General features: G+C 71.4%; 55 protein-coding genes, 1 pseudogene and 1 riboswitch (2 of these 57 running past the window's edge). Of the genes and pseudogenes, 23 read left to right on the top strand and 33 right to left on the bottom strand.

Annotated features, from left to right (window positions below):
• A protein-coding gene (locus tag ACZ6ZN_RS16555) for a hypothetical protein (protein WP_469646744.1) crosses the window boundary here: on the bottom strand, positions 1 to 455 show its 5' portion. It extends 382 nt beyond the left edge of the window; only the first 455 of its 837 coding nucleotides appear in the window; the start codon lies at positions 453 to 455; the stop codon falls past the left edge of the window.
• A 145-nt stretch (positions 456 to 600) separates the two neighbouring features.
• Between ACZ6ZN_RS16555 and ACZ6ZN_RS16550 the strand changes: the two genes are divergently transcribed.
• Together ACZ6ZN_RS16550 and ACZ6ZN_RS16545 are read left to right on the top strand one after the other, a co-directional pair.
• Positions 601 to 1578, top strand: a complete 978-nt coding sequence (locus ACZ6ZN_RS16550; RefSeq protein ID WP_469646742.1) for a DUF4097 family beta strand repeat-containing protein — start codon at positions 601 to 603, stop codon at positions 1576 to 1578.
• A gap of 1 nt (position 1579) precedes the next feature.
• Positions 1580 to 2671: a PadR family transcriptional regulator gene (locus tag ACZ6ZN_RS16545; RefSeq protein ID WP_469646739.1), complete on the top strand. Its 1092-nt coding sequence runs from the start codon at positions 1580 to 1582 to the stop codon at positions 2669 to 2671.
• An 11-nt stretch (positions 2672 to 2682) separates the two neighbouring features.
• On the opposite strand, the gene ACZ6ZN_RS16540 is transcribed toward ACZ6ZN_RS16545, so the two are convergent.
• The 4 genes from ACZ6ZN_RS16540 to ACZ6ZN_RS16525 all read right to left on the bottom strand — a co-directional run bounded on the left by ACZ6ZN_RS16540 (position 2683) and on the right by ACZ6ZN_RS16525 (position 6033).
• Positions 2683 to 3246, bottom strand: coding sequence for a Clp protease N-terminal domain-containing protein (locus tag ACZ6ZN_RS16540; RefSeq protein WP_469646735.1), 564 nt, complete (start codon positions 3244 to 3246; stop codon positions 2683 to 2685).
• Positions 3246 to 3455 (bottom strand): HTH domain-containing protein, encoded by a 210-nt coding sequence (locus ACZ6ZN_RS16535; RefSeq protein ID WP_003992902.1) that lies wholly within the window; start codon positions 3453 to 3455, stop codon positions 3246 to 3248. Before ACZ6ZN_RS16535 ends, ACZ6ZN_RS16540 begins: the two co-directional genes overlap by 1 nt.
• 110 nt (positions 3456 to 3565) lie before the next feature.
• A complete protein-coding gene (locus ACZ6ZN_RS16530; RefSeq protein WP_469646733.1) occupies positions 3566 to 4531 on the bottom strand; it encodes a zinc-binding dehydrogenase in 966 nt (321 codons plus the stop codon).
• 269 nt (positions 4532 to 4800) lie between these two features.
• Positions 4801 to 6033, bottom strand: a complete 1233-nt coding sequence (locus ACZ6ZN_RS16525; RefSeq protein WP_469646732.1) for an NAD(P)-dependent malic enzyme — start codon at positions 6031 to 6033, stop codon at positions 4801 to 4803.
• A 624-nt stretch (positions 6034 to 6657) separates the two neighbouring features.
• On the opposite strand from ACZ6ZN_RS16525, the gene ACZ6ZN_RS16520 reads away from it, so the two are divergent.
• The 4 genes from ACZ6ZN_RS16520 (at position 6658) to ACZ6ZN_RS16505 (ending at position 10182) form a co-directional block, all read left to right on the top strand.
• Entirely contained in the window at positions 6658 to 7611 is a 954-nt protein-coding gene (locus tag ACZ6ZN_RS16520; protein WP_469646730.1) for an ABC transporter substrate-binding protein, read from the top strand.
• A gap of 32 nt (positions 7612 to 7643) precedes the next feature.
• Positions 7644 to 8585, top strand: a complete 942-nt coding sequence (locus ACZ6ZN_RS16515; RefSeq protein ID WP_469646727.1) for an amino acid ABC transporter permease — start codon at positions 7644 to 7646, stop codon at positions 8583 to 8585.
• Complete coding sequence (locus ACZ6ZN_RS16510; protein ID WP_398106600.1) at positions 8582 to 9343, top strand: amino acid ABC transporter ATP-binding protein; 762 nt, start codon at positions 8582 to 8584, stop codon at positions 9341 to 9343. Before ACZ6ZN_RS16515 ends, ACZ6ZN_RS16510 begins: the two co-directional genes overlap by 4 nt.
• 179 nt (positions 9344 to 9522) lie before the next feature.
• Positions 9523 to 10182 (top strand): CGNR zinc finger domain-containing protein, encoded by a 660-nt coding sequence (locus tag ACZ6ZN_RS16505; protein ID WP_451876154.1) that lies wholly within the window; start codon positions 9523 to 9525, stop codon positions 10180 to 10182.
• 65 nt (positions 10183 to 10247) lie between these two features.
• Here ACZ6ZN_RS16505 and ACZ6ZN_RS16500 read toward each other — a convergent pair.
• Positions 10248 to 10421 (bottom strand): annotated as a pseudogene (locus ACZ6ZN_RS16500) (S26 family signal peptidase); the annotation flags it as partial.
• A gap of 224 nt (positions 10422 to 10645) precedes the next feature.
• Here ACZ6ZN_RS16500 and sodN point away from each other — a divergent pair.
• Entirely contained in the window at positions 10646 to 11041 is a 396-nt protein-coding gene (sodN, locus tag ACZ6ZN_RS16495; protein WP_004983535.1) for a superoxide dismutase, Ni, read from the top strand.
• 294 nt (positions 11042 to 11335) lie between these two features.
• Here the strand turns inward: sodN and ACZ6ZN_RS16490 are convergent, their stop codons facing one another.
• Positions 11336 to 12490, bottom strand: a complete 1155-nt coding sequence (locus ACZ6ZN_RS16490; RefSeq protein WP_469646723.1) for an inorganic phosphate transporter — start codon at positions 12488 to 12490, stop codon at positions 11336 to 11338.
• Between the two features lie 102 nt (positions 12491 to 12592).
• Between ACZ6ZN_RS16490 and ACZ6ZN_RS16485 the strand changes: the two genes are divergently transcribed.
• Positions 12593 to 13345 (top strand): VOC family protein, encoded by a 753-nt coding sequence (locus ACZ6ZN_RS16485; RefSeq protein ID WP_469646721.1) that lies wholly within the window; start codon positions 12593 to 12595, stop codon positions 13343 to 13345.
• 2 nt (positions 13346 to 13347) lie between these two features.
• Here the strand turns inward: ACZ6ZN_RS16485 and ACZ6ZN_RS16480 are convergent, their stop codons facing one another.
• The 5 genes from ACZ6ZN_RS16480 to ACZ6ZN_RS16460 form a co-directional block, all read right to left on the bottom strand.
• The gene (locus ACZ6ZN_RS16480; protein ID WP_469646718.1) at positions 13348 to 13578 is read right to left on the bottom strand and encodes a hypothetical protein; all 231 of its coding nucleotides are present in this window, start codon (positions 13576 to 13578) and stop codon (positions 13348 to 13350) included.
• Between the two features lie 78 nt (positions 13579 to 13656).
• The gene (locus ACZ6ZN_RS16475; RefSeq protein WP_469646715.1) at positions 13657 to 13947 is read right to left on the bottom strand and encodes a hypothetical protein; all 291 of its coding nucleotides are present in this window, start codon (positions 13945 to 13947) and stop codon (positions 13657 to 13659) included.
• 204 nt (positions 13948 to 14151) lie between these two features.
• Complete coding sequence (locus tag ACZ6ZN_RS16470; RefSeq protein ID WP_469646713.1) at positions 14152 to 14766, bottom strand: GNAT family N-acetyltransferase; 615 nt, start codon at positions 14764 to 14766, stop codon at positions 14152 to 14154.
• Between the two features lie 317 nt (positions 14767 to 15083).
• Positions 15084 to 16253: a family 2 encapsulin nanocompartment cargo protein polyprenyl transferase gene (locus tag ACZ6ZN_RS16465; protein WP_469646711.1), complete on the bottom strand. Its 1170-nt coding sequence runs from the start codon at positions 16251 to 16253 to the stop codon at positions 15084 to 15086.
• A 111-nt stretch (positions 16254 to 16364) separates the two neighbouring features.
• Complete coding sequence (locus ACZ6ZN_RS16460) at positions 16365 to 17771, bottom strand: family 2B encapsulin nanocompartment shell protein (RefSeq protein WP_469646710.1); 1407 nt, start codon at positions 17769 to 17771, stop codon at positions 16365 to 16367.
• Between the two features lie 450 nt (positions 17772 to 18221).
• Between ACZ6ZN_RS16460 and ACZ6ZN_RS16455 the strand changes: the two genes are divergently transcribed.
• A complete protein-coding gene (locus ACZ6ZN_RS16455; protein WP_469646926.1) occupies positions 18222 to 19073 on the top strand; it encodes a 1-aminocyclopropane-1-carboxylate deaminase/D-cysteine desulfhydrase in 852 nt (283 codons plus the stop codon).
• A gap of 87 nt (positions 19074 to 19160) precedes the next feature.
• Here ACZ6ZN_RS16455 and ACZ6ZN_RS16450 read toward each other — a convergent pair whose 3' ends face one another.
• Positions 19161 to 20759: a Na+/H+ antiporter gene (locus ACZ6ZN_RS16450; RefSeq protein ID WP_469646708.1), complete on the bottom strand. Its 1599-nt coding sequence runs from the start codon at positions 20757 to 20759 to the stop codon at positions 19161 to 19163.
• A 61-nt stretch (positions 20760 to 20820) separates the two neighbouring features.
• On the opposite strand from ACZ6ZN_RS16450, the gene ACZ6ZN_RS16445 reads away from it, so the two are divergent.
• The 3 genes from ACZ6ZN_RS16445 to ACZ6ZN_RS16435 all read left to right on the top strand — a co-directional run bounded on the left by ACZ6ZN_RS16445 (position 20821) and on the right by ACZ6ZN_RS16435 (position 22911).
• Complete coding sequence (locus tag ACZ6ZN_RS16445; protein WP_369193758.1) at positions 20821 to 21081, top strand: UBP-type zinc finger domain-containing protein; 261 nt, start codon at positions 20821 to 20823, stop codon at positions 21079 to 21081.
• A gap of 262 nt (positions 21082 to 21343) precedes the next feature.
• Positions 21344 to 21757 (top strand): ATP-binding protein, encoded by a 414-nt coding sequence (locus tag ACZ6ZN_RS16440; RefSeq protein ID WP_361198141.1) that lies wholly within the window; start codon positions 21344 to 21346, stop codon positions 21755 to 21757.
• A gap of 17 nt (positions 21758 to 21774) precedes the next feature.
• Positions 21775 to 22911 carry an RNA polymerase sigma factor SigF gene (locus tag ACZ6ZN_RS16435; protein WP_469646703.1) on the top strand — a complete coding sequence of 379 codons (1137 nt, stop codon included), beginning with the start codon at positions 21775 to 21777 and terminating at the stop codon, positions 22909 to 22911.
• A gap of 3 nt (positions 22912 to 22914) precedes the next feature.
• Here the strand turns inward: ACZ6ZN_RS16435 and ACZ6ZN_RS16430 are convergent, their stop codons facing one another.
• On the bottom strand, positions 22915 to 23358 hold the full coding sequence (locus tag ACZ6ZN_RS16430; RefSeq protein ID WP_398106610.1) for a hypothetical protein: 444 nt from the start codon (positions 23356 to 23358) through the stop codon (positions 22915 to 22917).
• A 116-nt stretch (positions 23359 to 23474) separates the two neighbouring features.
• Here ACZ6ZN_RS16430 and ACZ6ZN_RS16425 point away from each other — a divergent pair, with 116 nt between their 5' ends.
• Both ACZ6ZN_RS16425 and ACZ6ZN_RS16420 read left to right on the top strand, forming a co-directional pair.
• A complete protein-coding gene (locus tag ACZ6ZN_RS16425) occupies positions 23475 to 24443 on the top strand; it encodes a diacylglycerol/lipid kinase family protein (RefSeq protein ID WP_398106611.1) in 969 nt (322 codons plus the stop codon).
• A gap of 321 nt (positions 24444 to 24764) precedes the next feature.
• Positions 24765 to 25022 (top strand): WhiB family transcriptional regulator, encoded by a 258-nt coding sequence (locus ACZ6ZN_RS16420; RefSeq protein WP_003992873.1) that lies wholly within the window; start codon positions 24765 to 24767, stop codon positions 25020 to 25022.
• Between the two features lie 286 nt (positions 25023 to 25308).
• Here ACZ6ZN_RS16420 and ACZ6ZN_RS16415 read toward each other — a convergent pair whose 3' ends face one another.
• Complete coding sequence (locus ACZ6ZN_RS16415) at positions 25309 to 26775, bottom strand: sensor histidine kinase (RefSeq protein WP_398107112.1); 1467 nt, start codon at positions 26773 to 26775, stop codon at positions 25309 to 25311.
• 355 nt (positions 26776 to 27130) lie between these two features.
• Positions 27131 to 27829, bottom strand: a complete 699-nt coding sequence (locus ACZ6ZN_RS16410) for a TetR/AcrR family transcriptional regulator (protein WP_469646701.1) — start codon at positions 27827 to 27829, stop codon at positions 27131 to 27133.
• Between the two features lie 96 nt (positions 27830 to 27925).
• On the opposite strand from ACZ6ZN_RS16410, the gene ACZ6ZN_RS16405 reads away from it, so the two are divergent.
• Both ACZ6ZN_RS16405 and nagB read left to right on the top strand, forming a co-directional pair.
• Positions 27926 to 28675, top strand: coding sequence for an SDR family NAD(P)-dependent oxidoreductase (locus ACZ6ZN_RS16405; RefSeq protein WP_469646698.1), 750 nt, complete (start codon positions 27926 to 27928; stop codon positions 28673 to 28675).
• A 279-nt stretch (positions 28676 to 28954) separates the two neighbouring features.
• Positions 28955 to 29740, top strand: a complete 786-nt coding sequence (nagB, locus tag ACZ6ZN_RS16400; protein WP_451876142.1) for a glucosamine-6-phosphate deaminase — start codon at positions 28955 to 28957, stop codon at positions 29738 to 29740.
• A 347-nt stretch (positions 29741 to 30087) separates the two neighbouring features.
• Here the strand turns inward: nagB and ACZ6ZN_RS16395 are convergent, their stop codons facing one another.
• The 6 genes from ACZ6ZN_RS16395 to ACZ6ZN_RS16370 all read right to left on the bottom strand — a co-directional run bounded on the left by ACZ6ZN_RS16395 (position 30088) and on the right by ACZ6ZN_RS16370 (position 35755).
• Positions 30088 to 30633, bottom strand: coding sequence for a hypothetical protein (locus ACZ6ZN_RS16395; RefSeq protein ID WP_469646694.1), 546 nt, complete (start codon positions 30631 to 30633; stop codon positions 30088 to 30090).
• Positions 30630 to 30878 (bottom strand): helix-turn-helix transcriptional regulator, encoded by a 249-nt coding sequence (locus ACZ6ZN_RS16390; protein ID WP_398106616.1) that lies wholly within the window; start codon positions 30876 to 30878, stop codon positions 30630 to 30632. The genes ACZ6ZN_RS16395 and ACZ6ZN_RS16390 overlap by 4 nt, the downstream gene beginning before the upstream one ends.
• A 71-nt stretch (positions 30879 to 30949) precedes the next feature.
• Positions 30950 to 32488, bottom strand: a complete 1539-nt coding sequence (locus tag ACZ6ZN_RS16385; protein ID WP_469646692.1) for a glycoside hydrolase family 3 protein — start codon at positions 32486 to 32488, stop codon at positions 30950 to 30952.
• A 9-nt stretch (positions 32489 to 32497) separates the two neighbouring features.
• Positions 32498 to 33343 carry a carbohydrate ABC transporter permease gene (locus ACZ6ZN_RS16380; protein ID WP_398106618.1) on the bottom strand — a complete coding sequence of 282 codons (846 nt, stop codon included), beginning with the start codon at positions 33341 to 33343 and terminating at the stop codon, positions 32498 to 32500.
• Positions 33340 to 34329 (bottom strand): carbohydrate ABC transporter permease, encoded by a 990-nt coding sequence (locus ACZ6ZN_RS16375; protein ID WP_469646688.1) that lies wholly within the window; start codon positions 34327 to 34329, stop codon positions 33340 to 33342. The genes ACZ6ZN_RS16380 and ACZ6ZN_RS16375 overlap by 4 nt, the downstream gene beginning before the upstream one ends.
• A 145-nt stretch (positions 34330 to 34474) precedes the next feature.
• Entirely contained in the window at positions 34475 to 35755 is a 1281-nt protein-coding gene (locus tag ACZ6ZN_RS16370) for an extracellular solute-binding protein (RefSeq protein ID WP_469646686.1), read from the bottom strand.
• Between the two features lie 316 nt (positions 35756 to 36071).
• On the opposite strand from ACZ6ZN_RS16370, the gene ACZ6ZN_RS16365 reads away from it, so the two are divergent.
• The 5 genes from ACZ6ZN_RS16365 to ACZ6ZN_RS16345 all read left to right on the top strand — a co-directional run bounded on the left by ACZ6ZN_RS16365 (position 36072) and on the right by ACZ6ZN_RS16345 (position 42611).
• Positions 36072 to 36836, top strand: coding sequence for a GntR family transcriptional regulator (locus ACZ6ZN_RS16365; protein WP_398106621.1), 765 nt, complete (start codon positions 36072 to 36074; stop codon positions 36834 to 36836).
• A gap of 130 nt (positions 36837 to 36966) precedes the next feature.
• On the top strand, positions 36967 to 37233 hold the full coding sequence (locus ACZ6ZN_RS16360) for a DUF3311 domain-containing protein (RefSeq protein WP_398106622.1): 267 nt from the start codon (positions 36967 to 36969) through the stop codon (positions 37231 to 37233).
• Positions 37230 to 38858: a monocarboxylate uptake permease MctP gene (gene mctP, locus ACZ6ZN_RS16355; RefSeq protein WP_469646682.1), complete on the top strand. Its 1629-nt coding sequence runs from the start codon at positions 37230 to 37232 to the stop codon at positions 38856 to 38858. Before ACZ6ZN_RS16360 ends, mctP begins: the two co-directional genes overlap by 4 nt.
• Positions 38859 to 39002: 144 nt before the next feature.
• Positions 39003 to 39129, top strand: a riboswitch (cobalamin riboswitch).
• A gap of 123 nt (positions 39130 to 39252) precedes the next feature.
• Positions 39253 to 41604 carry a ribonucleoside-diphosphate reductase subunit alpha gene (locus tag ACZ6ZN_RS16350; RefSeq protein ID WP_469646680.1) on the top strand — a complete coding sequence of 784 codons (2352 nt, stop codon included), beginning with the start codon at positions 39253 to 39255 and terminating at the stop codon, positions 41602 to 41604.
• A complete protein-coding gene (locus ACZ6ZN_RS16345; protein WP_398106625.1) occupies positions 41604 to 42611 on the top strand; it encodes a ribonucleotide-diphosphate reductase subunit beta in 1008 nt (335 codons plus the stop codon). Before ACZ6ZN_RS16350 ends, ACZ6ZN_RS16345 begins: the two co-directional genes overlap by 1 nt.
• On the opposite strand, the gene ACZ6ZN_RS16340 is transcribed toward ACZ6ZN_RS16345, so the two are convergent.
• On the bottom strand, positions 42524 to 42766 hold the full coding sequence (locus tag ACZ6ZN_RS16340) for a hypothetical protein (protein ID WP_451876135.1): 243 nt from the start codon (positions 42764 to 42766) through the stop codon (positions 42524 to 42526). The two genes, ACZ6ZN_RS16345 and ACZ6ZN_RS16340, sit on opposite strands and share 88 nt — an antisense overlap.
• Before the next feature lie 93 nt (positions 42767 to 42859).
• On the opposite strand from ACZ6ZN_RS16340, the gene ACZ6ZN_RS16335 reads away from it, so the two are divergent.
• Positions 42860 to 43822: a GlxA family transcriptional regulator gene (locus ACZ6ZN_RS16335; protein WP_469646677.1), complete on the top strand. Its 963-nt coding sequence runs from the start codon at positions 42860 to 42862 to the stop codon at positions 43820 to 43822.
• 33 nt (positions 43823 to 43855) lie between these two features.
• On the opposite strand, the gene ACZ6ZN_RS16330 is transcribed toward ACZ6ZN_RS16335, so the two are convergent.
• The 10 genes from ACZ6ZN_RS16330 to ACZ6ZN_RS16285 form a co-directional block, all read right to left on the bottom strand.
• Positions 43856 to 45226 (bottom strand): bifunctional albaflavenone monooxygenase/terpene synthase, encoded by a 1371-nt coding sequence (locus ACZ6ZN_RS16330; RefSeq protein ID WP_451876134.1) that lies wholly within the window; start codon positions 45224 to 45226, stop codon positions 43856 to 43858.
• Complete coding sequence (cyc1, locus tag ACZ6ZN_RS16325) at positions 45223 to 46308, bottom strand: epi-isozizaene synthase (RefSeq protein WP_469646675.1); 1086 nt, start codon at positions 46306 to 46308, stop codon at positions 45223 to 45225. The genes ACZ6ZN_RS16330 and cyc1 overlap by 4 nt, the downstream gene beginning before the upstream one ends.
• 295 nt (positions 46309 to 46603) lie before the next feature.
• Entirely contained in the window at positions 46604 to 47254 is a 651-nt protein-coding gene (gene def, locus ACZ6ZN_RS16320) for a peptide deformylase (protein WP_398106630.1), read from the bottom strand.
• A gap of 127 nt (positions 47255 to 47381) precedes the next feature.
• The gene (locus ACZ6ZN_RS16315) at positions 47382 to 48362 is read right to left on the bottom strand and encodes a tetratricopeptide repeat protein (protein WP_398106631.1); all 981 of its coding nucleotides are present in this window, start codon (positions 48360 to 48362) and stop codon (positions 47382 to 47384) included.
• 117 nt (positions 48363 to 48479) lie between these two features.
• Positions 48480 to 49727: an HD domain-containing protein gene (locus tag ACZ6ZN_RS16310; protein WP_451876132.1), complete on the bottom strand. Its 1248-nt coding sequence runs from the start codon at positions 49725 to 49727 to the stop codon at positions 48480 to 48482.
• Positions 49724 to 51073 carry an HD-GYP domain-containing protein gene (locus ACZ6ZN_RS16305; protein ID WP_469646670.1) on the bottom strand — a complete coding sequence of 450 codons (1350 nt, stop codon included), beginning with the start codon at positions 51071 to 51073 and terminating at the stop codon, positions 49724 to 49726. The genes ACZ6ZN_RS16310 and ACZ6ZN_RS16305 overlap by 4 nt, the downstream gene beginning before the upstream one ends.
• Positions 51074 to 51191: 118 nt before the next feature.
• Positions 51192 to 51503 (bottom strand): mycothiol system anti-sigma-R factor, encoded by a 312-nt coding sequence (rsrA, locus tag ACZ6ZN_RS16300; RefSeq protein WP_352098347.1) that lies wholly within the window; start codon positions 51501 to 51503, stop codon positions 51192 to 51194.
• Positions 51500 to 52186 (bottom strand): RNA polymerase sigma factor SigR, encoded by a 687-nt coding sequence (gene sigR, locus ACZ6ZN_RS16295; protein WP_333934068.1) that lies wholly within the window; start codon positions 52184 to 52186, stop codon positions 51500 to 51502. Before sigR ends, rsrA begins: the two co-directional genes overlap by 4 nt.
• 257 nt (positions 52187 to 52443) lie before the next feature.
• On the bottom strand, positions 52444 to 53118 hold the full coding sequence (locus tag ACZ6ZN_RS16290) for an alpha/beta hydrolase family protein (protein ID WP_469646667.1): 675 nt from the start codon (positions 53116 to 53118) through the stop codon (positions 52444 to 52446).
• A 1-nt stretch (position 53119) separates the two neighbouring features.
• A complete protein-coding gene (locus ACZ6ZN_RS16285) occupies positions 53120 to 53935 on the bottom strand; it encodes an SOS response-associated peptidase (RefSeq protein WP_469646665.1) in 816 nt (271 codons plus the stop codon).
• 179 nt (positions 53936 to 54114) lie between these two features.
• On the opposite strand from ACZ6ZN_RS16285, the gene ACZ6ZN_RS16280 reads away from it, so the two are divergent.
• Positions 54115 to 54780, top strand: partial view of a M50 family metallopeptidase gene (locus ACZ6ZN_RS16280; protein WP_398106636.1) — the 5' portion only. Its footprint extends 57 nt past the window's final position; the window shows 666 of its 723 coding nt (coding positions 1–666); the start codon lies at positions 54115 to 54117; its stop codon lies beyond the right edge, outside the window.

Genomic DNA, 54780 nt, shown 5'->3' with positions numbered 1-54780 from the left:
GCGCGGGCGTCGGCCGTCGTGTCGGGTGCGGTCAGCCGGTCGAGGGCCTGGACGTCCAGGACGGGGTCGAGCCCCACCCGCGCGGCGAAGGTCCGCATCGCCTCGTCCTCCCCGACCGGGACGCCGCGGGAGAGCCAGACGAAGCCGACCGGGCGGCAGAACCCGGTGGCCAGCGTGAAGCCCGCGTGGTCCGCGTCCCACCACAGCGCGAGCACGGGCCACGGCGCACCGACGGCCAGGGCACCGGCCCAGCCGGTCACCACCCGGTCGACGGGCTCGTCGCCGTCCCGCCAGGGGCCGCCCTCGGGAACGAGCACGCTCCACCCGTCGCCCGCGCGCGTCAGCTGCATCGGTTCGCGCAGCAGCGGGGCCACCGCGGCGACGGCGGAGGGCGCCGCCCGGCACAGCAGCAGCGCCCCAGAGGCAGAGCCCGTAGGGGCGGCTTCCGTCGGCATGGTCCCACGGTAGGGCGATTTGCCCACCTGTGAGCACTTATGGCTGCCCTCCGTCCACACAACGGGTGTCTTGACTTTCCTCTACCGCGATATATCGTGAATGCGAGAGGACGCGATATGGCGCGTCCCGTCAGGGAGGTCTGCCATGCCCGAGTGGTCCGTCACGGAACCGGTGAAGCTCACCTTCGACGAGCCCGTGCGCGATCTCCACGTGCGCGTGGTCAACGGCACGGTGAACGTGGTGGGCACCGACGAGGGTTCCGCCCGGCTGGAGGTCTCCGAGATCGAGGGGCCGCCCCTGGTGGTGACCCAGCAGCACGGCACCCTCACCGTGGCGTACGAGGACCTGCCCTGGAAGGGCTTCCTCAAGTGGCTGGACCGCAAGGGCTGGCAGCGCAGTGCGGTGGTCTCCCTGGCCGTCCCGGCCGGCACCCGCGTCGAGGTGGGCGTGGTCGGCGCGGCGGCGGTGGTCTCCGGCCTCCGCGGCCCGTCGGTGGTCAAGGGCGTCACCGGCGACACGACGCTGGTGGGCCTGTCCGGCCCGGTCCGCGCCGACACGGTCTCCGGGAGCCTGGAGGCCCAGGACGTGACGGGCGAGCTCCGGTTCAACTCCGTCTCCGGCGATCTCACCGTGGTCGAGGGGTCCGGGCCCTCCGTGCGGGCCGAATCCGTCAGCGGCTCCATGATCGTCGACCTCGACCCGGACGGCCCGACGGACGTGCGGCTGACCAGTGTCTCGGGCGAGATCGCCATCCGCCTGCCGTACCCCGCGGACGCGGAGGTCGAGGCGAACACGGCGAGCGGCGCCATCTCCAACGCCTTCGAGGGCCTGCGGGTCTACGGCCAGTGGGGCGCGCACAAGATCGCGGGCAGGCTCGGCGCGGGCACCGGCAGGCTGCGGGCCACCACCGTCTCCGGCTCCATCGCCCTGCTGCGCCGGCCCGCCCGGGAGGACGAGGACACCGCTCCCGCGGACGCCCGGCCCGGCACCCCGCCCGCCGACCCGCGGGGCGGGACGCCGGCCGGCTCGGGAGACAATTCCGTCTCCGGCCGGGACACCGGCGCCGACGGCGCCCCGGCCGACGGCTCGACCGACGGCTCGACCGACAAGAAGGTGCTCTGACATGCCCCCCGTCTTCGCCCACGGCCGCCTCCGCCTCTACCTGCTGAAGCTGCTCGACGAGGCCCCGCGCCACGGCTACGAGGTGATCCGCCTTCTCGAGGAGCGCTTCCAGGGGCTGTACGCGCCGTCGGCGGGCACCGTCTACCCCCGGCTGGCCAAGCTGGAGGCCGAGGGCCTGGTCACCCACACCACCGAGGGCGGCCGCAAGGTCTACTCGATCACGGACGCGGGGCGCGCCGAGCTCGCCGACCGCAGCGGTGAACTGGCCGATCTGGAGCTGGAGATCCGGGAGTCGGTCGCGGAACTGGCCGCCGAGATCCAGGCGGACGTCCGCGGCGCCGCGGGCGACCTGCGCCGCGAGATGCGCGCGGCGGCCACGGAGGCGCGCCGGGGCCCCGGCGCGGGCGGCACGGAGGGCGGCACCTCCCCCGGTGACGTCCCGCCGTTCGGCGACAAGGAGGCCTGGCGCATCGCCAAGGAGGAGATGCGCCGCGCCCGGCAGGAGTGGAAGGAGCAGGCCCGGCGGGCCAAGGACGAGAGCCGCCGGGCCCGCGAGGACGCCCAGCGGGCCCGCCGCCAGGCGAAGGAGGCCCAGGAGCAGGCGCGGGCCCAGGCCCAGGAGCAGATGCAGCGCATCACCCGCCGGGTCCAGGAGCAGGTGCAGGACCGCTTCGCCCGCGGTGACTGGCCGGCCGGGCTGCGCGAGGGCCTGAGCGAACTGGTCAAGGAGATGGGCGAGTTCGGGAAGGACTACGGCAAGGACTTCGGCTTCGACTGGTCCGGCACGGGCAGGACCGCCCCACCCGCCCCGGACCCGGCGCGCGACCAGCCGGCGCACGAGCAGCCGGCGCACGAGCAACCGGCGCAGGACTTCCCGGCGGCCTACGAACCCGTATGGGCCCATGAGGACGCGGCGGACTCCACCGGCGATCCCGCCCGCGACCTGGACCGCCTGCTCGACCGCTTCCGGGACGACATCCGCGACGCGGCCCGGGACAACGGCGTGACGCCGGACCAGCTCCGCGACGCCCGCCGCCACCTGTCGACGGCGGCGGCCCACATAGGAGCGCTGCTGCGCTCCCCGAGGAGGTGACCGGCCCCCGCTCAGCCGGCCTTGGCCTCGCCGCCACCCCCGTACAGCACCCGCACCAGGGACGCGTACGTCACCCCGTGGTCGGCGAGGACCTCGGCGGGCACGCCCGGGCGGGTGGTCAGGGCCAGCAGGATGTGCTCGTCCCCGATGTGCCGGTCATGCTGTGCCAGCGCGGCCCGCAGGGAGCGTTCCAGCACGTCCTTCGCGCCCCGGCCGAAGGAGGGACGCCCGGCGGACCACCACCGCCGGTCCTTCGGGTCGCCTGACAACGCCCCCGCTCCGTGCACGCCCTCCACCCGGGCGACGATCTCGGCCACGTCGATACCCAGCCCCGCCAGCGCGTCACTCTCGGCGCGGGAGAGCCCGGCCCGTCGCCGCGCCTCCCGCAGTGCCTCGCGCACGGGCTCCCGGTCCTCCCCGAGGCCCAGCGCCGCGAGAGCGAACGACCCGCGGCTGCCCTCCCGGTCGAGCAACGCCAGCAGCAAATGCTCCGGCTCCACGCTCCGTCCGCCCTCCACATGGGAGAACGCGCCCTTCACCACGTCCCGCGCGTCCTTGGTGAACCGCTCGAACATCAATGCCTCCCGTACTTCTTGTGCACGGCCTGCCTGCTCACACCGAGTTCGGTGGCGATCTCCTGCCAGGACCAGCCCTGGTTGCGCGCGTTGCGCACCTGCACGGCCTCCAGCTGTTCCAGTAGCCGGCGCAGGGCGGCGACGGCCCGCAGGCCGACCCGCGGGTCCCGGTCACCGGCCCGCTCGGCCAGATCGGTCGCTTCGGTCATGACGTCAACTTACGTTGACACCCCGTGCTCGTCAACCCCGGTTGACACGCGAAACGGCCGGCCCGTTTCCGGACCGGCCGTCGAACAGCGCGTCTGCGCGCGGAGTCCCCTCAGGGGTTGGTCAGCACGACCTTCCCGAACTGCTCACCCGCGGCCAGCCGCTCGAAGCCCTCGCGGGCCCGGTCCAGGGGCAGCACCTCGTCGATGACGGGCCGCACACCGGTGGTGTCGCAGAAGGACAGCAGGTCCTCCAGCTCGTCCTTGGTGCCCATCGTGGAGCCGACGACCTTGAGCTCCAGGAAGAAGATCCGGGTCAGCTCGGCGTGCGAGGGCCGGTCGCCGCTGGTGGCGCCGGAGATGACGAGCGTGCCGCCCGGCTTCAGCGACTTCACCGAGTGCGACCAGGTGGCGGCCCCCACGGTCTCGATCACGGCGTCGACCCGCTGGGGCAGCCGTGCCCCGGACTCCAGCGCCTCCACGGCCCCCAGCTCCAGGGCCCGCTTGCGCCGGGCCTCGTCGCGGCTGGTGGCGAACACCTTCAGGCCGGCGGCCCTGCCCAGCACGATGGCGGCCGTGGCGACACCGCCGCCGGCGCCCTGGACGAGCACGGAATCGCCCGGCCGGACACCCGCGTTGGTGAACAGCATCCGGTAGGCGGTCAGCCAGGCCGTGGGCAGGCAGGCGGCCTCCTCGAAGGACAGCCCCTTCGGCTTCGGCAGGATGTTCCAGGTCGGCACCGCGACCTGCTCGGCGAACGTCCCCTGGTAGCGCTCGGTGAGGATGGAACGGGGCTCCTTCGGGCCGACCCCGTGTCCGCTCTGGCCGATGACGGAGTGCAGGACGACCTCGTTGCCGTCCTCGTCGACGCCCGCGGCGTCGCAGCCGAGGATCATCGGCAGCTTGTCCTCGGCGAGGCCGACCCCGCGCAGGGACCAGAGGTCGTGGTGGTTGAGGGAGGCGGCCTTGACGTTGACGGTGCTCCAGCCGGGACGGGCCCCGGGGGCGGGACGCTCCCCCGACTCCAGGCCGGAGAGCGGCTGGTCGCGGTCGATTCGGGCGGCGTAGACGGCGAACATGACCTTGACGATAGGTTCCCGGCCGTGGCGAAGGAACCACACCGCCCTGTGAGACACACCCTCTTGCCAGGAGCCCGAGGGAGGTGCCCGCAGCCACCGCGGCAGGGCCCGCACCCCGCGAGGACACGGAACCCGCACGGGCGGACGGCGCAGGACGGGCACCGCATCGGTCGGGACCGGCCTGCTCCACCCGATCGGCCGTACCGCTCGGCAAAGAAATGACCCCGTCCGCACCCGGACGGGGTCACCTCACGGCACGGTCGGCGCTGTCAGCGCCGGGCCACGCCCTCCGCGCGGGCCGCCGCCGCGACCGCCGCGGTCACGGCGGGTGCGACACGCTCGTCGAAGGGCGACGGGATGACGTAGTCGGCGGCCAGATCGTCCCCGACGACGGCGGCCAGCGCCTCGGCGGCGGCCAGCTTCATCCCCTCGGTGATCCGGGACGCCCGCACCTGCAGGGCGCCGGCGAAGATCCCCGGGAACGCCAGGACGTTGTTGATCTGGTTCGGGAAGTCCGACCGCCCGGTGGCGACGACCGCCGCGTACTTGTGCGCGACCTCCGGATGGACCTCGGGGTTCGGGTTCGCCATGGCGAAGACGAAGGCGCCTTCGGCCATCGTGGCGACCGCGGACTCCGGGACGGTCCCGCCGGACACGCCGATGAACACGTCGGCACCGGCCAGCGCCGACTCCAGCGACCCGGTCAGCCCGGCCTTGTTCGTGAACCCGGCCAGGTCCCGCTTCACGGGCGTGAGGTCCTCGCGGTCCGCCGACACGACACCCTTGCGGTCGGCCACCGCGACGTCCCCGATGCCGGCCTCGACCAGCATCTTCGCGATCGCGACACCGGCCGCGCCGGCGCCCGAGATGACGGCCCGCAGGTCGCCCACCGCCCGCCCGCTGAGCCGGGCGGCGTTGCGCAGGGCGGCGAGCGTGACGACCGCCGTGCCGTGCTGGTCGTCGTGGAAGACCGGGATGTCCAGCCGCTCCTGCAGCTTCCGCTCGATCTCGAAGCACCGCGGCGCCGAGATGTCCTCCAGGTTGACTCCGCCGAACGAGGGCGCGAGGCGCACCACCGTCTCGACGATCTCGTCCACGTCCGTGCAGTTCAGCGCGATCGGAACGGCGTCCACACCGCCGAACTGCTTGAACAGGATGGCCTTGCCCTCCATCACCGGGAGGGAGGCCTCGGGCCCGATGTCACCGAGCCCCAGAACGGCCGTGCCGTCCGTCACGACGGCCACGACCGACGACTTCCACGTGTAGTCGTGCACGAGGTCCGGCTGCTCCGCGATCGCGCTGCACACCTTCGCGACGCCGGGCGTGTACGCCAGGGACAGGTCGTCCTTGTCGCGGACCGGCACCGTGGCCTGCACGGCCATCTTGCCGCCGCGGTGCAGCGCGAACGCCGGATCGAAGGAGTCGAGGGGCTCCGCACCGCCCTCGGGATCCGTATCGCCGGTCTTGCTCTCGCTGCGAGGATTGACGATCTCCGCTGCCACTTTCTTTTACCCCTTAAATCTTCATCGGTTTGAGGGTGGCCACTCCTGGTGAGGGGTGGGCGGGACCGCGTACGGCCGTGGTCGTGCTGTGTACGTGATACGTACGGGCGCGTACGCGACGGGCGCGCCGCACACGCGCCCTGAGCCCCGGATGAGGGGTGTGAAGACCCTTCTTACCGGACGGAAGGCACCTGGGACGAGTCCATAACGCCAAGGTCACATGACGGTGCCCTGACTCTTCGTCCAATATCGGTACAAGGCCTGGACAAACCAGGGAGAACCACTCAAGCGGCGGCGAAGCCCATGGACCCCGTCTCGAAATCCTGGGATGTACCGAAGATCTTCCGGCCGGAACGAAAGATTCCCACAGAAGGTCCGGCCGTGATGTACCGGAGTGGTGCGGTTCGGGGATCGCCCGTTATCCGATTTTGACATGGCTGGCCCCCAGAATGGCGCAGTCCGAATGGCAAGATGCCGTAATCACACGAGGTCGCGACACTCGAAGACGTGTGCTCCCGTCGACCCACGGCTCTGCCGGCACCGTCGGCAGTGCATGCGCTGCCGGTCCCATCGGCGGCGCGCAGCCCCATCGGCAACTCCACCCATCCGCCGGAGGAACCCACCATGACCGCAAGCTCCACCCGTCGTACGACCGCCGCCCGCTCCCGGCTAGCAGCGGTCGGTGCGATCGCGGTCGCAGGCACGCTCATGCTCACCGGATGCGGTGACCAGACCAAGGACAGCGGCTCGGAGAGCGACACCGCCTCCACCGCCCCGCTCGCCGGCAAGCTGCCCCAGGCCATCCGCGACAAGGGCGTCATCAAGGTCGGTTCGGACATCGCCTACGCCCCGGTCGAGTTCAAGGACAGCTCCGGCAAGGTCGTCGGCATCGACCCGGACGTCGCCGCCGCCATGGGCAAGCAGCTCGGTGTCGACTTCCAGTTCGAGAACGGCACCTTCGACACGCTGATCACGGGTCTGCGGTCCAAGCGGTACGACATCGCCATGTCCGCGATGACCGACACCAAGGACCGCCAGGAGGGCATCGACTCCGACACCGGCAAGAAGGTCGGCGAGGGCGTCGACTTCGTCGACTACTTCACCGCCGGTGTGTCGATCTACACCAAGAAGGGCGACGACCAGGGCATCAAGACCTGGTCGGACCTGTGCGGCAAGAAGATCGTGCTCCAGCGCGGCACGGTCTCCGAGGACCTCGCCAAGGCGGAGTCGAAGAGGTGCCCGGCCGGCAAGAAGATCGCCATCGAGGCCTTCGACAACGACCAGCAGGCCCAGACCCGTCTGCGCGCGGGCGGTGCCGCGGCCGGCTCGTCCGACTTCCCGGTCGCCGCGTACGCGGTGAAGACCTCCGGCGGCGGCAAGGACTTCCAGCTGGTCGGCGAGCAGGTCGAGGCCGCTCCGTACGGCATCGCGGTCGCCAAGAACCAGACGCAGCTGCGGGACGCGCTCAAGGCCGCGCTCGACGCCATCATCGAGAACGGCGAGTACGAGAAGATCATGAAGAAGTGGGGCGTCACCGACGGCTCCATCGACGCGGCCACCATCAACGGCGGCAAGTGACCGCAGCGCAGCGGCACTGAAAGGCACTACCCGTGACTGTTGACATCGAGAAGACGGCGGGCGACACGCCCCCGGCCGGACCGGAGGCCATCAAGGCCATCCCGGTCCGGCACTACGGCCGGTACGTCTCCGCCGTCGTCGCCCTCGCCCTGCTGGGCGGCATCGTCTACGCGTTCTCCCAGGGCAAGATCAACTGGGGCGCGATCCCGGACTACTTCTTCGACGACCGCATCCTCGACGGCGTCGGCAAGACGCTGCTGCTGACCGTGCTGTCCATGGCGATCGGCATCGTCGGCGGCGTACTGCTCGCCGTGATGCGCCTGTCGAAGAACCCGGTGACCTCGTCGATCGCGTGGTTCTACATCTGGTTCTTCCGCGGCACCCCGGTCCTGGTCCAGCTGATCGTCTGGTTCAACCTGGGCCTGGTCTTCGAGTACATCAACCTCGGGCCGTTCTACAAGGACGAGTGGTCGGACTTCATGACCCCGTTCCTGACGGCGCTGCTGGGCCTCGGCCTGAACGAGGCCGCCTACATGGCGGAGATCTGCCGGGCCGGCCTGCTCTCGGTCGACGAGGGCCAGACCGAGGCGTCCCACGCGCTCGGCATGAGCCACTCCACGACGCTGCGCCGGATCGTCATCCCGCAGGCGATGCGCGTGATCGTGCCGCCGACGGGCAACGAGGTCATCAACATGCTGAAGACGACCTCGCTGGTCTCGGTCGTCCAGTATCCCGAGTTGCTGCGCGCAGCCCAGGACATCGGCCAGACCTCCGGCGCACCCGCCGAGATGCTCTTCCTGGCCGCGGCCTGGTACCTGCTGCTGACCTCGATCTTCAGCGTCGGCCAGTACTACCTGGAGCGCTACTACGCACGCGGTTCGAGCCGGTCGCTGCCGGCGACGCCGTTCCAGAAGATCAAGGCCAACGTGCTGTCCCTGTCCAACCGCTCGTCGACGACGGGAGGCACCGCATGACCGCCATGGTGAAGGCCGAGGGCGTCCACAAGTCCTTCGGTCCGGTCGAGGTGCTCAAGGGCATCGACCTGGAGGTGAAGTCCGGCGAGGTGTTCTGCCTCATCGGCCCCTCCGGCTCCGGCAAGTCGACCTTCCTGAGGTGCATCAACCACCTGGAGAAGATCAACGCCGGCCGCCTCTACGTCGACGGTGAGCTGGTGGGCTACCGCCAGAAGGGCGACAAGCTCTACGAGCTGAAGGACAGCGAGGTCGCGCTGAAGCGCCGGGACATCGGCATGGTCTTCCAGCGCTTCAACCTGTTCCCGCACATGACGGCCGTGGAGAACGTCATGGAGGCACCGGTCCAGGTCAAGGGCGCCAACAAGGGCCAGGCCCGGCAGCGTGCGCTGGAACTGCTGGACCGGGTGGGCCTGGCCGACAAGGCGGGCAACTACCCCTCCCAGCTCTCCGGCGGCCAGCAGCAGCGCGTCGCGATCGCGCGGGCCCTGGCCATGGACCCGAAGCTGATGCTGTTCGACGAGCCGACCTCGGCGCTGGACCCGGAGCTGGTGGGTGACGTCCTGGACGTCATGCGCGACCTCGCCGAGTCCGGCATGACGATGGTCGTCGTCACCCATGAGATGGGCTTCGCCCGCGAGGTGGGCGACAGCCTGGTCTTCATGGACGGTGGCGTGGTGGTCGAGTCCGGCCACCCGCGCGAGGTGCTGACCAACCCGCAGCACGAGCGGACGAAGTCCTTCCTGTCCAAGGTGCTCTGACCCCGGACACGGCGAAGGGGCGGTACGGAGTCTCCGTACCGCCCCTTCGCACGTCCCGGCCCGGCCCGGCGGCAAGTGTCCGAGACGCCGTCGAGCCCCTCCCTCGTAATACCCTGGAAGCTCCATCAGCTCTTACCCGTGCACGCTCCCGACGATGAAGCCCTGCGTGAGGACTACAAGTGGAACTGGCCTATTACTCGGACTACGCCGTGCGCCTCGTCAACACCGAGGAGCCGGTCCGGGGCAAGGACGCCCTGACGTCGGTGGAGGCCGTTCGCGACCTGTTCGGCACCAGCCGGTCCGCGGCCCGTCGTGCCACGGAGGCGGACGTGACGCGGTTCCGCTCCATCCGGGCCCGGCTGCGCGCGGTCTTCGAGGCGGCCGACGCCGGCGACGAGACGCTCGCCGTCGACCTGCTCAACTCCCTGCTGCTGGAGTTCCCGGTCAGTCCCCAGATCTCCGGGCACGACGTCCGCGACGACGACGGGCGCCCCCTGTGGCACATGCACCTGGCGGACCACCCGTCCAACGCGACGGCCGGCTACGCGGCGATCGCCGCCATGGGCCTGGCGTTCCACCTCACCGAGTACGGCGTGGACCGCCTCGGCCTGTGCGAGGCCGCCCCCTGCCGCAACGCCTACCTGGACACCTCCACCAACCGCTCCCGGCGCTACTGCTCGGACCGCTGCGCGACCCGGGCCAACGTGGCGGCCTACCGGGCCCGCAAGCGCCTGGAGACGGCCAGGCCCGGCCTGCCCGAGACGACGGGCCTGGCGGCGGACAGCACCCAGCCGAGCAGCGCCCGGGGCGAGCGCCGGCCGGACCTGAGCGGCCGGTAGCGGAACCGGGCCCGGCCCAGCACCAGCTCGTCAGGCACCACGCCGTAGTCGGTACTGTCGCCGCCGGCGTGGGCGTTGTCGCCGAGCACCCACCAGCCGTCGCCGCGGCGCCCGGCGGCCCGCTTCACCACGAGCAGGTCCTGCTGGAAGGGGTGCCGCAGCACGACGACGTCACCGGTCCGGATCCGGGCGCCGTAGTGCACCAGGAGCCGGTCGCCGTGGTACAGCGTGGGCACCATGGAGGGACCCGTGACCTCGGCGACCCCGAAGGGCGGGGCCGGCCTTCCCCGCTCGGACTCCTGCGACAGCTCCGGCATCACCCGACACCTCCCCGGTTCTTTCCTCCACCAGTCTCAGTCTCACCCCGGACTTTTGTCCTAAGCCCAAGGGGGCACTCGCGAAAACCCCTCCGTCACGGAGTAATGTCCCCTGTGAGAAGACGATCACGAGGAAGGAATGCTCCATGCTTTCCCGCCTGTTTGCACCCAAGGTCAAGGTCAGCGCGCACTGCGACCTTCCCTGCGGTGTCTACGACCCCGCCCAGGCCCGCATCGAGGCGGAGTCGGTCAAGGCCGTCCAGGAGAAGATGGCCGGAAACGACGACCCGCACTTCCAGGCCCGCGCCACCGTCATCAAGGAGCAGCGCGCGGAGCTTGCCAAGCACCACGTCTCGGTGCTCTGGAGCGACTACTTCAAGCCCCCGCACTTCGAGAAGTACCCGGAGCTGCACCAGCTGGTCAACGACACCCTGAAGGCCCTCTCGGCCGCCAAGGCGTCGACCGACCCGGCCACCGGCCAGAAGGCGCTGGACTACATCGCCCAGATCGACAAGATCTTCTGGGAGACCAAGAAGGCTTGATCGCCACCTGCGGCGAAGGGGCCCGGCCGGATCGGCGGCCGGGCCCCTTCGCCGTGCGTACGGCCTGATGTGCGGCTTCACGGGGGGGCTTCACGGGCGGCTTGGCGTGTGGCCTTACGTAAGGCTTGGCGTGCGGCCTCGGGCACGGCCTGACCTGCGGCCTCGCGCCCGGCCTGACCTGCGGCCTCACATGCGGCTTGGCCTACGGCCTGGCGTGCGGCCTCGCGCACGGCCCTGACCTGCGGCCTCATACACGGCCTGACCTGCGGCCTCACGCACGGCTTGACGTGCGCCTCACGCGGCGGAGCCGGCCTTCGCCGGCCGGTCGCCGCGGAGCGGGACCTCGTGCGCGTCGTTGACGTTGTGGGCGTTGACCGGGCTGCGGCGCGCGACCAGCACCATGCCGGCGGCGAGAGCGGCGCCGGTGAGCCCCACGACGGCCGTACCGAGGTCGCCGCCGAAGCCGACGACGGCGGCCGCCAGGCCGCCGATCAGCGCGGCCGCGGGCAGAGTGATCGTCCAGGCGACCACCATGCGTCCCGCCACGCCCCAGCGGACCTCCGCGACCCGGCGGCCCAGCCCCGCGCCGAGGATGCTGCCCGACGCGACCTGCGTGGTGGACAGGGCGAAGCCGAGGTGGGCGGAGGTGAGGATGACGGCCGTGGAGGCGGTCTCCGCCGCGAAGCCCTGGGGCGAGCGGATGTCCGCCAGGCCCTGGCCCATCGTGCGGATGATCCGCCAGCCGCCGAGGTAGGTGCCCAGCCCCATGGCCAGCCCCGCGGAGGCGACCACCCACAGGGGCGGCCCGGCGTCGGCGCCGAGCGCCCCGGCCGAGACGAGGGTGAGGGTGATGACGCCCATGGTCTTCTGCGCGTCGTTCGTGCCGTGGGCGAGGGAGACCAGCGAGGCGGAGGCGACCTGGCCGACCCGGAAGCCCCTGGCCACCGTCTCCGGGCGGGCCCGGCGGGTGAGCCGGTAGGCCAGGCCGGTGGCCAGCAGCGCCGCGACCCCGGCCACCAGCGGTGAGGCCACCGCCGGCACCAGGACCTTCTCGACGACCTTGCCGACGTGCACCCCCTGGCTGCCCGCTCCCGCCCACACCGCCCCGATCAGCCCGCCGAAGAGGGCGTGGGAGGAACTGGACGGCAGCCCGAGGAGCCAGGTCAGCAGGTTCCACAGGATCGCCCCGACCAGCCCCGCGAAGATCATGCCGGGGGTGACGAGGCCGTCGTCCACGATGCCGTCCGAGATGGTCCGGGCGACCTCGGTGGACAGGAACGCACCGGCGACGTTGAGGACACCGCTGAGCAGGACCGCCGTCCGGGGAGCGAGCGCGCCGGTGGCGATGGAGGTGGCCATCGCGTTCGCCGTGTCGTGGAATCCGTTGGTGAAGTCGAAGACGAGTGCCGTGATGATCACGGCTGCCACGAGGAACGTGATGTGGTCCATCGCAGCATGCAAACAAGTCCGGGCCGGGGGGCGGGACCGGCGAGGCGGAGCAGACGCAAGGTTCACGCAGGTGGCCGTGGCGGGCCCTCTACGATCGCGCCCATGACGATCCGTTGGACCTACGCCTTCATCGACCGCCCCCGCTCCGGCTTCCGAGCCGCCTGTGACTTCTGGACGGCGGTCACGGACACCCGGCTGTCCGAACTGCGCGGCGAGCACGAGGAGTTCGTGACCCTTCTCCCGGAGGATGCCGACGCGTACGTGAAGGCGCAGGCGGTGGAGTCGGGGCCGGGCGGCGCGCATCTCGACTTCTGCGTGGACGACGTGGCTCAGTTCGCCTCCGCGGCGGTGCGGCTCGGCGCGAGCGTGGTGACGGACCTGGGGTCGCTCGTCGTACTGCGCTCACCGGGCGGCCAGTTGTTCTGCGCGGACCCGTGGCGCGGCCAGGCGTCACGGCCGGACGTGGTGCAGGGGAGCCGGCTCGACCAGGTGTGCCTGGACGTCCCGCCCTCCCTGTACGGCACCGAAGTCGCCTTCTGGAGCGCGCTGCTGGCCGGCTGGGACGCGCGGCCGGGGTCCCTCCCCGAGTTCCATGTGGTCCAGCCGCCGTCCGGTCTGCCGGTCCGTCTGCTGCTCCAGCGCCTCGACGAGGAGCGGCCGGTCTCCGCGCACCTCGACCTGGCCTGCGCGGACCCGGCCGCGACCCGGGCGCGGCACGAAGCCCTCGGGGCGGTCTTCGTGTCGGGCTTCTCCGGCTGGACGGTGATGCGCGACCCGGCGGGCGGCCTGTACTGCCTGACGTCCCGCGATCCGGCGACGGGCGCAGTGCGCTCCCGGTCCCCGCGGACGGCCTGACGTCAGCGCGGGTCGGCGTACGCGCAGGAAGCGGGCCGACCCGCGTCGGGCGTCGGGCAGAGCGGCAGGTCGTAGGTCTCCCCGGGTTCGGTGTCCTCCCAGACGTACGGCCCTGCGGGCTCCGCCGAATCCCGCATCCACAGGGTCAGCGCACCCGCCGCGGCCACGAGCAGCACCCACACGATCACCGCCGCGCGCCGCGCACGGCGGCGGTGCTCCCCCGGTAAGCCCATGGGTCACACGCTAGCCCTCCGCGTCGCGCCCGGCCAGGCGGGCCAGAGACGGGCCGGGGCCGGCCTCTGCGCCCGTGCTCAGGGGCGCCGTGTGACGGCTTCCTCCGATACCGGCCGGGGTGGGGCGGCGCCGGGCGCGGCGGTCTCCGGCAGCGCCGTCGCCGTGGCTGTGGGAGCCTCGGCCTGCTGTTGCTCCGCCGCGGTGCGGGCGCTGTCGGCGCCCTCGGTCTCCCGCGCTCCGCAGTCCGGGTTGTGGCAGGGGCCCGCCACCCACCGCGGGACCCATGTGCCCAGCGTCTTGTGCCGCCGGACGACCGTTTCCACTAGCTGTCCGCACGTGGGACAGACGTGCTCGTCGCTGCTGCCCATGTCCTCAGCGTAGGCCGGTCCGGGCGTCACCGCCCACCGCCGTACGCGGGTGCCCGCCGGCTCGCGGCGCCGGGCCCGGACACCAGCCGCGCCGGGTCGGTGCGCGGGACTTGCACGGGGCCTGCGGGGGCCTACACGAGGCCTGCGCAGAGCTGGCGCGGGCCGGACGTCACCGGGTCGGTGGGCAGATCCTGGCCGGGTTGCCTAGACCGCGTGCGACGCCGGCTCGCGCCACATCGGCCACATCTCCGGGCCGTCGGGCAGGTGCAAGGCGGGGCCGCAGGGCTCGAACCCGAGGCGCTCGTACAGTTTGCGGCTGCGCGCACTGCTCGCCTCCAGGTACGCCGCGGTCCCCTCGCGGTCGCACCGGTCGAGGACCGTCTCGATGAGCGCCGTGCCGAGCCCCTCGCCCTGGCGGCCCGGGGCGACTCCGATCATCCACAGGTACTCGTGGGCCCGCCCCGAGGGGTGGATGCCCGCGGTGAGCCGGCCGATGAGCTCGATGCGCTCGTTGCCGGGGTCGACGGCCTCCCGCACCTGGGCCGGGCCCTCGTCCTCGGCGTCGTCGTCCTGATGGGGATCGCCGGCGGGCAGGGACAGCCACAGCGCACAGGCCGAGCCGTCCTCCGTGACGTCGATGCGGCCGGCCTCGAACACGATGTCGGTGAAGGCCGCCATGAGCCCGGGGTGATGCTCGCGACGGTCCTGCGCCTCGGGGAAGACCCAGCCGCTCACGGGGTCGTCCTGGAACGCCTCGTCGAGCAGACGGACGATCAGGTCCCTGTCCCCTTCGTCCGCCGTCCGGATCGCCACACCCATGCTCCGCCCCTTCGCTCGTCCGATCGGCGTTGATCGTAGGGGCGTTGAGGGTGACCCGGACGAACCGCGAGCCAGCTTGGCGCAAATCAGTCGAACGCGCGCCCTGTCTCGCGTACGTGACACGCGTAAGGGGCGGGCCCCGCACACCGTGGGGCAGTGCGGGACCCGCCGGCCGGAGGCCGGTGACCGCGCGGGGTCAGGAGCCGCACGGCCCCGGCGCTCCGGGGTCGCGCCCTTCGGTCGCCCGAAGAGCCGTCAGTGCTGCCGGCGGCCGGTCCCCCGACCGCCGAACGGTGACCGCCGACGGGTGTCGACCGTCAACTGCTGCGCCGCGTCACGAACTCGGCGAGGGCCAGCAGTCCGCCCGCCGACTCCGGGTCCGGCACCGCCCGGGAGAGCTGCTGCATCGCCCGGGCCATCCGGTCCGCCGCCTGGATCTGTGCCCAGTCCCGGCCCCCCGCACGCTCCACGGCCGTGGCGATGTGGTCGAGGTCCTCCTTCTCGCCGGGCCGTGCGTACAGTTCGGCCAGTTCCGCCGCCTCCGGAGTGCCGGAGACCAACGCCGCGACGACGGGCAGGGACTTCTTGCGGACGGCCAGATCCGCGCCGGCGGGCTTGCCGGTACGACGCGGATCACCCCATATGCCGATGATGTCGTCGATGAGTTGGAAGGCGAGCCCGGCCTCCCGGCCGAACGCGTCCAGCGCCGCCACCTCGTCGTTCGAGGCACCCGCGTACAGACCGCCGATCGCGCAGGCGCTGCCGAGCAGTGCGCCCGTTTTGGCCTCCGCCATGGCGAGCACCTCGTCGAGCGTCACCTCGCCCGGGGCGCAGTGCTCCAGGGCCGTGTCCGCGTGCTGGCCCCCGCACAGTTCGATCACGCAGTCCGCGAGTCGCGCGGCCGCTGCCCGGGACACCGGACGCGGGTCCTCGGCCAGCAGCCTCAGCGCCAGCGCCTGCAGGGCGTCACCGGCGAGGATCGCGTCCGCGTCACCGAACACGGTCCAGGCGGTGGCCCGGTGGCGGCGGGTGGCGTCCCGGTCCATCACATCGTCGTGCAGCAGCGAGAAGTTGTGGACCAGCTCCACCGCCGCGGCCGCCGTGGCAGCTGCCGCCCGGGCCTCGGGACCGCCGAGGGCGGACGCCGCGGCGAGGACCAGAGCGGGACGGATGGCCTTGCCCGAGCCGCCGTCGGCGGGGCTGCCGTCGGCCTGCTCCCAGCCGAAGTGGTAGAGCGCGACCCGGCGCATCGAAACGGGCAGGGTGCCGAGGGCGCACCGCAGCACCGGGTCGACCTCCGCGCGGGCCCGCTCCAGGAGCGTCACCGCCTCGTGCCCCTCGGCCGGTTCGGTCCGGCCGTCCCGCTGCGTCCCGATCGGCCTGCGCCCTTCCGGCGACTCTGCCGGGGGCCGGGACTCGGCCCCGGGCTGCCCGCCGGGGGCGGGCAGCGTCGGCTCCGTCCGGGACTCCGTGAGGGAATCACCCATGGAGCCGCCTCGGCGGACGAGCGGACGGTGGCGCTTCCGCTGCCGCCGGGCGCATGCCCCTAGGGCCTGCCCGCAGCGGTGGGCGGGGACACGAGAGGAGCACCGGGAGCGTCACTGCCAGCGGCCGATCTCGACGTTCTCCAGGACGCCGAGCGCGTCCGGCACCAGGACGGCGGCCGAGTAGTAGGCCGTGACGAGGTACTTGATGATGGCCTGTTCGTTGATGCCCATGAAGCGCACGGACAGGCTCGGCTCGACCTCGTCCGGGATGCCGGAGGCCCGCAGACCGATGACGCCCTGGTCCGCCTCGCCGGTACGCAGGGCGATGATCGAGGTCGTCCGCGCCTCGGTCACCGGAATCTTGTTGCACGGGAAGATCGGCACTCCGCGCCAGGTGGGGATGCGGTTGCCTGCCATGTCGATGGTCTCGGGCACAAGGCCCCGCTTGTTGAGCTCGCGGCCGAACGCCGAGATGGCCCGCGGGTGCGCGAGGAGCAGCTTGGTACCGCGGCGCCGGCTGAGCAGCTCGTCCAGGTCGTCCGGGCTGGGGACGCCGTCGTGCGGCTGGATCCGCTGGTCGTACTCGCAGTTGTGCAGCAGACCGAAGTCCCGGTTGTTGATGAGCTCGTGCTCCTGGCGCTCCTTGAGCGCCTCGACCGTCAGCCGGAGCTGCTGCTCGGTCTGGTTCATAGGCTGGTTGTAGAGGTCGGCCACGCGCGTGTGGATGCGCAGGACGGTCTGGGCGACGCTCAGTTCGTACTCGCGAGGCCGGGCCTCGTAGTCGACGAACGTGTGCGGGATGTCCGGCTCGCCCGAGTGGCCGGCGGCGAGGTCGATCTCCTTCTCGCCGTACTTGTTGGAGCGCTGCGAGGGGATCGAGCGGACCTGCTGGAGGTGCCCGGTCAGGGTGTCCGAACGCTCCGCGATCTGCTGGAACTCGGCGCGGGGCAGGACCAGCACGGTGCAGGCGGTGAGTGCGCGGGCCGTGTACTCCCAGATCGCGTCCTCGTCGAGGAGCGCGTCGTCGCCGAAGTAGGCGCCGTCGGCGAGGATACCGAGGGACTCGTCGTTCCCGTACGGGCCGGTGCCGACCTTCTCGACCCGGCCGTGCGCCAGCAGGTACACCTCGTCGGACGGCCCGCCGAACGACGTGATCACCTCGCCCGCCGCGAACTCCCGCTGCTCGCAGCGGCGGGCGATCTCGAAGAGGACCTCCTCGTCCTCGTAGGACCGCAGTGCCGGCAGCTCGCCCAGCTCCGCGGGGATGATCTCGACACGGTCGCCGGTCTTGACGAACGTCAGCCGACCGTCGCCCACGGCGTAGGTGAGCCGCCGGTTCACCCGGTACGTACCGCCCTTGATGTCGACCCAGGGCAGCATGCGCAGCAGCCAGCGAGAGCTGATCTCCTGCATCTGCGGCACGGACTTGGTCGTGGTGGCCAGGTTCCGCGCGGCCGCTGTGCCGAGACTCTGCTGCGGCTTGGTCTGCTCCGTGCGGACCTCTTCGCCTACCGACATAGAGAACTGCCTCCCCGGTTGTGACCGACGCCCATATGCCTCGGGCATCGCTGTGCACGGGCAAGCCTTCCTCACGCAGCGTCGTGGTGCTATTACCCGAAAGAGCGGGAATGGATCTTTGCCGCGCTGGGCAGGGGGGCCGGTTCAGGCGTCCCTGGCGTTCGAAGACACCGAACTGCGGCTCCCGCAAGCGCCCGTGAGGCCGGCCGCGGGCCGGGACCGGCCGACACGCCGAACACCCGCAGGTCCCGGGGGCGGCGCCGCGGCTCGCCTCGGACGGACGTCGGACGGACGTCGGGCGGATGTCGCACGGATGTCGGACGGACGCCGGGCGCTCGCCGCTCTCCGCCGGCGCCGGCCCGGCAACCACCGCTCCCGGGTGACAATGGCGCGGTGACCAGCCCCGACACCTCCGGCCTCGCCTCACTGCGCCCCCGGCTCCCCTCGCCGATGCAGGAGGTCGTGGACGGCCGGTTCGGGCGGCGGGGCGTGCGGCTGCTGCTGAAGCGCGACGACCTGATCCATCCGGAACTGATCGGCAACAAGTGGCGCAAGCTGGCGCCGAACCTCGCGGCTGCCGCCGGCCGGACCGTCGTCACGTTCGGCGGTGCCTGGTCCAACCACCTGCGCGCCACGGCAGCGGCCGGCCGCCTGCTCGGCATCCCCACGGTCGGTGTCGTACGCGGCGACGAACTGGCGACCCGGCCCCTGAACCCCTCCCTGGCGCGCTGCGCGGCCGACGGGATGCGGCTGCACTTCGTCGACCGGACGACCTACCGCCGCAAGGCGGAGCCCGCCGTCCTGGCCTCAGTGCTGCGCGCGGCGGGGGCCAGGGAGGCCTGCGTCGTCCCCGAGGGCGGCAGCAACGCCGAGGCGGTGCGCGGCTGCCGGGAGCTGGGCGCCGAACTGCGCGGCGAGGCCGACGTCGTCGCCGTGGCCTGCGGAACCGGGGGCACCCTGGCGGGCCTGGCCGCCGGTCTCGCGCCCGGGCAGCGCGCCCTGGGCGTGCCGGTGCTCAGGGGCGGCTTCCTGGCCGCGGAGACCGAGGCCCTGCAACGACGCGCCTTCGGCGGCCGTCGGGGCACCTGGGACCTGGACGACCGTTTTCACTTCGGCGGCTACGCGCGCGTGCCCGCCGAGCTGGAGGCGTTCGCCGTGGACTTCGAACAGCGCCACGGCCTGCCCGTCGAGCGGCTCTACGTCGCCAAGCTGCTGTACGGCCTCGTCACCCTGGTGGACGAGGGCGCCATGCCGCGCGGGACGACGCTGGCGGCCGTGATCACGGGCCGCCCGTTCCCGTGACCCGTGACCCGTGACCCGAGGTCCGAGGTCCGGGGTCCGAGGTCCGAGGTCCGGGCTTCCCGTCCCGGACCGCCCCGGGCCGGACCGTCACGCCGCCTCCCGGAAGGCCGCCGCCTCCTCCAGGTCCAGCCTGCGCAGCAGGGTCCGCAGCATCTCGTCGTCGATGTAGCGGCCGTCGCGGAGCTTGACGAACACCTCGCGCTCGGCGCTGATCATCTCCCGCGACAGCCGCCGGTAGGTGTCGTCGACGGACTCCCCGGTGATCGGGTTCGCCTGCCCGAGGCGCTCCCAGACGGCGTTGCGGCGGCGCTCCAGGACCGTGCGCAGGCGTTCGGCGAGCGGGCCTGGCAGGGCGTTGCGCTCGTCGGTGAGGAGTTCGTCCAGGCGACGCTCGGCCGCCCGGGAGGCCTGCGCCTGGGCGTTGGCCTCGGCGAGGGTCTCGGCCTGGGCGTCGCGCCCGGGGAACTTCAGCAGACGGATCAGCGGGGGAAGGGTCAGGCCCTGCACGACGAGGGTCCCGATGACGGTGGTGAAGGTCAGGAAGAGGATCAGGTTGCGCTGCGGAAAGGGCTCCTCGCCGCCGTGCAGGGTGAGCGGGATGGAGAAGGCGATGGCCAGCGACACCACGCCCCGCATCCCGGCCCAGCCGACCACGAAGGGCGCCTTCCACGTGAGTCTCTCCTCGCGTTCGCGGATCCGGGCCGACAGCAGCCGTGGCAGGTAGGCCGAGGGGTACACCCACACGAACCGGGCGGCGACCACCACCAGGAAGACCGCGACCGCGTACCAGAGGGCCTGCGAGCCCTCGTACTCCCCCAGTCCCCGCAGGACGATCGGCAGCTGGAGGCCGATCAGCGCGAACACCGCCGACTCCAGGACGAAGGCGACCATCTTCCAGACGGCGTCCTCCTGCAGGCGCGTGGCGAAGTCGACCTCCCACGCGCGGTGCCCGAGGTAGAGCGCGACGACCACGACGGCCAGCACACCGGAGGCGTGCACCTGCTCGGCGACGGCGTAGGCGACGAACGGGGTGAGCAGGGACAGGGTGTTCTGGAACAGCGCTTCCTTCACGTGGGTGCGCAGCCAGTGGATCGGCGCCATCAGCACGAGTCCGACCACGACACCGCCCACCGCGGCGAGGAGGAACTCGCCGATGCCCCCGGCCCAGGTGGCCCCCTCGCCGACGGCGGCCGCGAGGGCGACCCGGTAGGCGGTGATGGCGGTGGCGTCGTTCAGCAGGGACTCGCCCTGGAGGATCGTGGTGATCCGGGACGGCAGTCCCACCCGGCGGGCCACCGCCGTCGCCGCGACCGCGTCCGGGGGCGCGACGACCGCGCCGAAGACCAGGGCGGCCGTCAGCGGCATGTCCGGAACGATCACGTACAGGGCCCAGCCGACGACGAACGTCGCGAACAGCACGTAGCCGACGGACAGCATCGCCACCGGCCGCAGCTGTGCCCGCAGGTCGAGGTAGGAGCTGTCACTGGCGGCCGTGTGCAGCAGCGGGGGCAGGATGAGCGGCAGCACGACATGGGGGTCGAGCGTGTAGTCCGGCACCCCCGGGACGTAGCTCACCGCCAGTCCGGCCGCCACCAGCAGCAGCGGCGCCGGCACTGGTGTGCGCCGCGCGGCCGCGGCGATCGCGGCACTGCCCGCCACCAGGAGCAGCAGTGGCATCACGTCCATCGTTCTCGCCCGCCCTCTTTTTCCACGCGGTCTTCGGCTCGACCGTCGTAACCTGGCAATCATGAAACAGTGCACGCACGCCGACGCGCTGCCGCACCCCGAACCGGGTCCGCTCACCGAGACCTGTCCGGAGTGCCTGGCGGAGGGCACGGATCCGGTGCAGCTGAGGCTGTGCCTCAGCTGTGGGCACGTCGGCTGCTGCGACTCCTCGCCGGGGCGGCACGCGGCGCGGCACCACAAGGAGTCCGGCCATCCCGTGATGCGGACCCACGAGCCCGGGGAGGCCTGGCGGTGGTGCTTCGTCGACCATGTCCTGGTGTGACGCCGCAGGACCCCGCAGCAGGACGGTTCGACCGTCTGACGTCTGGGTACGTCAACCCGGCGCGCGCTCTTCCCATTTGGGCCCGCCCAACCCCTAGACACGGAGCGTATCCACAGGTTTACTGTGAGTGACGGCAAGGGGTTGGGGTCCCGGGGACAGGACCGTTGAGAGCGCGATAGCGTCACCGCTGAACCACGTAGCGCGTTACCCCCGGGGGGCGACCCTCGGGCCCTATAACGCTTGTACCACCATGGAGGTGAGGGTGTCCCAGATCGCAGGCGAGCCCGCGACCCAGGACTTCGTCGAAGTCCGGCTGCCGGCCGCGGGGGCCTACCTGTCGGTGCTGCGTACGGCCACGGCCGGTCTCGCGGCCCGTTTGGACTTCACCCTCGACGAGATCGAGGACCTGCGCATCGCGGTGGACGAGGCCTGCGCGATCCTGCTGCAGCAGGCCGTGCCCGGCTCGGTGCTCAGTTGCGTCTTCCGCCTCGTCGACGACTCACTCGAGGTCACCGTCTCGGCGCCGACCACGGACGGGCACGCCCCTTCACGGGACACCTTCGCCTGGACCGTCCTGTCCGCCCTCGCGGGCAAGGTCTCCTCCGCCGTGGACAAGGACAGAACCGTTTCGATCAGCCTCTACAAACAGCGCGGCGCGGGACCCGGGCCGGCGTGAGGAACGGGGACGGGCCGGTGCGGGACGAAGAGCGCAGCACACGAGAGCTGCCGGCCGAGGGCACGGGCACAGGCGGTCCGAGCGGAGCCCGGCGCATGGCGGACGGTATCGACGGCATTCCCGAGCAGGCCCGCCCGCACCCGGAGGACGACGCCGCGGGGGCCGTCCTCCCGGGCGGTGCGAGGCCGGAGCGGGACAGTGCCGTGCGGAGCGCGCCTCCGGGCGGGGAGGTCACCGCATCCCCGGCCCAGGGGGGTCCCGCCACCCACGAGGAGTCGAGGGTGGCGGAGGGGGCGAGGGCTCGGGGAAGGGCGACGGGCGGGACGATGAGCGAGCACGAGCGACACTCCGAGGACGAGACGCCGAACGCGCACCGCGCCCAGGGCGCGCACCACGGGTCCCCGGACCGCAGCGGGGCACGCGAGATGTTCCTGAAGCTGCGCACCCTGAGCAGCGGCAGCCCGGAGTACGCGGAGCTGCGCAACCAGCTGGTCCGCATGCACCTGCCGCTCGTGGAGCACCTGGCCCGCCGCTTCCGCAACCGGGGCGAGCCGCTGGACGACCTCACCCAGGTCGCCACGATCGGCCTAATCAAGTCGGTCGACCGCTTCGACCCGGACCGCGGGGTGGAGTTCTCCACGTACGCGACCCCGACGGTCGTCGGAGAGATCAAGCGGCACTTCCGCGACAAGGGCTGGGCGGTGCGCGTCCCGCGCCGGCTGCAGGAACTGCGCCTGTCGCTGACGACGGCGACGGCCGAGCTCTCGCAGCTGCACGGCCGCTCCCCCACGGTCCACGAGCTCGCCGAGAAGCTGGCGATCTCGGAGGAGGAGGTCCTGGAGGGCCTGGAGTCGGCCAACGCGTACTCCACGCTGTCCCTGGACGTCCCCGACACGGACGACGAGTCGCCGGCGGTCGCGGACACCCTCGGCGCGGAGGACGAGGCGCTGGAGGGCGTCGAGTACCGGGAGTCCCTCAAGCCGCTGCTGGAGGACCTCCCGCCGCGCGAGAAGCGGATCCTGCTGCTGCGGTTCTTCGGGAACATGACCCAGTCGCAGATCGCGCAGGAGGTCGGCATCTCGCAGATGCACGTCTCCCGGCTGCTGGCGCGCACCCTGGCCCAGCTGCGGGAGAAGCTCCTCGTCGAGGAGTGACCGCTACTGCTCGCCGGTGTTTCCGGGCCCGCGGATCCCGAGGGCCCGGGTGGTCTCCGGGTTCACGAGCAGCACGAGCGCCGCGACGGCGACGACCGCGAGGGCGATTCCGCCCGGGATGGCCATGCTGTCGGCCTGCAACAGGTTGTAGGCCACCGGCAGCGCCAGGAGCTGGGTGATGACGGCGGGTCCGCGGCTCCAGCTGCGGCGGGCGAGCAGTCCGCGCGCGGCGAGCAGCGGCAGCAGCGCGAGGACGACCAGGGTGATCCCACCGGTCACGGCCTGCTGCCGGTCGTCCGGGTGTCCGCTCAGGCCGAGGACGAGGATCCAGACGCCGCCGACGACCAGCGCGAGCCCCTCCAGTGCCGCCAGCAGCGCGGCGTAGGTGAGCCGCCGCGGGCGGGGGCCGGTGGTTTCCTCGGTGGTGGGGGTCTGCTCACTGCTCACCCCTGAAGGGTAGCCCTCGGCGCACGCGCCCCCCGTGGCCAGGTTCACCTCCGCTCTCTTACCTGATCCCCACCTCGGTCTGGGCCAGGTACCACCCAGTAGGTACGCTGCCAGTCATGCGTGCACTTCTCGTGGTCAATCCGGCGGCAACCACCACAAGTGCGCGCACACGCGACGTACTGATCCATGCGCTCGCCAGCGAGATGAAGCTGGAGGCGGTCACCACCGAGTACCGCGGCCACGCCCGCGACCTCGGGCGGCACGCGGCCCAGAGCGACGACATCGACCTGGTGGTGGCCCTCGGCGGTGACGGCACGGTCAACGAGGTGGTCAACGGCCTGCTGCACGCGGGCCCGAACCCCGGGCACCTGCCCGGCCTGGCCGTGGTCCCGGGCGGTTCCACGAACGTCTTCGCCCGTGCCCTGGGTCTGCCCAATGACGCGGTGGAGGCCACCGGTGTCCTGCTGGACGCGCTGCGCGAGGGCCGGGAGCGGACGGTCGGCCTCGGTCTGACCTCGGGCACGGCCGGCACGGAGGACGAGTCGGTGCCGTCCCGCTGGTTCACCTTCAACGCCGGGCTCGGATTCGACGCCGGCGTGGTGGGGCGGGTGGAGCAGCACCGCGAACGGGGCCGCAAGTCCACGCACGCGCTGTACGTGCGCCAGGTGGTGCGCCAGCTCCTCGGCGAGCCGAACCGCCGGCACGGCACGATCACACTGGAGCGGGCGGGCGAGGAACCGATCACCGATCTGGTCCTGTCCATAGCCTCGAACACCTCGCCATGGACGTTTCTGGGGAATCGCCCGATCTACGCAGCACCTAAGGCCTCGTTCGATACCGGCCTCGACGTCTTCGCTCTCAGCCGCCTCTCCACCGCGGCGGTTGCCCGGTATGGCACCCAGTTGCTCACTTCGTCCCCCGAGCGCGGCCCCCATGGGAAGCACGCCACTTCGCTGCACGACTTGACACAGTTCACCTTGCATTCGAAGGTCCCGCTCCCCCTCCAGATGGACGGCGACCACCTGGGGCTGCGAACCAGCGTGACGTTCACAGGCGTACGCCGTGCACTGCGTGTGATTGTGTGAGCAGAACTGGCTAAAGTCCTTTCACTCGAACGTTTAGGCCAGGATCCACCCCATGGAAGTACGGCTGTGACCTAGTCGACACCGAAGAATCAAAAAAAACTTTCCGGAAGGGGTTGTATCCGCCGCTGAGGTTTGCGAGTCTCTACGTGGCGATCGGGACGGCCCGCAGGATCGGCCTCCACTGATCACCAGAACCCCTCATCAACTCACAGGACCTACGTCAGGGAACCTGGCGGTCGGCCCTTCACTTGTTGGGGGATTCGTGAAAGCGTTCACATTCACAAGCACACCTGCACGTAATACCAAGGAGAGGTAGCAGCCATGGACTGGCGTCACAACGCCGTTTGCCGCGAGGAAGACCCCGAGCTCTTCTTCCCCATCGGCAACACCGGTCCTGCGCTGCTGCAGATCGAGGAAGCCAAGGCCGTCTGCCGTCGCTGCCCGGTGATCGAGCAGTGTCTGCAGTGGGCGCTCGAGTCCGGCCAGGACTCCGGCGTCTGGGGTGGTCTCAGCGAGGACGAGCGCCGCGCGATGAAGCGCCGCGCCGCTCGCAACCGGGCTCGTCAGGCTTCCGCCTGACAACCCACCCCTGCTGACAGCCTGAGCTTGGCGGCGCGTACACCGCGTACGCATCTCCCGCCCCCGAGCCGCAGCGCGCAGTTCCCCCGATGCGCTTAGTCAAGCGACAACGAGCTTTAGCCCCGGGCCAGTTGACGGCCCGGGGCTCAATGCTTTTCCGGGCCGTTCCGTAAGTCGCGGCGCCCTTCTGTCATGGAGCCGGCGCAACTCCGTTGACTCTTCCGGGAATTGCCAGCCGGCTCCTCCCGTGCGGCGGCTCGCATCGCCGAAAGCCGGCCGCCGCCCGCTACTTCTCGCCGCGCACCGGGATGTCCAGGATCACCCGGGTCCCGTGCTGCGGGGCGGGGACCATGTCGAAGGTGCCGCCCAGTTCGCCCTCCACCAGCGTGCGCACGATCTGCAGGCCCAGATTGCCGGCCGTGTGCGGATCGAAGCCCTCCGGGAGCCCGACCCCGTCGTCTTGGACCGTGACCAGCAGACGGGCTTCCTTGGTGGTGCCGCCGCGGACCGCCGACACCTCGACCGTGCCGGTGTCGCCCTCCCGGAAACCGTGCTCCAGCGCGTTCTGCAACACCTCGGTCAGGACCATGGACAGCGGCGTGGCGACCTCGGCGTCGAGGATGCCGAAGCGGCCGGTGCGCCGGCCGGTGACCTTGCCGGGCGAGATCTCCGCCACCATGGCGAGGACCCGGTCGGCGATGTCGTCGAACTCCACGCGCTCGTCCAGGTTCTGGGACAGCGTCTCGTGCACGATCGCGATCGACCCGACGCGCCGCACCGCCTCCTCCAGGGCTTCCCGCCCGCCGTCGGACTCGATGCGCCGGGCCTGGAGGCGCAGCAGGGCGGCGACGGTCTGGAGGTTGTTCTTGACCCGGTGGTGGATCTCCCGGATGGTCGCGTCCTTGGTGATCAGCTCGCGTTCGCGCCGACGCAGTTCGGTGACGTCGCGCAGGAGGACGAGGGAACCGATGCGGGTGCCCTTGGGCTTGAGGGGGATCGCGCGGAACTGGATGACCCCGTCGCTGGCCTCGATCTCGAACTCGCGCGGTGCCCAGCCGCTGGCGACCTTGGCCAGCGCCTCGTCCACCGGGCCCCGGGTCGGGGCGAGTTCGGCGGTCGTGCGGCCGAGGTGCTGGCCGACGAGGTCGGAGGCGAGGCCGAGCCGGTGGTAGGCGGACAGCGCGTTCGGGGAGGCGTACTGGACGAGGCCGTCGGCGTCGAGACGGATCAGGCCGTCGCCCACGCGGGGCGAGGCGTCCATGTCGAGCTGCTGGTTCGCGAACGGGAAGGAACCCGCCGCGATCATCTGCGCGAGGTCGGAGGCGCTCTGCAGGTAGGTCAGTTCGAGGCGGCTCGGGGTGCGCACGGTCAGCAGGTTGGTGTTGCGGGCGATGACCCCGAGGACGCGGCCCTCCCGCCGCACGGGGATCGACTCGACCCGGACCGGGACCTCCTCGCGCCACTCCGGGTCGCCTTCCCGCACGATGCGGCCCTCGTCCAGGGCGGCGTCCAGCATGGGGCGGCGGCCGCGCGGGACGAGGTGGCCGACCATGTCGTCCTGGTAGGAGGTCGGTCCGGTGTTGGGCCGCATCTGGGCGACCGACACGTACCGGGTGCCGTCGCTGGTGGGGACCCACAGGACCAGGTCGGCGAAGGAGAGGTCGGAGAGCAGCTGCCACTCCGAGACCAGCAGATGGAGCCACTCGAGATCGGTGTCGTCGAGTGCGGTGTGCTGGCGTACGAGTTCGTTCATGGAGGGCACGTGTGCGAGCGTACCCGGGGGTTTGTACGGCACTGAAACACCCGCGGGCCGCGGCGCCTGGGAGGGACCCTCAACCCTCCCGGCACCGCAGCCCGGAGCAGTATCGGCCGTGGGGTGTGCGGTCCCGGTCGGCCGAAGGATGAGGAGCCGGGGCAGTCAGGGCAGAGAGCCTCGGATCCTCGATCCGCCTTCCTGTGCGGGGAAGACGGAAGCTGGCTGCGCGCTGTGACACGCGTTCTCGTCACGCATTGTGGACTAGACCACTCGCGGGTGTCCATGCGTGCGAGGCTGTTCGTTGCTGTCTTTTTCTCCGACGTGCCGGGCGCACCGGCGCCCAGCAGGCAGCCTAACCCGTGTGGGATCCTGTGCGGGGCCAGACGGTCATGGCAATTTCCGCGACGGCTTCCAGTTCCTCCCGGCTCGCCCCGTCCCGCGCCTGTTGTGACATGCCCTGGATCATGGCGCCGGTGTGGCGGGCCAGGGCGGCGGCGTCGGTGTCCGCGGGCAGCACACCGGCGGCGACATCGGCGCTGATGCGGCGCTCGAAAGCGGCGATGTTGGCGTTGCGGCGCTCGCGCAGCGACTGCTCGACCTCGGGGGTGGAGCAGTTGGCGGCGGCGTGGACGACGAGGCAGCCGTGCGGATGGCCCGGTTCCGTGTACGCGGTGGCGGCCTCGCGCAGTGTGCGCACGGCGGCGGCGCGAGCGGTCGGCTCCTCGGCGAGTGCCCGGTCGGCGAAGGAGCCGTAGCGCACGCCGTAGACCTGGACGACCTCGTCGAAGAGGGAGCGCTTGTCGCCGAAGGCCGCGTAGAGGCTCGGCGCGCCGATGTCCATGACGCGGGTGAGGTCGGAGACGGAGGTGGCTTCGTAGCCGTGCTCCCAGAAGGCCAGGAGAGCCTTCTCCAGCGCGGTTTCGCGGTCGAAGGAGCGGGGGCGCCCGCGCGGCTTGGCCTTCTTGCGTCCGCCGGTGGCGGCACCCGTCGCCGCCGCCACCGGCTTCGTCGACTCAGTCGACCCCTGTGGCGAGGTCTGGTCGTTCACCATGGCGTGCATTTTATAGCGGGCACTAGAGAAATGTCAGCGGGCTGCTGTACGGTCATTTTTGTATCGATCGCTAGGGAATTGCGGAGGGGGAGCGTCATGGGTGTGCTCACGGGCAGGACGGCACTCGTCACGGGGGCGAGCAGGGGGATCGGTCGCGGCATCGCCGAGCGGTTGGCGCGCGACGGGGCGCGCGTGGCGGTGCACTACGGCAGGAGCGAGGCGGCGGCGAAGGAGACGGTCGCGGCGATCGAGAAGGAGGGCGGCTCGGCGTTCGCACTGGGCGTGGAGCTGGGGGTCCCGGGGGACGCCGAGGCGCTGTGGGAGGAGTTCGACCGGCATGCGGACGGCCTGGACATCCTGGTGAACAACGCGGGGATCGGTGGCACCCGCCCCATCGAGCAGCTGGAGGAGCGGGAGTTCGACGCGGTGTTCGCGGTGAACGTGAAGGCGCCGTTCTTCATCCTCAAGCACGGCATGCCCCGGCTGCGGGACGGCGGCCGCGTCGTCAACGTCTCGTCGGGACTGGCGCGGACGGCCGTGATGCCGGACAACATGGCGTACGCCATGACCAAGGGCGCGCTGGACATCCTCTCCCGTGACCTGTCCAAGGTGCTGGGCCCCCGGGGCATCACGGTGAACTCGGTGGCGCCGGGGATCATCGACACCGACAACACGGCCCCGCTGCTGAGCAGCCCCGGCGGCCGGCGGCAGGCCGAGGCGATATCGGCGCTGGGCGGCGTGGGCGAGCCGGCCGAGGTGGCGGACGTGGTGGCGTTCCTTGTCTCGGACGCCGGGCGCTGGGTGACGGGGAGCTGGGTGGACGTGACAGGGGGGTCACTGACATAGCTGGGGAGGAGGGTGCATGACGGCTGGCGGACGCACCTCGGCCGGTGGACGCGCCACGACCGGCGGGGGCGCCACGGCCGGCGGGGGCGCCGCCCACTCCACCGCCGGAGCCGTTCCCCGCCCGGCCACCTGCCCTGCACCCGGCGGCCGCCTCACCGCGCAGGGGCGTCCGCCACCCTGGGAGGGAGGCTCCCGCTCTGTTAGATTGGTCTAAACCACACGACCCTCCCCCGGGGTCCCCTCCCAGTCGAGCATCCCTCTCAGATCGGCAGGCTCAGCGTGGAAGTTGTCATCGTCCCGGACGCCAGGGCGGGCGGCGAGCTCATCGCCGAGGCCATGGCGCAGCTGCTCCGGCGCAAGCCCGACGCCCTGCTGGGCGTGGCCACCGGCTCGACGCCGTTGCCCGTGTACGAGGCGCTGGCCGGCAAGGTGCGCTCCGGTGCCGTGGACGTGACCCGGGCGCGCATCGCCCAGCTCGACGAGTACGTGGGGCTGCCCGCCGACCACCCGGAGTCCTACCGGTCGGTGCTGCGACGCGAGGTGCTGGAACCGCTGGGGATCGGCATGGAGCAGTTCACGGGTCCGGACGGTACGGCGGAGGACGTGCAGGGGGCATGCGAGGCCTACGACAGGGCGCTCGCCGAGGCCGGGGGTGTGGACCTCCAGTTGCTGGGGATCGGGACCGACGGGCACATAGGGTTCAACGAGCCGTGCTCCTCGCTGGCCTCCCGGACGCGCATCAAGACACTGACCGAGCAGACCCGGATCGACAACGCGCGCTTCTTCGACGGGGACATCGACCAGGTCCCGCACCACGTGATCACGCAGGGCATCGGCACGATCCTGGAGGCCAGGCACCTGGTCCTGCTGGCGACAGGTGAGGGCAAGGCCGACGCGGTGGCGGCGACGGTGGAGGGGCCGGTGGCGGCCGTGTGCCCCGCGTCCGCGCTGCAGCTCCACCCGCACGCGACGGTGGTCGTCGACGAGGCCGCGGCGTCGAAGCTGAAGCTGGCGGACTACTTCCGCCACACGTACGCCAACAAGCCGGAGTGGCAGGGCATCTGAGGCGCCGGGCCTGACCGCGCACAGGGCAAGGGTCGGCCCTGCCGGCTGACCGACGGCCGATCCCTCAGCCGAATCCCCCCGGGGGACCGAGTGGGCCCGGAGGCCGAGTGGGGCCCGGGGGGCTACCCGGAGCGGCCAGTGCGGCCGGTGCGGCCGGTGCGGCCGCCACCCCGGGGCGGCGACGGGCGTCTCGGCTTGACGCCGGGCACCTCAGGGCGGCCCGGGGCGCCTCCGAGGAGCCGTTCCTCAATACTCGGCGCGGCCGCCGTTCCTCAGAACATGGCGCGATCACCGCCGGCAAACGCCCCGCTTCGGCCGCCACTGCCGCCCACCCGCCGCCACGGGACTCAGGCGTGCGCCACCTCGTCGTCGCCCGGTTCGTCCTGCGCGCGCCAGCCGGCCACCCACAGGGGCATCAGCCAGTGCACGGCGAGAACGGTGATGAGCAGGGGCGCGGCGTAGGCCTTGGGGGCGTCGCCGTCGAGGCCGCCGCTGATCAGCAGGGCGGCCGCACCGGCGAGCAGGAGCAGGGTCGTCGCCCGGTGGGCCAGGGCCAGGACCCGGGTGCGCTCGGCGGACTGGCGCTCGTCGAGGGCGCGTTCGCGCAGTTCCAGCAGGCCCCGGGTGGCGGCGTTGATCACGCCGGTGGCGACCATCCAGGGGAGGAACAACACCGCCGTCACGGCCACCGTCCACAGGGGCTCGCCCTCGACGAGGAGGAAGACGGTCAGCAGCCCGCCGATGGCCGCGGTCAGGGTGATGTGCGCGGCGACGGCCAGGCGGCGGCGCGCAGCGGTGGCGTACCAGGCCGCTCCGCGGCGGTCGTTCATCAGCCGCAGCATGGTCCGGTCGTAGCGGGTCAGGCGTGTCGTCGTGATCGCCGGTTCCGTCATGGCTGCTTCCTCCCGTAGACCTCGTCCGTGAGCGGCCGGAACGGTTCGAGGGAGAACAGGGCCTCGACCGGGAGACCGAAGAACGCGGAGATCTTCAGCGCCAGGTCGAGGCTCGGGTTGTACTGCCCCCGCTCGATGTAGCCGATGGTCTGGTAGTGGGCTCCCACTGCCTCGGCCAGGCTCTGGCGCGACACCTTCCGTTCGGCGCGCACCACGGCCAACCTGTTGTGCACCTGCTCGCTCATGTATAAGAAGTACTACATCAGTCAGCAGCCCTGCAACCATTCGGCCCGGCGCCGCCGCCCTCCGGAGGGGACTAGTGGCTCGTGGCCCCGGCGATCACCTCGGCCGCCGCCCGGCCGCAGACGCGGGCCGCGCCGTGGGTGGCGATGTGCAGGGCGCCGCGCGGGGCGGCCTGCGGGACGCCCATCTCGACGACGACGGTGTCGGGGCGGGCCGACAGCAGGACGTCGAGGGCGCCGGCCATCCAGGGATGGCGGTGCTCGTCGCGCACGACGGCGACGATGCGGCGCGTCCCGGCGGCCTGGACGGCGGCCCGGCCCGCGTGATGCCCGGCCTCTCCCCCGTCGGCGTCCTCGGCGGTGAAGCTGCCGGTGACGGTGCCGGGCAGGAGGTGGATCAGTTCGGCGGCGACGCCCCACGGCGTCTCGTCGCCGACGGCGATGTTGGCGACAGGGGTGAAGGCGGCGACGTAGGGGGGTTCGGTGAGCGGTTCGAAGGTCGCGGGGTCGCCGAGACCGGGCGCGGCGGTCACCGTCAGGGCGCGGCGGGCGGCGTGCAGGCCGACCTCGGTGCCGTGGGCGCTGTCGGGTGAGCGGTCGGCCGTGCCGGTCCAGCGGGCCAGGGCGCGGACGCGTCCGGCCGCGTCGGCCAGGCGTTCCTCGGGGAGTTCGCCGGTGCGCACGGCCGAGACCAGGGCGTCGCGCAGCCGCAGCACGGTGGCGTCGTCGGCCAGTCCGCCGCCGACGCAGATCGCGTCGGCGCCCGCGGCGATGGCGAGGACGCTGCCGCGTTCGATGCCGTAGGTGCCGGCGATGGCCCGCATCTCCATGCCGTCGGTGACGATCAGGCCGTCGTAGCCGAGTTCGCCGCGGAGCAGGCCGGTGAGGATGCGGTGGGAGAGGGTGGCCGGACGCTCGGGGTCCAGGGCGGGGACGAGGATGTGGGCGCTCATGACGGCGCGGCTGCCGGCGGCGATGGCGGCCCGGAAGGGGGCCAGTTCGCGTTCGGCCAGGATCTCGGCGGAGACGTCGATGCGGGGCAGGGCGTGGTGGGAGTCGACGGCGGTGTCGCCGTGGCCCGGGAAGTGCTTGGTGCAGGCGGCGACGCCGGCGGACTGCAGGCCGGTGACGTAGGCGGCGGTGTGCCGGGCGGCCAGGGCCGTGTCGGCGCCGAAGGAGCGGACGCCGATGACGGGGTTGCGGGGGTCGGAGTTGACATCGGCGGAGGGTGCCCAGTTGAGGTTGACGCCGCAGGCGGCGAGGCGGCGGCCCAGTTCGTGGGCGACCTGCCGGGTCAGCTCCACGTCGTCGACCGCGCCGAGGGCGTGGTTGCCGGGGAAGGAGGAGCCGTTGCGCACCTCCAGCCGGGTCACGTCGCCACCCTCCTCGTCGATGGCGACGAGGACGTCGTCGCGCTCGGCCCGCAGCTGGGCGGTGAGGGCGGCGAGTTGGCCGGGCGAGGCGATGTTGCGGCCGAAGAGCCCGACGGAGGCGAGCCCTTCACCGAGCCGGCGCAGCAGCCAGTCGGGGGCGGTGGTGCCGGTGAAGCCGGGCTGGAGCACGGTCAGGGCGTCGCGGGTGAGCGTGTCGGTGCCGCTGGCGAGTGTCGTCATCGGGTGAGGTCATCCCTTCACGGCGCCCGCGGTCAGGCCCGCGGCCATCTTGCGCTGGACGAGGAGGAAGAGGGCGACGATCGGCACGGCCATCATCGTGGCTCCGGCCATCATCGGCGCGTATTCGGTGCCGTGCTTGGTGGTGAAGTTGCCGAGCCAGACGGTCGCGGTCTGGTTCTTCTGGCTGAGGAGCATCAGGGCGTAGAGGTACTCGTTCCAGGCCTGGATGAAGCCGTAGACCGAGGTGGCGACCATCCCGGGGGCCAGCAGCGGGAAGACGACCCGCAGGAAGGCGCTGGTGCGGGAGCAGCCGTCGACCATGGCGGCCTCCTCCAGCTCCTTGGGGATGTTGACGATGAAGCCGCGCAGCGTCCAGACCGTGAAGGGCAGGACGAAGGTCAGGTAGGTGATGATGATGCCGGTGAGCTTGTCGTACTGGCCCAGGTCGTTCAGGAGCAGGAACACCGGGATGATCATGGCGACCAGCGGGACCATCTGGACCGCGAGGATGCCGACGATCACGATCTTCCGGCCGCGGAAGGCGAAGCGGGAGATGGCGAGGGCGGCCAGCAGCCCGACGGCCATGCCGATCACGACGACCGCCAGGGACACCACGAGGCTGCGGCCCACCGGACCCCAGAAGTCGGCGATGTCCAGGGCGCGGCCGAAGTTGTCGAAGGTCAGGCCGGTCGGCAGCAGGCTCGGGTCGGGGTCGATGGCGTCCTTGGCCGGCTTGAACGCCGTGTTGAGCATCCAGTAGAGGGGGAAGCCCGCGACGAGGAAGACCAGCAGGCCGAGGAGGTTCCAGCCGAGCCGTGGGTTCCTGCGGCGGCGGGTTCCGGCGAGCGTGCTCATTCGACCTCTCCGATCTTCAGCATCTGCCGCATGTAGACGGCGACGACGCCGAGCAGCAGCAGGACGGTGATCAGCGCGATGGCCGAGCCCTGGGCGTAGTCGTTGACGACGAAGGCCCGGTCGTAGGAGTAGGTGTTGAGGACCTGGAACTCCGGCTCGGGGTGGCCGTTGCGCATGACGAACACCTGGGGGAAGACGCCCATGTCCCAGATGACCGACAGGGTCGTGAGCATCACGATGATCGGCTTCAGGACGGGCAGGGTGACGAAGCGGAAGACGCCCCAGGAACTGGCGCCGTCCAGGCGGGCGGCCTCCTCCAGCTCCTTGGGGACCTGGGTGAGGCCGGCGCTGAGGGTGATGACCACGAAGGGCACGGCGCCCCAGATGACCAGGAGCATGATCACGGCGAGGCCCTCGGGCCCGCTGGCGAACCAGTTGTGGCCGATCATGTCGACGCCCGGCAGCTTGCTGAGCAGCGCGTTGAAGACGCCGTAGTCGGAGTCGAAGAGCCATTTGAAGACGGTGGTCGCCACGATGACCGGCATGCCCCAACTGGCCACCAGCACGATGTTGATGAGCACCTTCAGCCAGCCGGAGACCCGCTGCAGCAGCAGGGCGAGCGCCATGCCGATGACCATGGTGAAGACGACGGCACCGGCCGCGAAGACGATCGTGCGCACGACGACGGCCCAGAACTCGCCGTCGTCCAGCACCTTGGCGAAGTTGTCGAGGCCGACCGACTCGGCGGGCTGGAAGCCCCACAGTTGCGACTGGCCGAACTTCTGGAAGGACAGGGTGACCAGGCGGGCCAGCGGATAGCCCATGACCAGGGCCAGGATGACCAGGCAGGGCGCGAGCAGCAGCCAGGGAGCGGCGGCCCCGCCCGAGGTGCGCCGTCCGCGTGGACGACGCACCTGGGGTGGCGGCATGGGCACCTGCCGCGGTGGCGGCACCTTGGCGGGAATGTGGGTGTCTGCGGCACTCATCGCGCGCTCCTCGGCGGTCCCTCAGGTCGGACGAACGGCGGGGCTCCGCTGCCGGGAGCCCCGCCCGTGGGTCTGTCGTCCGGGTCGCGCCGCAGACGCGGGGAGGCACCGTGGCGTGGTTCGACCCGGACGACGGACCCGCAGGTCACTTGGTGTTGATGACCTTGTCGATCGCGGCGTCCGCCTCCTTGGCGGCGGCCTCGACGGACTTCTTGCCGGTGCCGATGCTCTGCAGCATCGTCTGCAGGACCTGCGCCTTCTCGACCTGGCCCCAGCCGGGGGCCATGGGGACGAACCAGCTGGACTCGGCCGCGGTGGCGGGCACGGCGGTCTTCGGGTCGTTCTTCAGCGTCGCGAGGTCGGTCTTGTTGTTGGGCAGGTTGCCCTTGGCCATCAGGCCCTTCTGGCCGGAGGAGCCGGTGAAGGCGTTGATCCACTCGGCGGCGAGGGCCTGGGCGTCGGACTTCACCGGGACGGCGAGGTCGGAGCCGCCCAGGAAGACGGGCATGTTCTTGCCGGAGGGGCCGGGCATCACGAAGTTCTCGAGGTTGCCCTTGAGCTTGCCGGTCTTGTCGTTCTTCGGGTCCTCGGCGGTCGCGCCCTCCCAGGCCGCCGCGAAGATCATGGCGGACTTGCCCTGGCCGTAGACGATGTAGCGGTCGGACTCGTCCTTGGTCTTGTCGCCGTGCATGTACTTGTCGACGACGTTCTTGAACTCCTTGAGGCCCTTGATCGACTCGGGCGAGGAGAGGGAGGCCTTCCACTTGCCGCCCGACTCGGTGGCGATGGCGCCGCCGGCGTCGTAGACGAAGGACATGGCCGCGTACCAGTCGCGGGTGGGCTGGTACCAGGCGTTGAACTTGTCGCCCTGCTTCTTCTGGATCTTGTCCAGGGCGTCGGTCAGTTCCCCGTAGGTCTTGGGGGGCGTCTTCAGGCCGGCCGAGGCGGCCACGTCCTTGCGCCAGTTGGCGACACGGCCACCGGCGTAGTAGGGGACGCCGTAGGTCTCGCCCTCGTAGGTCACCGAGGCCTTCAGACCGTCCAGCCAGGCGTCCGAGTGGTCGAACTTGCTCGCGTCCAGGGGGGCGAAGGCGCCCTTGACCATGTAACCGAGCATCTCGGTGTTGCCCATCTCGACCACGTCGGGGGCCTTGTCCGTGGCGAGGACGGCGTCGAGCTTGGCGTTCTTGTCGGGCCAGCCGTAGTACTCGTGGTTGATCTTGACGCCGGGGTGCTTCTTCTTCACCGCGGCGTCGGCGGCCTTCACCAGTTCCGGCCAGTTGTTCTGGGCGTCGACGGTGAGCCACACCGTCAGCTCCTTGGCGTCCGCGCCCTTGTCGGAGCCCCCGTCACCCTCGCCCCCGCACGCCGCGATGGAGACCATCATGCCCGCGATACCGATCGCGGATATCAGCTTGCGCTTCACGCCACCCTCCTCAGGGATGCCACAAACCCCCCTGCTCCCCGCGGTGAGACGTGGGGCGCCAGGACTTGGACCAATGGTGTAGACCAGTACGGGGAGCTTGGACCAGACCAGCAGGCCTGTCAAGGGTCGCGAGATGGCCCTGACCAGCCGTTATGCGACCTACATATGCAGGAACCTTTAAGTAAGAAGCCAGCGAAAACCCTGATGGACACGGCATACTGCGGGTAGACCACAGCGATGGCTGGACTAGACCAAAAGAGGCGCCGACGGTATACAAGTGGGATCGTGTCGGCGGACCGAGCCGGGAAGGCGGAGCATGAGCACCGACGTCAGCAGTGCGGAGAACGAGACGGGGGCACCCGTCCGTACCGCGCGCGTGCCCAAGTACTACCGCCTGAAGAAGCACCTGCTCGACATGACCGAGACCCAGGCGCCCGGTACCCCGGTGCCGCCCGAGCGCACCCTGGCGGCGGAGTTCGACACCTCGCGCACCACCGTGCGCCAGGCGCTGCAGGAACTCGTGGTCGAGGGCCGGCTGGAACGCATCCAGGGCAAGGGCACCTTCGTCGCCAAGCCGAAGGTCTCGCAGGCGCTGCAGCTCACCTCGTACACCGAGGACATGCGCGCACAGGGCCTGGAGCCCACCTCGCAGCTGCTGGACATCGGCTACATCACCGCCGACGACCGGCTGGCCGGTCTGCTCGACATCACCCCGGGTGGGCGGGTGCTGCGCATCGAGCGGCTGCGCATGGCCAACGGTGAGCCGATGGCCATCGAGACCACCCACCTGAGCGCCAAGCGCTTCCCCGCGCTGCGCCGGTCGCTGGCCAAGTACACCTCCCTCTACACCGCGCTCGCCGAGGTCTACGACGTCCACCTGGCGGAGGCCGAGGAGACCATCGAGACGTCGCTGGCGACCCCGCGCGAGGCCGGACTGCTCGGCACGGACGTGGGCCTGCCGATGCTGATGCTGTCCCGGCACTCGCTGGACCGGGACGGCCAGCCGGTGGAGTGGGTGCGCTCGGTGTACCGGGGCGACCGGTACAAGTTCGTGGCCCGTCTCAAGCGGCCCCAGGACTGACGCGACGGCCGCCGGACCCCCGATTTCTTTTGGGTACCGCATTGCGGACGAGGGGTTCCGCTTGCGCCGCACCCTGACCTAGATTGCCTGCGCATTGCACAGGTGATCACTGAGGGGACGGAGCCGCCTGATGTCGCAAGCCCCAGAATCCAGCAGAGGTCCGGTGGTGACGCCCGTGCGCGTCGTCATCGGCCTCTGCCTTGTCGCGCCCTTCGTGGCCATGCTCTGGGTCGGCTCGTACGCGAAGACCGACCCGGCTCTCATCGGGATCCCTTTCTTCTACTGGTACCAGATGGCGTGGGTGCTGATCTCCACCGCGCTGACGATGATCGCCTACAAGCTGTGGCAGCGTGACCAGCGCTCCCGCTCGGCCGCGAAGGGCGGTGCGTCGCGGTGAAGGACGGCGTGAACGGCGTCGCACTCGCCGTCTTCATCTTCTTCTTCCTGCTCGTCACGGTCATGGGCTTCCTGGCCGCGCGCTGGCGCAAGGCCGAGAACGAGCACAGCCTGGACGAATGGGGCCTGGGCGGCCGCTCGTTCGGCACCTGGATCACCTGGTTCCTGCTCGGCGGCGACCTGTACACGGCCTACACGTTCGTCGCGGTGCCCGCGGCGATCTACGCGGCCGGGGCGGCCGGCTTCTTCGCCGTGCCGTACACGATCCTGGTCTACCCGCTGATCTTCACCTTCCTGCCCCGCCTGTGGTCGGTCTCCCACAAGCACGGCTACGTCACGACCTCCGACTTCGTGCGCGGCCGGTTCGGCTCGAAGGGACTGTCGCTCGCGGTGGCCGTGACCGGCATCCTGGCGACCATGCCGTACATCGCCCTCCAACTGGTCGGCATCCAGGCCGTACTGGACGTGATGGGCGTCGGCGGCGGCGAGAACACCAACTGGTTCATCAAGGACCTGCCGCTGCTGATCGCGTTCGGCGTGCTGGCGGCGTACACGTACTCCTCGGGCCTGCGGGCGCCGGCGCTGATCGCGTTCGTGAAGGACACCCTGATCTACCTCGTCATCGCGGTGGCGATCATCTACATCCCGATCAAGCTGGGCGGCTTCGACGAGATCTTCGCCAAGGCCGGTGAGGCGTACAGCCAGACCAACCCGGCCACGGGCGCGCCGCGCGGTGCGCTGACGCCGCCGGAGGCGGGCCAGTGGACGTACGCCACGCTCGCGCTGGGCTCCGCGCTGGCGCTGTTCATGTACCCGCACTCGATCACGGCGACGCTGTCCTCGAAGAGCCGTGAGGTGATCCGCCGCAACACCACGATCCTGCCGCTGTACTCGCTGATGCTGGGCCTGCTCGCACTGCTCGGCTTCATGGCGATCGCGGCAGGCATCAAGGTGCAGAACGGGCAGCTGGCGATCCCGCAGCTGTTCGAGACGATGTTCCCGGACTGGTTCGCCGGTGTGGCGTTCGCGGCCATCGGCATCGGCGCGCTGGTGCCCGCGGCCATCATGTCCATCGCGGCCGCGAACCTGTTCACCCGCAACATCTACAAGGACTTCCTCAAGCCGGACGCCACCCCCGCGCAGGAGACCAAGGTCTCCAAGCTGGTCTCGCTGCTGGTGAAGGTGGGCGCGCTGGTCTTCGTCCTCACCATGGACAAGACGGTCGCCATCAACTTCCAGCTGCTGGGCGGCATCTGGATCCTGCAGACCTTCCCGGCCCTGGTCGGCGGCCTGTTCACCCGCTGGTTCCACCGCTGGGCGCTGCTCGCGGGCTGGGCGGTCGGCATGGCCTACGGCACCCTCGCCGCCTACGGCGTGGCCTCCCCGACGCAGAAGCACTTCGGCGGCTCGTCGAAGGAGATCCCCGGCATCGGCGAGATCGGCTACATCGGCCTCACGGCGTTCGTGCTGAACGTGGTCGTGACGGTCGTCCTGACCTTCGTCCTGAAGGCGGTGAAGGCCCCCGACGGCGTCGACGAGACCAAGCCGGAGGACTACACGGCCGACGCGGGCGACCCGGGAGTCCAGGTGGAGCTTCCGCCGGCCACCGCCGGATCGTCGCACTGACCCGAACGGCGCGGCACGCCGCGACCACCGCACAGCGGGCCGCCGTGACCGAACGTCACGGCGGCCCGCCGTCATGTGAAGCCGACACTCCGACACCCCGCGACACTACATCTGGGGGTGCCACCCGGGCCCGGCACAAGATGTATGCTCATGCTCGCTGTCGCCGCAGGGGAATCCGGTGCGAATCCGGAACTGTCCCGCAACGGTGAACCCATGCCCCTCCGCGCGCATGACGGTCAGTCCGAGGACCTGCCGACAGTGCACCCGGCCGCCGGCCGGTGTGCCCTGACGTCCGGGCCTCGTGGAATGGGCCGGTGGACGCGTGACGCCGTGTGCGTCCGTGTGCTGCCCCCTGCCCTCGGCGAGGCCCCGTGCCGAGCGAGGGAGAGCCCCCGTGACCATCGCGCCAGCGGATCCGGCCGCAGCCGCCGAACCGGAGCAGGACGCTCCCGGTGCCGCGCTGCTGCGGACCCTCACCGAACTGACCGCCGACCTCCCCGACGCCGACCCCGGCCGGGTCGCCGCCGCCGCGCTGCGCGGCCGGTCCGCGCAGGCGGACGAGCGGGAGCTGCGGGACCTGGCGACGGAGGCGGCGGCGGGCCTCATCTCGGAGGACCCGGCCTACTCCCGGCTCGCCGCCCGCCTGCTGACCATCGGCATCCGCGAGGAGGCCGCCTCGCAGGGGGTCACGTCCTTCACGGGGTCCGTCGCGGTCGGCCACCGCGAGGGGCTCATCGCCGACCGCACCGCGGAGTTCGTACGCGTCCACGCCTCCCGCCTCGACGCGCTGGTCGACGGCACCGCCGACGACCGCTTCGGCTACTTCGGCCTGCGCACCCTGTACAGCCGCTACCTGCTGCGGCACCCGATCACCCGCAAGGTGGTCGAGACTCCCCAGTACTTCCTGCTGCGGGTGGCGAGCGGCCTCGCCGAGGACGACACCGCCCGCGCGGTGGACGAGGTCGCGGCGCTCTACGGGCTCATGAGCCGCCTCGACTACCTGCCCTCCTCCCCCACCCTCTTCAACTCCGGCACCCGGCATCCCCAGATGTCGTCCTGCTACCTGCTCGACTCCCCCCAGGACGAGCTGGACTCGATCTACGACCGCTACCACCAGGTCGCGCGCCTGTCGAAGCACGCGGGCGGCATCGGCCTGGCCTACTCCCGGATCCGTGCCCGGGGTTCGCTGATCCGCGGCACCAACGGCCACTCCAACGGCATCGTCCCGTTCCTGAAGACCCTCGACGCCTCGGTCGCCGCGGTGAACCAGGGCGGCCGCCGCAAGGGAGCCGCCGCGGTCTACCTGGAGACCTGGCACGCGGACATCGAGGAGTTCCTGGAGCTGCGGGACAACACCGGCGAGGACGCCCGGCGCACGCACAACCTCAATCTGGCGCACTGGGTGCCGGACGAGTTCATGCGGCGCGTGAACGCCGACGCGCAGTGGTCGCTGTTCTCCCCCTCGGACGTACCCGAGCTGGTCGACCTGTGGGGCGAGGAGTTCGACGCCGCGTACCGTGCGGCCGAGGCGAAGGGCCTGGCGAGGAAGACCCTGCCCGCCCGTGAGCTGTACGGCCGCATGATGCGCACCCTCGCGCAGACCGGCAACGGCTGGATGACCTTCAAGGACGCCGCCAACCGCACCGCCAACCAGACGGCCGAGCCCGGCCACGTGGTGCACTCCTCCAACCTCTGCACGGAGATCCTCGAGGTCACCGACGACGGGGAGACGGCGGTCTGCAACCTCGGCTCGGTCAACCTCGGCGCCTTCGTGACCGGCGGTGACATCGACTGGGAGCGCCTGGACGAGACCGTCCGCACGGCGGTGACGTTCCTCGACCGGGTCGTGGACATCAACTTCTACCCGACCGAGCAGGCGGGCCGCTCCAACGCCCGCTGGCGCCCGGTCGGCCTCGGCGCGATGGGCCTTCAGGACGTCTTCTTCCAGCTGCGCCTGCCCTTCGACTCGCCCGAGGCCAAGGCCCTGTCGACCCGGATCGCCGAGCGCATCATGCTCGCCGCGTACGAGGCGTCCGCCGATCTCGCCGAGCGCAGCGGCCCGCTGCCCGCCTGGGAGAAGACCCGCACCGCCCGGGGCGTCCTGCACCCCGACCACTACGACGTGGAACGGACGTGGCCCGAGCGCTGGGCCGCCCTGCGCGAGCGGATCGCCACGACCGGCCTGCGCAACTCCCTGCTCCTGGCCATCGCGCCCACGGCCACCATCGCCTCGATCGCGGGCGTGTACGAGTGCATCGAGCCGCAGGTGTCCAACCTGTTCAAGCGCGAGACGCTGTCGGGCGAGTTCCTCCAGGTGAACTCCTACCTGGTGGACGAGCTGAAGCGGCTCGGCGTGTGGGACGCCCGCACTCGTGAGGCCCTGCGCGAGGCGAACGGCTCGGTGCAGGACTTCGCCTGGATCCCCGAGGACGTGCGCGCCCTCTACCGCACGGCGTGGGAGATCCCGCAGCGCGGCCTGATCGACATGGCGGCGGCCAGGACCCCGTTCCTGGACCAGTCGCAGTCCCTGAACCTCTTCCTGGAGACGCCGACCATCGGCAAGCTCTCCTCGATGTACGCCTACGCCTGGAAGTCCGGGCTGAAGACCACGTACTACCTGCGTTCGCGCCCGGCGACCCGCATCGCCCGCGCCGCCCGGGCCACCGTCCCCGTGCAGGCCACCCCCGACCCCGAGGCGGTCGCCTGCTCCCTGGAAAACCCCGAGTCCTGCGAGGCCTGTCAGTGATGAGCACCCAGAACCTTCTCGACCCCGGCTTCGAGCTGACCCTGCGCCCCATGCGCTACCCGGACTTCTACGAGCGCTACCGGGACGCCATCAAGAACACCTGGACCGTGGAGGAGGTCGATCTCCACTCCGACGTCGCCGACCTCGCCAAGCTCTCCCCCGCCGAGCAGCACCTCATCGGCCGGCTGGTGGCCTTCTTCGCGACGGGCGACTCGATCGTCGCGAACAACCTGGTGCTGACGCTGTACAAGCACATCAACTCCCCTGAAGCGCGCCTGTATCTGTCGCGGCAGCTCTTCGAGGAGGCCGTGCACGTCCAGTTCTATCTGACGCTGCTCGACACCTATCTCCCCGACCCGGAGGACCGCGCGGCGGCCTTCGCGGCCGTGGAGAACATCCCGTCCATCCGCGAGAAGGCGGCGTTCTGCTTCAAGTGGATCGACTCGGTGGACAAGCTGGACCGGCTGGAGTCACCCGCGGACCGGCGCCGCTTCCTGCTCAACCTGATCTGCTTCGCCGCGTGCATCGAGGGACTGTTCTTCTACGGGGCCTTCGCCTACGTCTACTGGTTCCGCAGCCGGGGCCTGCTGCACGGCCTGGCCACCGGCACCAACTGGGTGTTCCGCGACGAGACGATGCACATGTCCTTCGCCTTCGACGTGGTCGACACCGTGCGCAAGGAGGAGCCGGAGCTGTTCGACGACCGGCTGCGGCAGGAGGTGACGGACATGCTCCGGGAGGCCGTCGAGGCCGAGCTGCAGTTCGCGCGCGACCTGTGCGGTGACGGCCTGCCGGGCATGAACACCGAGTCGATGCGGCAGTACCTGGAGTGCGTGGCGGACCAGCGGCTGACCCGCCTGGGCTTCGCTCCGGTGTACGGCTCCGAGAACCCCTTCTCCTTCATGGAGCTCCAGGGGGTTCAGGAGCTGACCAACTTCTTCGAGCGGCGGCCCTCGGCGTACCAGGTGGCGGTGGAGGGCACCGTCGACCTGGACGAGGACTTCTGAGCCGGAGCGCTCGCACGGGCCTCCTGGGCCTCCCGGATCCGCCGGTCGATGCGCCGATCGTGCACCAGGCCGATCACGGACGGGAGGACCAGGAGGACCAGCGTCCCGAGGACGAAGAGCATGGCGATGAGTGTCTGTGTCTGGTTCGTGTCCATGGACACCACTGTCCCGCCTGATGCTCCTTACCGTCAGTGGCAGTACTGCCGTGGACCCTCGAATTACTGCCAGCGGCGAGGCACACTGGACGCATGCTGCAGAACGTGGCCGTCGCCCTGCTCGACGGTGTGAACCCCTTCGAACTCGGCGTGGTGTGCGAGGTCTTCGGCACCGACCGCAGCGACGACGGGCTGCCGGTGTACGACTTCGCCGTCGCCTCGGCCGAGGGTCCGTCCCTGCGCACCAACACGGGCTTCTCGCTCCAGGTCGAGCACGGCCTGCAGCGGCTGGAGACGGCGGACCTCATCGCCGTCCCCGCCGGGGACGACTACTCCACGCGCACCTTCCCGCCGGAGTTGCTGGAGGCCCTGCGCCGCGGCGTCGACCGCGGCGCCCGGGTGCTCAGCGTCTGCTCCGGCGTCTACGTGCTGGCCGCCGCCGGGCTGCTGGACGACCGCCGCTGCACGGTGCACTGGAAGCACGCGCGGGACCTGGCCCGGCGCTATCCCCGGGTGGCCGTCGAGCCGGACGTGCTCTACGTCGACGAGGGCCCGGTGATCACCTCCGCCGGCACGGCCGCCGGCATCGACGCCTGCCTGCACCTGGTCCGCAAGGAGCAGGGCACCGAGATCGCCAACAAGATCGCCCGGCGGATGGTGGTGCCGCCGCACCGGGACGGCGGCCAGGCCCAGTACATCGAGCGTCCCCTGCCGCACTCCGAGGCGGACTCGATCGGGGAGGTGCTGGCCTGGATGGAGCGGCACCTCGACGAGGAGGTCACCGTCGAGCAGCTCGCCGCCCGGGCCCTGATGTCCCCGCGCACGTTCGCCCGCCGTTTCCACCAGGAGACGGGCACGACGCCCTACCGCTGGGTCCTGCGGCAGCGCGTGCTGCAGGCCCAGCGGCTGCTGGAGGCGACGGACGAGACGATGGACGCGATCGCCGGCCGGACGGGGTTCGGCAACGCGGCCACGCTGCGCCACCACTTCGTCCGGGCCGTCGGGACCACCCCGAACGCCTACCGGCGCACGTTCAGGGGCCCCGAGGCGGCTTGAGCCCCGAGGCGGCCTGACCGCCGGCCCGGCGGTTCACCTCGCCACCGGCCGCACCTTCAGCTCGTGCGGCCGCAGGGTGATGCCGATCCGCGGGCTGTCCTTCGAACCGGCCACCTGCTCGAAGCGGTACTTCGCGGCCAGCGCCGCCGTCACCAGGGTTAGCTGGGCCATCGAGAAGTGGTCGCTCGGGCACTTGCGGTTGCCCACGCTGAACGGGCTCATGGCGTGCTTGGGCACGTCCTTCGCCCGTTCCGGGAGCCAGCGGTCGGGGTCGAACTCCAGATTCCGCTCATAGGACTTCGCATCGCGCTGGATCGCGTACGGACTGTAGATGATGTCCGCCCCGGCCGGAATGCGGTATTCGCCGAGCTGTGTGTCCCGTACCGCCCGGCGGGTCAGAATCCAGACGGCCGGGCTCAAACGCATGGACTCGACCACGACATTGTTGGTGTGCCGCAGGGCCCGGACGTCGGCGAATGTCACGGGCTTGCCGCCGGTGACCTCCTGCACTTCGTCGTGCACCCGGTCCGCGTGTTCCGGGTGTTCCGCTAGGACGTGCAGGAGCCACATGATCGTGGAGGCGATGGTTTCGCTGCCCGGGGTGAGGATCGCCACGACCTGATCATGGATCTCCTGTTCCCCGATCGGGTCGCCATTCTCGTCCTTCGCCTCCAGCAATGCCGTCAGCAAATCGTCCGGCTTTTGACCGCTTGCGCGGCGCTCGGTGACGATCTCGTCGACCAGGAGATGCAAATCGGCCAGAGCGCGGTTGAATTCGCGGTTGGCCGGGAGCGGCAGCCGGTAGAGCGGTCCGAGCGGAATCACCATCCGCCGGTACATGCCGCGGAAGACGGTGGCGAGGGCGACGCACAGCCGCTCCGCCCGCTCGTCCATGTAGTCGCCGCGCAGCAGGCAGCGGGCCGCGATGCGCACGGCCACCCGGAAGGACTCCGAGGTGCAGTCGACGGTCTCCCCGGACCGCCAGCGCTCGGTGAGGGCGTGCGCCTCCTCTTCCATGATCGGCCCGTAGGCGGGTATCGCGTCGAGCCGGAAGGCGGGCTGGATGGTGCGCCGCTGGCGGCGGTGGAGCGGCCCGTTCGCCGTGGCCACGCCCTCCTTGCCGAGCAGGCCCTCCAGGGACTCCCACAGCGGTCCGGCGATGATGAAGTCGTTGCTCAGCGCGAGGGCGCCGGTCAGGTGCGGGGCGGTCACGGCGTAGAGGGTCTTCGGGCCGAGCTTGAGGCGGACCACGTCGCCGTGCTCGCGCAGCCGGCACATGAACCCCAGCGGGTCCCGCGCCAGCCGCCAGCCGTGACCGAGGACGGGGACGCCGCCGCCCGCCCGGGGCGGCTCGTGCGGCTCCCCTGCCGGAGCGGTGTCCGGTGTGACGGACTCGACGGTCATTTCTCACCTGCCGCTTCGTTGTTGACGTACGGGGGCGTGGAGCGGTCGTCCCAGCTGTCGACCATGTACCGGCCGGACTCGTGGTGGAACCAGTAGACGGCACTGAACCAGTTCCGCATATTGCTCAGAGAAACCCGTACGGCGGCGCTCAGTTCCTTTCCGCGCACGGTTCCGTCGTCGAGGCCCTCGGCGAACCGTACGGCCTCCCTCTCGGCGTCGATGAATTCGGTGATGCATTCCTCGACGCGTCGGCGGACTTCTCCCACGGCCTGTTCGAGGGTCAGCCCTTCATGGGTGATGAGACTGATTCCGAGATTGTGCACCTCGTCGCCCGCGATTTCCTTGGGCAGCGAGCAGAGGTCGTTGTACCAGGCGGCGAATTCCTGACTCAGCAGCGCCGCCCGCCGATAGGCCGGACAACCGCGCACGGCGTCGGGGAATTCACATCCCGCGGCCGGCTCGAGCAGGTCGGTCCATATCCAGTGCGCGAACGTGAGCCGGCGCAGCCGCAGGTACTCCTCGACCGTGGGCACGATGCCGTGGGTGCGGTTGTGGAACTCGCGGTCGTACGCGTCGATCACCGCGTGAAAGTGCCGGGCGAACCGGAGGTTCCACGTCCGGGGAAGGAACCCGTACAGCCGGTGCACCCCGTCCGCGAACCCGGCGACCAGTGGGTCCTCGTGGTGCAGGTGCTCCCCGGGGGAGTCGAGCGCCACGTGCAGGCGGTCCTTGAGCTCCCGCCAGGCGTCCGGACGGCCGTGCACGATGTCGCGGTCGTGCCGGTCGTCCCAGACGAAGAACCAGGCGCTGTAGTCCGCGATCGCCTGCATGACCTCGTCGGGGGCGCCGAGGTAGTACCCCGCCATGAGGTCGGTGTAGCACAGGCCGTCGGCATATTCCTCCACCTTGTCCGCAGGCATGAGCCGCTTTTCGAGCAGCCAGGCCCGGGTCTTCTCCTGGCACTTGGGCCAATACGGGTGGAGTCGCCGCGGAAACGACTCCTCGATCACCGGGAGCGAGAGCGACGGTGGAACTGCGGTCCTGGCCGGTGTCGCTGTGGTGCCGTGTGTCAAAGCGTGCACGAACTAACCCCTCTCAGCCGCCGGTTGGCGCGGGCGCCCCTCCCTTCGTGCCGGGCGTGCGCCGTTGCATACCCCGCTCATCCCATTCAGCACTACAACTGACCGTTCTGGGAACGTATTTGCTTCATTCACTACCCCACAGGGCCGGGATCCTCCCGGGAGGTGACGGGTACCGGATCGGCGGGCGAGCGGAAGCGATCGAACGTGCGACGGACAGGCGAACGACACAGACGAACGGCGCCTGTCCGGGGCGGTGCACCCGAACAGACGCCGTGCGCCTGGTGAAGCAGAGGTCTCAGTCGTTGGCCACCACGGGGTAGCGGGGCTCGTTCTCGGCCATCTGCCGCAGCGCGTCCTTGCGCTCCCGCTTGGAGAGCCGGTCGATGTACAGGTAGCCGTAGAGGTGATCGGTCTCGTGCTGCAAACACCGTGCGAAGTACCCGGTGCCCCGCACCTTGACCGGGTTGCCCTTCTCGTCCTGCCCGGTCACCTCGGCGTAGTCGGGCCGGGCCAGCGGCGCGTACGCGGTCGGCACCGACAGGCAGCCCTCGTTGCTGTCGTCCAGCCGGCGCCTGTCGGCGGGCAGTTCGACGAGCTTGGGGTTGCAGATCACGCCCACGTGCCGGACGCCCTCGTCGTCCGGGCAGTCGTAGACGAAGACCTTCGCGTCGACACCGATCTGGTTGGCGGCCAGGCCCACGCCCTCGGCGGTGCGCTGGCTGGCGAACATGTCGGCCACGAGCTGCTGGAGCTCCTCGCCGAACTCGGTGACGTCCTTGCACTCCTTGTGCAGCACCGGGTTGCCGACGACCGTGATCGGCCGCGAGGTCCCCCGCTCACGCCAGGCGGCCTCGCGCTCCTCGCAGTCCTCCGTGTCGATCACGTACCCCTCGCCGTCGACGGGGAGCACGCCCTCGTGCTGCTGATCGGTGTCCTGCTGAGCCATGACGTTACGTACGCCTTCCTGAACAAATCCAACCCGGGATGCTGATACAGGGTACGGGGAAGGCGCCCCCTGAGGGGCGCGGGGAACTACGCGGGCGACCAGGACGCAGCCGCACCGGACGACGGCGCTAGCACACCTCTTCCAGATCCCGCCAGTCCCGGGAATCCGGGCTGTCGGCCACCCACCCGTCCAGCAGCCCCCGGACCAGCGAAGCCGGCGCGGCCAACCCGCACTCCCGCTCGGGAACCCACAGCTGCCCGTCGGTCCGGTGCCCCAGCGGCCCGGGATGCCCCGGCTCGCTGTGGTCGTGCGGATCCAGGTGCTCGCCGTCGCCCTCGTCGGACGGCATCCGCGACTCCGAGCACATCCGGCACAGCAGCCGCACCGAGGAGGACCAGTCCTCCGCGGCGAACCCCGCGTCACCGGCGAGCTGCTCCAGCGCGTCCCGGTCCGACTCGGTCGCCGCCTCCAGCAGCACCACCCAGGTCGGCACGGGGGACGGCGCCCACAGCTCGATCTCGTCGAACACCGGATAGGTGTGCCCGGCGGCCGTGGTGCGCTCCCCGTGCGGCACGCCGTCGTGCAGGACGACCTCGCCCCAGCGCCGCCCGGACGACGGCAGCGGGATGGACAGCACCTCGATCCGCGCGGGATCCAGCCGCCGCCCCCACACGACCTCGGCCTCCCCCTCCGGGGACAGCCGTACGGCGGCGCTGCCGAGGTCCATGCCGACGGGCTCACCGGGGTCGTTGGCCGGACCCGGTGTGCGCAGCCCGTACGCCTGCCAGGCGCGCCGGGCCAGCGGCCAGTCCTGCAGGGCCGTCGCGGCGATGCCGACGTTCCACCAGTCGGGCGCGCCCGCGTCCCGGTCCAGCAGGGCCACCGCCCTGAGGCCCGCCGCCCGCGCCTGCTCCCAGTCGTGCCGGAACTTGTGCAGCAGCGCGAGGTTGAACCAGGACTCGGAAAGCCAGGGCTCCAGATCGGCGGCACGTGTCAGCAGTGCGCCCGCGTCCTCGTACCGGCCGTCGCCGATCAGTGTGAACGCCCGGTCCGTGGCCTGCCGCCAGGAGGCGGAGGGCCGGTGCCGTCCCTTGCCGAAGATCCTCACGATTCCCGCCTGCCAGTTCCGTGCGGTGGGCTGGCCGTAGCTGTGTTTCGAGCCCCCGGACACCTTCTCCTTCGCATCCAACCACGTACGCCCTCGGGGGCGCTCATTACCCATGGGTTACCCAGCCACGGGCAGCGTCAGACTGCTCCTTGCCAGTACACGGGCCAGTGATTCCACCACCTCCGGCGCATACGTCCCGGCGGTGGCGAGCCGGAGTTCCTCCAGCGCCGTCAGCGGCCCGCCGGGCCCTCCTTCCCGGGACTTCTCCTCGTACGCGTTCACGGCCCGGACGATTCGCGCCGCGAGCGGCTGGTCCGGGTAGGGGTCGGCCTGCCGCTCCACGACCACGGCGACCGCCTCGTCGACGCCGGTCTGCCGGACGACGGCCGCGCCGAGCAGCGCGATGCGCCGCTGTTCGGCGGCGGGCAGCGCGGCGGTGGCGCCGGCGGGCACGGGGTCGACGAGACTCAGCTGGCCGATGTCGTGCATGAGCGCCGCGTACTCCAGCACGGCCAGTTCGGGCTCGGTGAGGCCCAGGTCACGGCCGACGGCCTGGCTCACCGCGGCGACGCGGCGGGCGTGCCCGGCGGGGGTGCAGCCGGCGACCTCGGTGGCCCGGGCGAGGGAGGCGATGGTCTGCCGGTAGGTCGCCCGGACGGCCGCGTACCGCCGGAAGGACATCTGGGCGAGCAGCAGCGGCACGGAGAACACGGGCAGCGCCCACAGCCCCACGACGGCCACCGCCAGGGCCATCACCGCCCCGGTGGCGATGACCGCGGTGCCGATGCCGTGCGCGGCCCGCAGCTCGTCCCGCAGCACCGGTCCGAAGGGCCAGCCGGTGCGCAGGTGGGCCAGGGCGGCGGCGAGCAGCGCGTCGCACAGCGCGGTCAGCGACAGCAGCGCGAGCAGCAGCAGCGCGTACGCGGGACCGCCCCAGTCCTCGAACGTGCCCCGGTTGTACGGAAGCTGGAAGCAGACGGCGACGAACCCGACGGTGAGCACGCGCCGGGAGAGGTGGTCGAGGGTGGGGCCCTCGCCCCGCGCGACGTGCGGCACGCTGCCGAGCAGCGAGGCGGCCAGCACGACGGCGAGGACCTGGGCGAGGCCGTGGTGGGTGGGGTGCCCGCCGGCCTCGCCGAGCAGCGCGTAGGACAGGGCTCCGGCGGCGCCCAGCGGGGCCGGTTCGCGGACGTGTGCGTCGTTGCGCCGGGCGAGTTCGCCGACGGCGACGAGGACGCCGAAGGCCAGGGCGACGCGCCGTTCCTCCAGCCCGTCGTAGAGGGTGACGGCCAGGGAGCCGGCGGCGAGGAGGCCGGCGCAGGTGTGCACGAGGGCGAGGAGCAGCGGCTGCCGCCGCGGGCTCACCGGTGCGCTCCGGGCCGGCCGGCGACGGGGGCGCCCGGCCGGGGCACGCGGGTCGCCCCGGTGCGGTCGTGGACCTCCTCGTCCCCGGCGGTGACCGCGGGGCGCCACCCCGAGCGTCCCACGGCCTCGACCAGGGCCGTCACCATCGCCGGGTCGAACTGGCTGCCGGCGCACCGCTCCAGCTCCGCCAGGGCCACCGGAACCGGCCGGGCCCTGCTGTAGCTGCGGGTGGAGGTCATGGCGTCGAAGGCGTCGGCGACGGCCACCACCCGGGCGGACTCCGGGATCTGCCGACCCGTCAGCCCGTAGGGGTAGCCGCTGCCGTCCAGCCGTTCGTGGTGGTGCAGCACCGCCGCGCGGGCCTCGCCGAGGAAGCCGATGCCGCGCACCATCTCGTGCCCGTACTCGGGGTGGAGCTCGATCACCCGCCGTTCCTCGGGGGTCAGCGGCCCGTCCTTGCGGAGCAGCCGCGTGGGCACGCCGAGCTTGCCGACGTCGTGCAGGATCCCGGCGAAGCGCAGCACTTCGACGCGCTCGTCGTCCATGCCCAGCTCGCGGGCGATCATCATGGAGGCGTGCCCGACGCGCTCGCTGTGCCCGCGGGTGTAGCCGTCCTTGATGTCGACGGCCTGCACCAGTGCCCGGATGGTCGCCTGGTGGGCGCCGCGTTCGCGGTGGTACTGCGCGAAGGCCCACCACGAGACGCACATCGGCAGCAGGACCAGCAGCGCCGCGACGGGTCCGTAGGGGCTGCGCCACAGGACGGCCATCATCAGTCCGGCCAGGCCGTGCACGGCGATCGGGGCGAGCGAGCGGGCCACCAGCCCCCGCCAGGCCCGCCGCACCGGGACCCGCTCGGCCACGGCCAGGATCCCGCCGTCGAGCAGCGCGAGCACCAGGCAGAAGGCCAGCACCGCCGCCCCCGCGGGGCCGAGGGCGTAGGGGACGTCGCCCTCGGCGACCGCGTCCCGGCCGCCGAGGAGGCGGTGCACCTCGGCGGCGGCCCACACGCCGACGACCAGTTGCGCGGCCCGCCAGATCCGCCGCACCGCCACGGGCCGGTGCTCGACGTGGGACAGCAGCGCGCCCGGCACGGCCACCAGGGCCGCGACGGGCGCGGGCAGCAGGAAGGCACCGGCGAGGAGCACGGGGTAGAAGGTCCCGGCCGGCTGGGAGATCCCCGCGAGGCGGGACCGGGCGGCGCGCTCGCAGCCCGCGTACAGCAGGGCGAGCAACAGGGCCGCCCACCAGGGCGCTCGCGCGCCCGGCAGGGGCAGCAGGCAGAGCAGGGCGGCGCCGACGACACAGGCGACGTACGCACGTACCCGTGCCGGTACCGCTGTCATGAGCCCCTCCCCGGCCATGTCCGTCAGGCCCGGAGCCTAGGACGGCGGGAGGGGTTCGCGGGCGGACGGCCCGCGCATTCGCACGTTCGGGTGACGTGCCCGGGGGCGACCGGGACGGTCAGGACTCCCGCGGCGTGGCGGGCGAGGCCGTGACGTCCTGCTCGGGGACCGTCTGGCCGGAGCGGATCAGCTCGATCCGCCCCATGACCTTGTCGCGCAGGTCGCCCGGGACGTCGTCGTGCCCGCAGCACCGCTTGACCAGCTTCTTGACGGCCTGCTCGAGCCCGTACTTCTCGAGGCAGGGCGAGCACTCCTCGAAGTGGTGCTCGAACTTCACGCAGTCCGAGTCCGGCATCTCACGGTCGAGGAACTCGTAGAGATGATCGAGGATTTCGCTGCAATCCGTCTCGTGCGGCTCTCCGCAGCTCATGACCCCGAGCCTTTCGCTTCGTTCGACTCTCCGGCGCCGGCCGGGACCATCCCGCGGTCGCGGGCGTAGTCCTCCAGCATGCCGCGCAGCTGACGGCGGCCCCGGTGCAGGCGGGACATCACCGTACCGATGGGTGTCCCCATGATGTCGGCGATCTCCTTGTAGGCAAAGCCCTCGACATCCGCCAGGTAGACGGCGATGCGGAACTCCTCGGGGATCGCCTGGAGTGCTTCCTTCACGTCCGAGTCGGGCAGGTGGTCCAGGGCCTGCGACTCGGCGGAGCGCAGACCGGTCGACATGTGCGACTCGGCACGGGCTAGCTGCCAGTCCTCGATCTCCTCGGCCGCGGAACGCTGCGGTTCACGCTGCTTCTTGCGGTACGAGTTGATGAAGGTGTTGGTGAGGATCCGGTACAGCCACGCCTTGAGGTTGGTGCCCTCGCGGAACTGGTGGAAGGACGCGTACGCCTTGGCGTACGTCTCCTGCACCAGGTCCTCCGCGTCGGCCGGGTTGCGCGTCATGCGCAGCGCGGCCGAGTACATCTGGTCGAGGAACTCGAGCGCGTCCCGCTCGAAGCGCGCGCTGCGCTCGGTCGCGGTCTCCGTGCTCGTGCCGCCCTGGCCCTCGGGCTGCTCCGCCTGGCCGTTGTCGGTCCCTGCGTCGGTCCCAGTGACCGGACCCACCTCCTCGAATGCTCTCGTGAGACCGAGGCCGGTCCCACCCGAATCGGAGGATAGACGACGATCCGGTCCGCCCGCCGCCCGAACAGGGGCGGTCTTGGCCGCGTGCAGCACCGTCCAGTCCAGGTCGGCGCGGCTGCTGCGGGTCGGGCATACGGTCGAACCCATGCGGCGGACTCCCTCTCCTACGGCGTCGGTGCTGGTCCCCCAGCACGTACGCACCGCACAACAGCGACCGCCGCCCCGGCATTCCCGAAGCTTTACCCGAGTGACCCGGTCCACTCCGCGACCGCGTCGGTGACGACCTCCACGGCCTCCTCCTGCGAGATCTCCGCACGTCCGGGCACGGCGAACCCGTGGTCCCCGTACGGAACCTCCACGAGCCGGTACGGCCCTTCGGGGAACTCCTCGGGCCTGCCGAAGGGGTCGTTGCCGCCCTGCACCACCAGGGTGGGCACGCCCGCGCCCAGCAGTTCGCCGGCGCGGGAGCGGTCCGGCTTGCCGGGCGGGTGCAGGGGGAAGCTCAGCGCGAGCACGGCGTGCGCGCCCAGCTCGGCGGCGGTGCGGCAGGCCACCCGGGCCCCGGCGCTGCGGCCGCCCGCGACGACGGGCAGGCCGGGTGCGGTCAGCGCGGGCCACAGCCCCCGCCAGCCGGTGTCGAGGGTCCTGGGGGCGGGCGCCAGCTTCCTGCCCGCCACCCGCCAGGGCTGCTCGACCCGGGCGACGGTCACGCCGTGGCCGGGCAGGACGGCGGCCAGGGCCGTCAGGTCGCGGGCCTCGATGCCGCCGCCGGCGCCGTGGCTCACGGCCAGCACGAGCCGGGGCCGCGGGGCCCGGTGCCACGTGATCCGCGCGGTCCCGGCCTCGGTCTCCACGGTCTCGGTCTCGGCGCTCCCGGTGGCCTGGCCTCCGGCCGCCTTCTTTCGTTGCGTCACGTCAGAAGAGTGTGCCCTCCTCGGGCCCGTCCAGCTCCTTCAGCAGCTCCGGCCCGTTGTTGCGGACGTTGCTGACGGCGGTGGCGACGGGGTAGGCGCGCATCAGCCCGGCGGGCGGCGGCGCGAGCAGCTCGCGCAGTGCGCCGGGGTCGGTACGGGCGGGGTCCAGCCAGGCGTCCCAGCGGTCCGCGGTCAGCATCAGCGGCATCCGGGGGTGGATGTCGGCCAGCGCCCGCGGCCCCTGCTCGGGGGCCACCGCGAGCGGGCTCGTCTCGGCCTCCGTGGTGATCACCGAGCACGTCACCCACCAGGCGAGCGGGTGGTCGTCGGGCAGGGTCCTGTCCCGCCAGAACTCGTAGAGGCCGGCCATGGCGAAGACGGACCCGTCCGCCGGGGTCACGAAGTAGGGCTGCTTGCGGGGCCGCTTCCTGCGTCCCTCGACCTCCAGTTCGCGCTCCTCGGTGCCGGTGACCCACTCGTAGTAGCCGTCGGCGGGCACGATGCAGCGCCGGGAGGTGAAGGCGCGGCGGTAGGAGGGCTTCTCGTGCACGGTCTCCGCACGCGCGTTGATCATCCGGGCGCCGCCCTCGGGGGTCTTCGCCCAGGACGGGACCAGCCCCCACTTCAGCCGGCGCAGCTGCCGCACCGGCCGCGGGTCGTCCGTGTCCTTCAGGGGGCGGTCCAGGACGACGTGGACCTCCTTGGTGGGCGCCACGTTGTAGTCGGGCCCGGGGCTCTCCTCGGGCTCCCACTTCTCGATCCCGAAGATCGCCACGAGATCCTCCGCACTGCGGCTGGCCGCATACCGCCCGCACATGTGTCCTGCCCCTCCGACCTGCGCACACGCCAGAACCCGTCCGGGCCGGCGCCGGCCCGGACGGGTCCCAGGGTCGCAGAGGCCGGAACGGTCGCCGCCTCCAGGGCGTCTTTGGGTACCGTCCGCGCAGACGTGCCACACTGCCAGACCCGCGCGACCCGGAGGAGCCCCCCGCCGACATGGACCACATAGCATCCGCCTCGCTCGCCTCCCTCTGGGACGAGGTCGCCGGCACCCAGCCCGAACCCGACCTGTGGGTGGTGATCGCGACCCTGGCCGCGGCGCTCGCCGTGGTCGTCCCGCACGGCCTGTGGCGCGTCGCCCGCAACGCCATCACCATCGCCCACGAGGGCGGTCACGGGCTCGTGGCCCTGCTCACCGGCCGTACGCTGACCGGCATCCGGCTGCACTCGGACACCAGCGGCCTGACGGTCAGCCGGGGCAAGCCGCACGGCATCGGCATGATCCTCACGGCCGCCGCCGGTTACACGGCCCCGCCCCTGCTGGGTCTCGGCGGCGCCGCCCTGCTGGGCGCCGGCCGCATCACGCTCCTGCTGTGGCTGGCGACGGCCCTGCTGCTCGCGATGCTCGTGATGATCCGCAACGCCTACGGCGCCCTGACCATGCTCGTCACCGGCGGGCTGTTCGTGGTGGTGTCGTGGCTGGCCGGACCGCAGGTGCAGGCGGCGTTCGCGTACGCGGTGGTGTGGTTCCTGCTGGTCGGCGGGGTGCGGCCGGCCTTCGAACTCCAGGCCAAGCGGTCGCGGGGCGGGGCCGGGGACTCCGACGCGGACCAGCTGTCCCGGCTGACGCACGTACCGGCGGGGATGTGGTTCTTCCTGTTC

Source organism: Streptomyces sp. NPDC053665 (genome assembly GCF_055585285.1).
This window is presented reverse-complemented; position numbering and strand designations above follow the sequence as displayed.

What these genes read in the sequence shown, in the direction of transcription:
- ACZ6ZN_RS16550 (WP_469646742.1), top strand. Translation starts at nt 601, where the DNA reads ATGCCCGAGTGGTCCGTCACGGAACCGGTGAAGCTCACCTTCGACGAG.
- ACZ6ZN_RS16545 (WP_469646739.1), top strand. Translation starts at nt 1,580, where the DNA reads ATGCCCCCCGTCTTCGCCCACGGCCGCCTCCGCCTCTACCTGCTGAAG.
- ACZ6ZN_RS16540 (WP_469646735.1), bottom strand. Translation starts at nt 3,246, where the DNA reads ATGTTCGAGCGGTTCACCAAGGACGCGCGGGACGTGGTGAAGGGCGCG.
- ACZ6ZN_RS16535 (WP_003992902.1), bottom strand. Translation starts at nt 3,455, where the DNA reads ATGACCGAAGCGACCGATCTGGCCGAGCGGGCCGGTGACCGGGACCCG.
- ACZ6ZN_RS16530 (WP_469646733.1), bottom strand. Translation starts at nt 4,531, where the DNA reads ATGTTCGCCGTCTACGCCGCCCGAATCGACCGCGACCAGCCGCTCTCC.
- ACZ6ZN_RS16520 (WP_469646730.1), top strand. Translation starts at nt 6,658, where the DNA reads ATGACCGCAAGCTCCACCCGTCGTACGACCGCCGCCCGCTCCCGGCTA.
- ACZ6ZN_RS16510 (WP_398106600.1), top strand. Translation starts at nt 8,582, where the DNA reads ATGACCGCCATGGTGAAGGCCGAGGGCGTCCACAAGTCCTTCGGTCCG.
- sodN (WP_004983535.1), top strand. Translation starts at nt 10,646, where the DNA reads ATGCTTTCCCGCCTGTTTGCACCCAAGGTCAAGGTCAGCGCGCACTGC.
- ACZ6ZN_RS16490 (WP_469646723.1), bottom strand. Translation starts at nt 12,490, where the DNA reads ATGGACCACATCACGTTCCTCGTGGCAGCCGTGATCATCACGGCACTC.
- ACZ6ZN_RS16485 (WP_469646721.1), top strand. Translation starts at nt 12,593, where the DNA reads ATGACGATCCGTTGGACCTACGCCTTCATCGACCGCCCCCGCTCCGGC.
- ACZ6ZN_RS16480 (WP_469646718.1), bottom strand. Translation starts at nt 13,578, where the DNA reads ATGGGCTTACCGGGGGAGCACCGCCGCCGTGCGCGGCGCGCGGCGGTG.
- ACZ6ZN_RS16475 (WP_469646715.1), bottom strand. Translation starts at nt 13,947, where the DNA reads ATGGGCAGCAGCGACGAGCACGTCTGTCCCACGTGCGGACAGCTAGTG.
- ACZ6ZN_RS16470 (WP_469646713.1), bottom strand. Translation starts at nt 14,766, where the DNA reads ATGGGTGTGGCGATCCGGACGGCGGACGAAGGGGACAGGGACCTGATC.
- ACZ6ZN_RS16465 (WP_469646711.1), bottom strand. Translation starts at nt 16,253, where the DNA reads ATGGGTGATTCCCTCACGGAGTCCCGGACGGAGCCGACGCTGCCCGCC.
- ACZ6ZN_RS16460 (WP_469646710.1), bottom strand. Translation starts at nt 17,771, where the DNA reads ATGTCGGTAGGCGAAGAGGTCCGCACGGAGCAGACCAAGCCGCAGCAG.
- ACZ6ZN_RS16455 (WP_469646926.1), top strand. Translation starts at nt 18,222, where the DNA reads ATGCAGGAGGTCGTGGACGGCCGGTTCGGGCGGCGGGGCGTGCGGCTG.
- ACZ6ZN_RS16450 (WP_469646708.1), bottom strand. Translation starts at nt 20,759, where the DNA reads ATGGACGTGATGCCACTGCTGCTCCTGGTGGCGGGCAGTGCCGCGATC.
- ACZ6ZN_RS16445 (WP_369193758.1), top strand. Translation starts at nt 20,821, where the DNA reads ATGAAACAGTGCACGCACGCCGACGCGCTGCCGCACCCCGAACCGGGT.
- ACZ6ZN_RS16425 (WP_398106611.1), top strand. Translation starts at nt 23,475, where the DNA reads ATGCGTGCACTTCTCGTGGTCAATCCGGCGGCAACCACCACAAGTGCG.
- ACZ6ZN_RS16420 (WP_003992873.1), top strand. Translation starts at nt 24,765, where the DNA reads ATGGACTGGCGTCACAACGCCGTTTGCCGCGAGGAAGACCCCGAGCTC.
- ACZ6ZN_RS16415 (WP_398107112.1), bottom strand. Translation starts at nt 26,775, where the DNA reads ATGAACGAACTCGTACGCCAGCACACCGCACTCGACGACACCGATCTC.
- ACZ6ZN_RS16410 (WP_469646701.1), bottom strand. Translation starts at nt 27,829, where the DNA reads ATGGTGAACGACCAGACCTCGCCACAGGGGTCGACTGAGTCGACGAAG.
- ACZ6ZN_RS16405 (WP_469646698.1), top strand. Translation starts at nt 27,926, where the DNA reads ATGGGTGTGCTCACGGGCAGGACGGCACTCGTCACGGGGGCGAGCAGG.
- ACZ6ZN_RS16395 (WP_469646694.1), bottom strand. Translation starts at nt 30,633, where the DNA reads ATGACGGAACCGGCGATCACGACGACACGCCTGACCCGCTACGACCGG.
- ACZ6ZN_RS16390 (WP_398106616.1), bottom strand. Translation starts at nt 30,878, where the DNA reads ATGAGCGAGCAGGTGCACAACAGGTTGGCCGTGGTGCGCGCCGAACGG.
- ACZ6ZN_RS16385 (WP_469646692.1), bottom strand. Translation starts at nt 32,488, where the DNA reads ATGACGACACTCGCCAGCGGCACCGACACGCTCACCCGCGACGCCCTG.
- ACZ6ZN_RS16380 (WP_398106618.1), bottom strand. Translation starts at nt 33,343, where the DNA reads ATGAGCACGCTCGCCGGAACCCGCCGCCGCAGGAACCCACGGCTCGGC.
- ACZ6ZN_RS16375 (WP_469646688.1), bottom strand. Translation starts at nt 34,329, where the DNA reads ATGAGTGCCGCAGACACCCACATTCCCGCCAAGGTGCCGCCACCGCGG.
- ACZ6ZN_RS16365 (WP_398106621.1), top strand. Translation starts at nt 36,072, where the DNA reads ATGAGCACCGACGTCAGCAGTGCGGAGAACGAGACGGGGGCACCCGTC.
- ACZ6ZN_RS16360 (WP_398106622.1), top strand. Translation starts at nt 36,967, where the DNA reads ATGTCGCAAGCCCCAGAATCCAGCAGAGGTCCGGTGGTGACGCCCGTG.
- ACZ6ZN_RS16345 (WP_398106625.1), top strand. Translation starts at nt 41,604, where the DNA reads ATGAGCACCCAGAACCTTCTCGACCCCGGCTTCGAGCTGACCCTGCGC.
- ACZ6ZN_RS16340 (WP_451876135.1), bottom strand. Translation starts at nt 42,766, where the DNA reads ATGGACACGAACCAGACACAGACACTCATCGCCATGCTCTTCGTCCTC.
- ACZ6ZN_RS16335 (WP_469646677.1), top strand. Translation starts at nt 42,860, where the DNA reads ATGCTGCAGAACGTGGCCGTCGCCCTGCTCGACGGTGTGAACCCCTTC.
- ACZ6ZN_RS16330 (WP_451876134.1), bottom strand. Translation starts at nt 45,226, where the DNA reads ATGACCGTCGAGTCCGTCACACCGGACACCGCTCCGGCAGGGGAGCCG.
- def (WP_398106630.1), bottom strand. Translation starts at nt 47,254, where the DNA reads ATGGCTCAGCAGGACACCGATCAGCAGCACGAGGGCGTGCTCCCCGTC.
- ACZ6ZN_RS16305 (WP_469646670.1), bottom strand. Translation starts at nt 51,073, where the DNA reads ATGACAGCGGTACCGGCACGGGTACGTGCGTACGTCGCCTGTGTCGTC.
- rsrA (WP_352098347.1), bottom strand. Translation starts at nt 51,503, where the DNA reads ATGAGCTGCGGAGAGCCGCACGAGACGGATTGCAGCGAAATCCTCGAT.
- ACZ6ZN_RS16285 (WP_469646665.1), bottom strand. Translation starts at nt 53,935, where the DNA reads ATGTGCGGGCGGTATGCGGCCAGCCGCAGTGCGGAGGATCTCGTGGCG.